The 57,671-nt window shown below is 52.0% G+C and carries 47 protein-coding genes (2 of these 47 cut by a window edge); 12 read left to right on the forward strand and 35 right to left on the reverse strand.

Features of this window, described 5'->3' with window-relative positions:
* The 5 genes from RSX24_RS00230 to RSX24_RS00250 form a co-directional block, all read right to left on the reverse strand.
* Positions 1-477: the start of a sensor histidine kinase gene (locus tag RSX24_RS00230; protein ID WP_343259356.1), read on the reverse strand. Its footprint begins 507 nt before the window's first position; 477 of the gene's 984 nt are visible here — the first part of the coding sequence; its start codon is at positions 475-477; its stop codon lies beyond the left edge, outside the window.
* The gene (locus tag RSX24_RS00235; RefSeq protein WP_343259357.1) at positions 474-1,178 is read right to left on the reverse strand and encodes a response regulator transcription factor; all 705 of its coding nucleotides are present in this window, start codon (positions 1,176-1,178) and stop codon (positions 474-476) included. Before RSX24_RS00235 ends, RSX24_RS00230 begins: the two co-directional genes overlap by 4 nt.
* A gap of 403 nt (positions 1,179-1,581) precedes the next feature.
* The gene (nagZ, locus tag RSX24_RS00240) at positions 1,582-2,952 is read right to left on the reverse strand and encodes a beta-N-acetylhexosaminidase (protein ID WP_343260051.1); all 1,371 of its coding nucleotides are present in this window, start codon (positions 2,950-2,952) and stop codon (positions 1,582-1,584) included.
* 337 nt (positions 2,953-3,289) lie between these two features.
* The gene (locus RSX24_RS00245; RefSeq protein WP_343259358.1) at positions 3,290-4,603 is read right to left on the reverse strand and encodes a Kelch repeat-containing protein; all 1,314 of its coding nucleotides are present in this window, start codon (positions 4,601-4,603) and stop codon (positions 3,290-3,292) included.
* Between the two features lie 239 nt (positions 4,604-4,842).
* Positions 4,843-5,892, reverse strand: coding sequence for a 2,3-butanediol dehydrogenase (locus RSX24_RS00250; protein WP_343259359.1), 1,050 nt, complete (start codon positions 5,890-5,892; stop codon positions 4,843-4,845).
* A gap of 312 nt (positions 5,893-6,204) precedes the next feature.
* Between RSX24_RS00250 and RSX24_RS00255 the strand changes: the two genes are divergently transcribed.
* A complete protein-coding gene (locus tag RSX24_RS00255) occupies positions 6,205-7,233 on the forward strand; it encodes a LacI family DNA-binding transcriptional regulator (RefSeq protein WP_343259360.1) in 1,029 nt (342 codons plus the stop codon).
* A 284-nt stretch (positions 7,234-7,517) separates the two neighbouring features.
* Here RSX24_RS00255 and RSX24_RS00260 read toward each other — a convergent pair whose 3' ends face one another.
* The 3 genes from RSX24_RS00260 to RSX24_RS00270 form a co-directional block, all read right to left on the reverse strand.
* Positions 7,518-7,781: a hypothetical protein gene (locus RSX24_RS00260; RefSeq protein WP_343259361.1), complete on the reverse strand. Its 264-nt coding sequence runs from the start codon at positions 7,779-7,781 to the stop codon at positions 7,518-7,520.
* A 113-nt stretch (positions 7,782-7,894) separates the two neighbouring features.
* Positions 7,895-8,980, reverse strand: a complete 1,086-nt coding sequence (locus RSX24_RS00265; RefSeq protein WP_343259362.1) for a hypothetical protein — start codon at positions 8,978-8,980, stop codon at positions 7,895-7,897.
* Complete coding sequence (locus RSX24_RS00270; protein WP_236419530.1) at positions 8,977-9,570, reverse strand: TetR/AcrR family transcriptional regulator; 594 nt, start codon at positions 9,568-9,570, stop codon at positions 8,977-8,979. The genes RSX24_RS00265 and RSX24_RS00270 overlap by 4 nt, the downstream gene beginning before the upstream one ends.
* Positions 9,571-9,797: 227 nt before the next feature.
* On the opposite strand from RSX24_RS00270, the gene RSX24_RS00275 reads away from it, so the two are divergent.
* The gene (locus RSX24_RS00275) at positions 9,798-11,009 is read left to right on the forward strand and encodes an MFS transporter (RefSeq protein ID WP_343259363.1); all 1,212 of its coding nucleotides are present in this window, start codon (positions 9,798-9,800) and stop codon (positions 11,007-11,009) included.
* 32 nt (positions 11,010-11,041) lie between these two features.
* On the opposite strand, the gene RSX24_RS00280 is transcribed toward RSX24_RS00275, so the two are convergent.
* The 8 genes from RSX24_RS00280 to RSX24_RS00315 form a co-directional block, all read right to left on the reverse strand.
* Positions 11,042-11,209 (reverse strand): hypothetical protein, encoded by a 168-nt coding sequence (locus RSX24_RS00280; RefSeq protein WP_236419527.1) that lies wholly within the window; start codon positions 11,207-11,209, stop codon positions 11,042-11,044.
* A gap of 15 nt (positions 11,210-11,224) precedes the next feature.
* Positions 11,225-11,731 (reverse strand): SRPBCC family protein, encoded by a 507-nt coding sequence (locus tag RSX24_RS00285; protein WP_343259364.1) that lies wholly within the window; start codon positions 11,729-11,731, stop codon positions 11,225-11,227.
* Between the two features lie 144 nt (positions 11,732-11,875).
* Positions 11,876-12,955 (reverse strand): HD-GYP domain-containing protein, encoded by a 1,080-nt coding sequence (locus tag RSX24_RS00290; RefSeq protein WP_339277830.1) that lies wholly within the window; start codon positions 12,953-12,955, stop codon positions 11,876-11,878.
* A gap of 249 nt (positions 12,956-13,204) precedes the next feature.
* On the reverse strand, positions 13,205-15,040 hold the full coding sequence (locus RSX24_RS00295) for a UbiD family decarboxylase (RefSeq protein ID WP_343259365.1): 1,836 nt from the start codon (positions 15,038-15,040) through the stop codon (positions 13,205-13,207).
* Between the two features lie 550 nt (positions 15,041-15,590).
* Positions 15,591-16,883: an amidohydrolase gene (locus tag RSX24_RS00300; protein ID WP_343259366.1), complete on the reverse strand. Its 1,293-nt coding sequence runs from the start codon at positions 16,881-16,883 to the stop codon at positions 15,591-15,593.
* A gap of 71 nt (positions 16,884-16,954) precedes the next feature.
* Positions 16,955-17,248: a hypothetical protein gene (locus tag RSX24_RS00305; protein WP_236419518.1), complete on the reverse strand. Its 294-nt coding sequence runs from the start codon at positions 17,246-17,248 to the stop codon at positions 16,955-16,957.
* Between the two features lie 73 nt (positions 17,249-17,321).
* Positions 17,322-18,419, reverse strand: a complete 1,098-nt coding sequence (locus tag RSX24_RS00310) for a saccharopine dehydrogenase family protein (RefSeq protein WP_236419516.1) — start codon at positions 18,417-18,419, stop codon at positions 17,322-17,324.
* On the reverse strand, positions 18,403-19,110 hold the full coding sequence (locus RSX24_RS00315; RefSeq protein ID WP_236419514.1) for a class I SAM-dependent methyltransferase: 708 nt from the start codon (positions 19,108-19,110) through the stop codon (positions 18,403-18,405). The genes RSX24_RS00310 and RSX24_RS00315 overlap by 17 nt, the downstream gene beginning before the upstream one ends.
* A 125-nt stretch (positions 19,111-19,235) precedes the next feature.
* Between RSX24_RS00315 and RSX24_RS00320 the strand changes: the two genes are divergently transcribed.
* Positions 19,236-20,312, forward strand: a complete 1,077-nt coding sequence (locus tag RSX24_RS00320; protein WP_343259367.1) for a LuxR C-terminal-related transcriptional regulator — start codon at positions 19,236-19,238, stop codon at positions 20,310-20,312.
* Positions 20,313-20,486: 174 nt separating this feature from the next.
* Here the strand turns inward: RSX24_RS00320 and yidC are convergent, their stop codons facing one another.
* From yidC to RSX24_RS00335, 3 genes are all read right to left on the reverse strand, one after another.
* A complete protein-coding gene (yidC, locus tag RSX24_RS00325) occupies positions 20,487-21,353 on the reverse strand; it encodes a membrane protein insertase YidC (protein WP_236419511.1) in 867 nt (288 codons plus the stop codon).
* Positions 21,290-21,643: a hypothetical protein gene (locus RSX24_RS00330; RefSeq protein ID WP_343259368.1), complete on the reverse strand. Its 354-nt coding sequence runs from the start codon at positions 21,641-21,643 to the stop codon at positions 21,290-21,292. Before RSX24_RS00330 ends, yidC begins: the two co-directional genes overlap by 64 nt.
* Positions 21,644-21,725: 82 nt before the next feature.
* Positions 21,726-23,351: a DUF4153 domain-containing protein gene (locus RSX24_RS00335; RefSeq protein WP_343259369.1), complete on the reverse strand. Its 1,626-nt coding sequence runs from the start codon at positions 23,349-23,351 to the stop codon at positions 21,726-21,728.
* A gap of 129 nt (positions 23,352-23,480) precedes the next feature.
* On the opposite strand from RSX24_RS00335, the gene RSX24_RS00340 reads away from it, so the two are divergent.
* Positions 23,481-25,256 carry an ABC transporter substrate-binding protein gene (locus tag RSX24_RS00340; RefSeq protein ID WP_343259370.1) on the forward strand — a complete coding sequence of 592 codons (1,776 nt, stop codon included), beginning with the start codon at positions 23,481-23,483 and terminating at the stop codon, positions 25,254-25,256.
* Between the two features lie 99 nt (positions 25,257-25,355).
* Here the strand turns inward: RSX24_RS00340 and RSX24_RS00345 are convergent, their stop codons facing one another.
* Positions 25,356-26,702 (reverse strand): FtsW/RodA/SpoVE family cell cycle protein, encoded by a 1,347-nt coding sequence (locus tag RSX24_RS00345; RefSeq protein ID WP_343259371.1) that lies wholly within the window; start codon positions 26,700-26,702, stop codon positions 25,356-25,358.
* Positions 26,699-27,034: a PadR family transcriptional regulator gene (locus RSX24_RS00350; RefSeq protein ID WP_339278376.1), complete on the reverse strand. Its 336-nt coding sequence runs from the start codon at positions 27,032-27,034 to the stop codon at positions 26,699-26,701. Before RSX24_RS00350 ends, RSX24_RS00345 begins: the two co-directional genes overlap by 4 nt.
* A gap of 351 nt (positions 27,035-27,385) precedes the next feature.
* Between RSX24_RS00350 and RSX24_RS00355 the strand changes: the two genes are divergently transcribed.
* The gene (locus RSX24_RS00355; RefSeq protein WP_343259372.1) at positions 27,386-27,970 is read left to right on the forward strand and encodes a P-loop nucleotide/nucleoside kinase family protein; all 585 of its coding nucleotides are present in this window, start codon (positions 27,386-27,388) and stop codon (positions 27,968-27,970) included.
* An 83-nt stretch (positions 27,971-28,053) separates the two neighbouring features.
* Here the strand turns inward: RSX24_RS00355 and RSX24_RS00360 are convergent, their stop codons facing one another.
* On the reverse strand, positions 28,054-29,742 hold the full coding sequence (locus RSX24_RS00360; protein WP_343259373.1) for a DUF8769 domain-containing protein: 1,689 nt from the start codon (positions 29,740-29,742) through the stop codon (positions 28,054-28,056).
* A gap of 434 nt (positions 29,743-30,176) precedes the next feature.
* Positions 30,177-31,016, reverse strand: a complete 840-nt coding sequence (locus RSX24_RS00365) for a YitT family protein (RefSeq protein ID WP_236419495.1) — start codon at positions 31,014-31,016, stop codon at positions 30,177-30,179.
* A gap of 301 nt (positions 31,017-31,317) precedes the next feature.
* On the opposite strand from RSX24_RS00365, the gene desA reads away from it, so the two are divergent.
* From desA to RSX24_RS00380, 3 genes are all read left to right on the forward strand, one after another.
* Complete coding sequence (gene desA / locus RSX24_RS00370; RefSeq protein WP_290371475.1) at positions 31,318-32,382, forward strand: Delta(5) desaturase DesA; 1,065 nt, start codon at positions 31,318-31,320, stop codon at positions 32,380-32,382.
* Between the two features lie 104 nt (positions 32,383-32,486).
* Entirely contained in the window at positions 32,487-33,635 is a 1,149-nt protein-coding gene (locus RSX24_RS00375) for a sensor histidine kinase (RefSeq protein WP_339278375.1), read from the forward strand.
* Entirely contained in the window at positions 33,632-34,231 is a 600-nt protein-coding gene (locus RSX24_RS00380; protein WP_236419494.1) for a response regulator transcription factor, read from the forward strand. The genes RSX24_RS00375 and RSX24_RS00380 overlap by 4 nt, the downstream gene beginning before the upstream one ends.
* A gap of 89 nt (positions 34,232-34,320) precedes the next feature.
* Here RSX24_RS00380 and RSX24_RS00385 read toward each other — a convergent pair whose 3' ends face one another.
* From RSX24_RS00385 to RSX24_RS00435, 11 genes are all read right to left on the reverse strand, one after another.
* Positions 34,321-35,268 carry a hypothetical protein gene (locus RSX24_RS00385; protein ID WP_343259374.1) on the reverse strand — a complete coding sequence of 316 codons (948 nt, stop codon included), beginning with the start codon at positions 35,266-35,268 and terminating at the stop codon, positions 34,321-34,323.
* A 27-nt stretch (positions 35,269-35,295) separates the two neighbouring features.
* Positions 35,296-36,033: a polysaccharide deacetylase family protein gene (locus RSX24_RS00390; RefSeq protein ID WP_343259375.1), complete on the reverse strand. Its 738-nt coding sequence runs from the start codon at positions 36,031-36,033 to the stop codon at positions 35,296-35,298.
* Positions 36,034-36,641: 608 nt separating this feature from the next.
* Complete coding sequence (locus tag RSX24_RS00395) at positions 36,642-37,145, reverse strand: ferritin (protein ID WP_236419488.1); 504 nt, start codon at positions 37,143-37,145, stop codon at positions 36,642-36,644.
* 337 nt (positions 37,146-37,482) lie between these two features.
* Positions 37,483-39,057, reverse strand: a complete 1,575-nt coding sequence (locus RSX24_RS00400; RefSeq protein ID WP_236419486.1) for an ABC transporter substrate-binding protein — start codon at positions 39,055-39,057, stop codon at positions 37,483-37,485.
* A 72-nt stretch (positions 39,058-39,129) separates the two neighbouring features.
* Positions 39,130-40,041 (reverse strand): carbohydrate ABC transporter permease, encoded by a 912-nt coding sequence (locus RSX24_RS00405; protein ID WP_236419484.1) that lies wholly within the window; start codon positions 40,039-40,041, stop codon positions 39,130-39,132.
* Between the two features lie 27 nt (positions 40,042-40,068).
* On the reverse strand, positions 40,069-40,986 hold the full coding sequence (locus tag RSX24_RS00410; RefSeq protein ID WP_236419640.1) for an ABC transporter permease: 918 nt from the start codon (positions 40,984-40,986) through the stop codon (positions 40,069-40,071).
* A 306-nt stretch (positions 40,987-41,292) separates the two neighbouring features.
* Positions 41,293-42,357 (reverse strand): LacI family DNA-binding transcriptional regulator, encoded by a 1,065-nt coding sequence (locus RSX24_RS00415; protein ID WP_236419482.1) that lies wholly within the window; start codon positions 42,355-42,357, stop codon positions 41,293-41,295.
* 345 nt (positions 42,358-42,702) lie between these two features.
* Complete coding sequence (locus RSX24_RS00420; RefSeq protein WP_236419480.1) at positions 42,703-42,822, reverse strand: YjcZ family sporulation protein; 120 nt, start codon at positions 42,820-42,822, stop codon at positions 42,703-42,705.
* Positions 42,823-42,939: 117 nt separating this feature from the next.
* Positions 42,940-43,206 carry a YolD-like family protein gene (locus RSX24_RS00425; protein WP_236419478.1) on the reverse strand — a complete coding sequence of 89 codons (267 nt, stop codon included), beginning with the start codon at positions 43,204-43,206 and terminating at the stop codon, positions 42,940-42,942.
* A 142-nt stretch (positions 43,207-43,348) separates the two neighbouring features.
* Positions 43,349-45,040 carry a DUF11 domain-containing protein gene (locus RSX24_RS00430; protein WP_343259376.1) on the reverse strand — a complete coding sequence of 564 codons (1,692 nt, stop codon included), beginning with the start codon at positions 45,038-45,040 and terminating at the stop codon, positions 43,349-43,351.
* Positions 45,037-51,633, reverse strand: coding sequence for a CLIPPER-2 domain-containing protein (locus tag RSX24_RS00435; RefSeq protein ID WP_343259377.1), 6,597 nt, complete (start codon positions 51,631-51,633; stop codon positions 45,037-45,039). Before RSX24_RS00435 ends, RSX24_RS00430 begins: the two co-directional genes overlap by 4 nt.
* Before the next feature lie 225 nt (positions 51,634-51,858).
* Between RSX24_RS00435 and RSX24_RS00440 the strand changes: the two genes are divergently transcribed.
* Positions 51,859-52,983 carry a GGDEF domain-containing protein gene (locus tag RSX24_RS00440; RefSeq protein WP_236419472.1) on the forward strand — a complete coding sequence of 375 codons (1,125 nt, stop codon included), beginning with the start codon at positions 51,859-51,861 and terminating at the stop codon, positions 52,981-52,983.
* Positions 52,984-53,063: 80 nt separating this feature from the next.
* Here RSX24_RS00440 and RSX24_RS00445 read toward each other — a convergent pair whose 3' ends face one another.
* Positions 53,064-53,588, reverse strand: coding sequence for a hypothetical protein (locus RSX24_RS00445; RefSeq protein ID WP_236419470.1), 525 nt, complete (start codon positions 53,586-53,588; stop codon positions 53,064-53,066).
* A 224-nt stretch (positions 53,589-53,812) separates the two neighbouring features.
* Here RSX24_RS00445 and RSX24_RS00450 point away from each other — a divergent pair, with 224 nt between their 5' ends.
* The 3 genes in view from RSX24_RS00450 to RSX24_RS00460 are tightly spaced (at most 1 nt apart) and all read left to right on the forward strand, a layout consistent with a single transcriptional unit that may run on beyond the window.
* Complete coding sequence (locus RSX24_RS00450; protein WP_343259378.1) at positions 53,813-56,779, forward strand: Na+/H+ antiporter subunit A; 2,967 nt, start codon at positions 53,813-53,815, stop codon at positions 56,777-56,779.
* A 1-nt stretch (position 56,780) separates the two neighbouring features.
* Positions 56,781-57,119, forward strand: coding sequence for a Na(+)/H(+) antiporter subunit C (locus RSX24_RS00455; protein ID WP_236419454.1), 339 nt, complete (start codon positions 56,781-56,783; stop codon positions 57,117-57,119).
* Positions 57,112-57,671: the 5' portion of a Na+/H+ antiporter subunit D gene (locus RSX24_RS00460; RefSeq protein ID WP_343259379.1), read on the forward strand. Its footprint extends 922 nt past the window's final position; 560 of the gene's 1,482 nt are visible here — the first part of the coding sequence; it begins with the start codon at positions 57,112-57,114; its stop codon lies off the right edge, out of view. The genes RSX24_RS00455 and RSX24_RS00460 overlap by 8 nt, the downstream gene beginning before the upstream one ends.

Here is a 57,671-nt window from a genome sequence, read left to right on the forward strand (position 1 = left end):
TCCTCGCCGGAGTTGGTCGGCTTCCTCGCGAATGCTTGCAAGCCGCAGATCGTCATCCTCCTGACCCTCCACGGTCAACTCGATGACGGACAGCGGTGTTTTCATCTGATGCACCCATTGGTTCATGAACGTCAAATATTCTTGCTGTCTTTGCTCCATCCCGTGCAGCCTTGCATGGTAATGGCCGTATTGGGAGTCCATCAGTCGGTCCAATGCCTGCGTCAACGGGGCGGTTTCGTTTAGAGAGACGAATTCCTGCAAGGAAGCCATCGGTCTGGACATGCGCCGATAAAACTGGCGATGCGATAAATAACGATAGCACAGATAGCCCGCATACAGAAACAAACCCAGAAAAGCCGCATATGCAGCGGTAAGCCAGTGATCATACCCGTCATACCAGAATACGGCGATGACGGCGAGCAATATGGCAAAGATCCAAACCGTCAACGCGATATGTTCCCGGATGAACAGCCTCATGGTTCCTGAACCGCTTTCCAATGGTTGATTAACCGATAACCGGAACCCCTTACCGTTTCCAGCGCGTCCGAAATGCCAAGCTCTGCCAAGCGTTTGCGAACACGCGTAACGTTAACGCTAAGCGTATTGTCGTCCACAAAGGAATCGTCCCACAGCTTCTCCAAAATCGTCTCCCGGCTCACCAGTTTGGGACTGCGGCGCAACAGCGTCTCCAGCAAAATCGTTTCTTTTTTCGTGAGCTGGACTTTGGCGTCGCCCCATTGAATCTCCATGCTTTCAAGGTACAATTTCAGACCGTCCAGCTCCACGGTGCGTTCTTCATCCCTTGCCGCGTAGTCGCCGTAGACCCTCCGCAGCTGGCTGCGGATTTTGGCCATGACGATCTCATGCTCGAAAGGTTTGGTGATATAATCGTCAGCTCCGTTTTCGAGCGCCATGACCTGGTCCATTTTGCCGCTCCGCGCCGAAATAAAAAGGATCGGACATGTGGAAACCGTGCGGATCTGCCGACACCAGTAAAACCCGTCATAGCTTGGCAAATTGATATCGAGCAGCACAAGATGGGGCTGCAGCTGCTCAAACTGCTGCAATATTCCTTCGAAATCCAGCGCCTTTACGGCCCTGTCCCCGTATCGTTCAATATGCGAGCATAACAAACCCGCAATTTTGGGATCATCTTCGATAACCATTATGGTATACATCAAGCAGTACCACCTTTAACTTATATCATCTATATAGGTTGAACCAGAAATTTACACAAAAACGGAGGGGGCAAAAAGAATCTGCAGAAGCGGAGCTAAAAGCTTTCTGTAAGAAAGCTCCATCGAAAGCATACGCTTCGTGTTTATCACCGGATTTTCCCTTTGAAAAAGGGGATCAAAAAAATCTGGGGATAATAGCGATCGGAAGATGTTTCGCAATCCACTCCAGCACAAATCATATCACAACTGTCCCATCTGGCAACCTAACAGCGCAAATAAATAAGCGAAGGAGCCCCTGTGCGCATAACAAAAAGTGCCGAACAAGCCCCCCCATGCACGCGGAAAGCTGCCCGGCACGAATGCCTTCGTTCCATATCCTCATCGGATTTCCTCAAATGTTACATCAACGTGCTTCCACCTGTTTGCGCCAGTTCGTAATGTCTTTATTCAACTGGGTCAGATCGCCGGAAGCCTGCCTTTCGTCCGACAGGCCCGCCTTGCGTTTCAATGCCAAAATGCGATAGACGCTCTCGTCGATGCGGGATTCGTCGAGCTTGCCTTTTTTTACCGCATCGATCAGCGTATCAAAAATCGTCTTTGCGCTTTCGTAACTGTGGGCGACGAGCAAAATATCGCTGCCTGCACGGACAGTTGCCAGGGCGGCTTCATCCAGCTTGAAGTTTTTGGCGATGGCTCCCATGCTGAGATCATCCGTGATGACGACGCCTTGATAATTGAATTTGCCGCGCAGATGTTCGCCGATAATGACGTTAGAGAGCGATGCCGGGTACTTGGAATCAAGCTTCGGAAATAAAATATGGGCCACCATGACCGCCTCGGCGTTCTCCTTGATCGCCGCTTCAAAAGGAATCCACTCTAGCTTTGCCAATTGCTGCTCCGTTTTGTTTACCACAGGCAGCTCCAAATGGGAATCGACCGACGTATCCCCGTGACCGGGAAAATGCTTCACGACCGGAATGATGCCCTCGCTGCGCAGCCCCTTCATCTCGGCCACGCCCAGACGGGACACCAGCTCAGCCGTGCTGCCGAATGAACGGTCGCCAATGACCGGGTTATTCGGGTTGCTGTTTACGTCCAGCACCGGGGCAAAATCGAGATTGAATCCGGCAAGCTTCACCTGCCTTGCCAGCAGCGTGCCCATCTCTTCTGCAAGGCCTGCGTTCTTGGTTTTGCCCACCTTTCCATTGGAAGGAATCGACTTCACCTCATCGGGCATGCGGCTTACCTTGCCGCCTTCCTGGTCTACACCCATCAGAATGGGAACAGGATTGGAACGGTTCGCTTCTTTAATGGATTGCACGAACTTCGCCGTTCCATCCAGCGTTGTCACGTTGTTCGCATATAAAATAATGCCGCCAACCTTTTGGTCTGCAATCATGCGGCGAGCCTGGTCATCCAGCACAGTGCCTTGAACGCCGGCGAGGATCATTTGCCCCACTTTTTCCTCCAGGGTCATCTGATCCAACTGCTCCTGAACGGGATCATGGTTCTCCTGGGATGGCGTCGTGCCTTCCTCTGACTCGTTCCCGGGCGAGTTCCCCGCTTCCGGTTGGGAGCCGCTCCCGGCAGATCCGGCTTGGCCGCTGCTGTTCCCGGTTCCTTCCTGGCCTGTACCGGCATCGGGACTGGCCGAAGGATTGGGTTGCCCGGATTGTCCGCAAGCTGCCAGCATAATCATCGTGCCCAGCAGCAGGAATAGAACGAACCCCCTGTATCTCTGTCTCGTGCGGTGGTTCTGCTCATTTTGCTTCATATTCAATGTATGTTTGCCTCCTTGTGCGTATCGTGAAGCGAATCAAAGGTTCAGGCCTACCATATCATATGTATCCGTTTTTTCAAAACCAATCTCCCTTGTTCCACCTGGCCATATGTTGCATTGGGTACGACGTTCTGCAGACATTCACGTTATTCGAAGCGCGGGAACCGATGCTTGGTTTAATGTGCTTAAGAGCGTGCGCGGAAGCTTGGTTTTCTATTATGAATTTTTCATATATTGAAATTAGCATTATAGTCTCGTAAAATAGCCGCCAATACGGCGGCTGTACGTTGGTTTTCCTTTAATTCCATCGTAATCCTTCATCCGGGTTAAATTATATCTTTGGAATATACTGGCTTCGAACCCGCAGCAATTTTCCTGACGAGGGAGAAAGCACATCCGGATCCGTGCCCAGACCGAAGTAGAAATCACCGTCATATTCCTCGAACGATTTGGCGTACGTGTCCTGTTTAAAACGCAGCACCTCGTTCCATGTGTCCAAATCGGTCGTTTGGTATACCCGGTTGATATATGAGTTGGCGCTTAACCGCGTATATGTCAAAACGTACACTTTGCCGTCGCGAGCGAGCACATCCGTCGGCAAAGCTTTTGCATCAGGCAGCGCAACCCTTCGGGCCTGATGGATATCCGTCATAACGTTCAACGATTTGGGCAGCAGTTGATGGTCGTTGAATACGCTGCCAATAATGTAGACCAGTTTGCCGTTGAAATTCACCTTTTTGCCGATTTTGTTATACGGAACTGTCCCTTGCTGGTACGTCAGCCCAGGGAGCAGGTTTTTCCCGTACACCACCACTTCTTTCTTTTCCAGCTTTGCGTTGATTTCCAGAATGTTTGTTTTGTCGCCCCATATTTTGTTGTCCGGATACAACATGGCGGAAGCATACAACTTGCCGTTGATTTCGAACAGCGAATAGGCACGCATTCCGAGCGCATTCATCGTTGCAAACACCTGCCAACTTTCGCCCATGTCGTGGGAAACAAGCACTGTCGGTTTACGATCCGTACCGATGGCGGCAAATAATTTTCCTTGATACAATGCCATGTCATATACATGAATGCCCGAAGGCAAATTGCGGTATTTCGTCCAAACGTCCCCGTCCAATCGATAGAAATTGCCTAATGACCATTCTTCCCCGTCCGAATCATTTCCCGGAATATACAGTTTGCCGTCAAGCACTTTGAATATGTCAATCTGCTCTTCGTCGACTGTCTTTTTGGGCGCAGACTTCAGGGACGGGTTGCTGCTTTTTACCGATTGGGTCGTAAACGACGAACCTGCGGCATCATAGTAGATGATGGGAATGGGCCCCGCATTCGGAGATGGACCAGTGTTGCTGCTGTTCCCAAAGCCCAAATAAATTTTCCCGTTGTACAGCTGCATATCCCAAACGTTGTTGGCATAAGGCGCTTTGTTGAACGGTTTGCCCAGAAATTCGATTTTGGAAGTCACGTCGGACGAAGGCCCCGGAATGCTGGATACCTTTGCCTTAGCCATTACCTGCTCTCCCTGCGGCGGCAGTTCCTGCGGTACATGTGATTTCGTCTGAAATTTCCCTGCCGCCAACCATCCCAAGCCCGCGGCAATGGTCAACATGAACGCAATCCACTTGCTATTGCTCTGCATGTCCACTTCCTCCTTCTTGCGTATTCTCATTGATTCCGAGCTATAAACGATACATTTTGTATCCTTTTATACTATGTGAAACCGTACATGCTTGCAACAAAGTCCGCCCACGATGCGCAAAAAAGAGGCAAACTATCCGCTGCCGCCGATAGCTTTGCCTCTTGTAACGATTGCAATATACGTGATACCCGCCTACTTGATAGACAGCTGTACCGCGTCATTCCCGTCTTGCAAGGACATTACTCTGCTTTTACGAGAATCTTAACCTGGTTTTTCTCTTTCAAAAGCGCTTCGAACCCTTCGCTCACGACTTCATCCAAAGAAATCCGTTTGGTAACGAGCTTCTCGGCAGGGAAGAACCCTTTATCCATCAGGCTGATGACGGCCGGGAACACGTCGCGATAACCGATGATGCCGTTTACGGTACGTTCTTTCATGACGATGGAATTCGGCATGATCGGCGCTTCCTTTTCGAAAATGCTGACAATCATCAATTCGCCGCCAATGCGGGTGGAGTTAATCGCCTGCTGCAGAACAGGAGGAACGCCTGTAACCTCATAAGCTACGTTGACGCCGCCATTCGTCCGTTGATGAATCTCATCCACCACGTCGAACTTGGTTGGATCGATGACGATTGCGCCAAGCTCTTCTGCCTTCGCTTTGCGCTCTTCAGACAGCTCGACCACATAGATCTCGGAAGCGCCAGATGCTTTCAGTGCCTCGATGACGAGCAAACCGATCGGACCTGCGCCAAACACGGCTGCGGTGTCTCCTACTTTCAGTTTGCTTTGGCGTACTGCGTGCAGCGCCACGGCTGAAGGCTCAACCAGGGCACCCTGTTCGTACGAAATGGAGTCGGGAATCGGATGGACCATGCTTTCCCATGCCGTCACATATTCGGAGAAACCCCCGCCGCCGCCGGCAAGACCCAGGAAGCCCATCTCATCGCACAGATTGTATCTTCCTTGTTTGCAGGCTTCACAGTGTCCGCAAGCATAGATCGGCTCAACGACTACGCGATCGCCTGCCTTGAAGCGGGTAACGCCTTCGCCAACCTCCACCACTTGACCGGAAAACTCATGGCCCATAACGATCGGTGCTTTCTCCCCTGTTAGCGGATGCGGATCCTGCGCGGGAATGAAAATCGGCCCGGCTGTATATTCGTGCAAATCACTGCCGCAAATCCCGCACCATTCTACTTTTATTTTAACCTTTCCCTTGACAGGGCGGGGTTCTTCAATGTTTTCGAGACGCAAATCTTTAACTCCATGCCAACGAAGTGCTTTCATTTCTTTCATCTCCCAGATGATTTGTTTTAAATTAATTCCGGAAACGTTTCCGTAGTTAAATATGTCACACTTTAGATAACATGTCAAACTTAAATTTCCTTTTATTTAATTAAAAGTTGAACCATTCTCGCGATGAACTCCATGTGAAATAAAGCACTTTCATTGAAGCCTATTCATTTTCTCCACAGCTGCAATATTTATGCGGATACATTCGCGCTGCAAGTGTTATAATCTATATATATCCATCGTTCCATATATTACTTCGAACCAAAAATCGGAATCGTTTCCGATGAAATGAGGTCAGATTTTAACGTGAGCAAAGAACGTAAAGTGACAATCAAGGATGTGGCCGAGCGGGCTGGCGTAGGCATCGCCACCGTCTCCCGCGCCATCAACAACTCGAAGGGCATCAGCAGCAAAACGAGGGAACGAATCATGCTCGCGATTGAAGAACTCGGTTTTATTCCCAATACGTCCGCGCAAAGCCTGAAAATTCGCCAAACCAACCAAATCGCGCTCGTTGTGCCCGATATACGCAATGCCATTATTCCGGAAATTTCGTGGTCGGTCGAGCAGACCGCCAAACAGCATGGTTACCATGTGGTACAGATTAACACCGCCGGCAATGCACGCACGGAGCTGGAAACGATCCGTCATATTAAAAAACTGCATGTCGACGGGCTGATCATGATGCCCCTGGCCTACCCCAAAACATTGCCGTCCCTGATCAACAAAGCGCCATTACCCATATCCCTGATCAATTACGGCAAAAAACTGGAACAGGGCATTCATGCGGATATCGTCTCCCTTTCCCAACCTGAAGGCAAACTGATCATGGACCATCTGATCAAAATCGGCCGGACCCGCATCGCTTATGCCGGCGCTCCCAAAGACATTATCGAGGAACGTTATCGGGCGTACGAGCAAGCATTGGGGAATGTCGATATCTCGCTGGTTTACTTCGGGGAGGATTTTTCATTACAGACCGGCGCAAATGCGGCGGACTATTTTTACGGCCTGACCCGTATGCCGGACGCCGTCTATGCCATCAATGACATGGTGGCCATCGGCCTGGTCAACCGTTTCAAGGAATTGGGCATTCGCGTTCCGGAGGATGTAGCCGTCGTTGGCGTGGATAACAACCAATGGACCACGGTCAGCTCGCCGAAGATCAGTTCCGTGTCGATCATGGGCGAAGAAGTGGCCAGGCTGGCAACGGAATTGCTCCTTAAACGCATTCGGGACATGAGCTCCAGCGACTACGAACGGATTCAGTTCGAGCCCAGGCTTATCGTACGCGAGTCAAGCGTCAGCATGACACGTTCGACGCTGAGGGAATAAGGCGATGAAGGCATGAAGCGTTCATGCTGCCCTTCCCGGCAAAACGCCGGTCATCACGCAAACAAGGTGCTCCCGACGCGGGTCAACCCGTCGAAGAACACCTTGTTTGTCGTTCTCTCTACTTTGAAATGCTATGCCTTACGGCGTTCCCTTGGCCCCCTGCCAACTCGTTTGAAAAGCAGCAATTGCCTTCGTACCTATGTAATGATTGAAAACTTGAGCTCTACCCGGTCTGTGTCTGTGATCGTCGTGCAATCGGCATTGCTCCAACGTTCTGCTGTGATCTAAAAGAAATACCAAACCAGTTTGAACAAAGCTGCCGTAACGAGTATGGCCACCAGTACCTGAACGATGGCACGAACCTTGGCATACAAAGCATCCTGTTTGGATTGGTCGGTCATTCTCAAGGTTGCCTCAATCACGACAAGCGCCAGCACGCCCAGCGTGACCAGCCCAAAAGTGACCATGCCCGTATTGCCCCACGTCGTGGAAAGCACGCCTACCAAGTAAAATGCAATCAACATGATTCGGTTAAGTACCAGCCGCATGTTCCCCCTCCTTATCTGCATTCAACGTTATTCGGGAAAGATACACGTCTTTGCCTTTCATACGTTTGAATATACATAAAGTTTCATAAAGTTACAGATTAAGGGTAAGAGAGTCAGCGGCGTTCACCCTGTTCCAGTTCTAGGCTAATGCACATCTCCATTTTGGAACGAAGATCGCTATAACGGTCAATCATGAAATGATTTATGCCCAAATCGAATCCAATCCGGCCCATAATGGAATCATCTTCATGCGGCGTGCTCCATGCAAACAACTGCTGGTACAGATCTTCCATCGATTCCTGCAGCTTTTGTGCATGCCGAAGCGGATGATCCGGAGCTTCCATTGTGAATTGCAACAAATCATGAAGCACCTGATATCGGTGCACTGCCGAAAATTGGGCAGAATCGCTCCTGTTTGCACAGGGTGCAGACGCCGGATGATCTGAAGCCGTGTACGGTTCGTTTAGCCGCAGCTCGGCGATCAATTCACGAACACTCAATCCTGTCAATGGCATCGCCATATATGCCCACCAATGACTGCCTGTTCCGTTCTGGCACAAATCCCAGCGAGGCTCCAACAACAGACGTTTAAGCACCTCTTTCTGGGAGGGGCCGTACAGGGCAATTCCCAGAACCAATCCTGCATTGCAGTCGGTCGATGCACGATTCCCCCACTCGACAAGTCGGGGAACCATATCCGCCGCAGGAGCCCACTTCACGCACAATGCAGGCAAAAATTCCGAGAAAATCGCCTGCCCGACCACTTGTTCCACCGCCTCTTCCAGCCGGTGGTGTTGCTCTTCGCAAGACAAATGCAGCAAAGCAAGGCACGCATCTTTCGACAGGTACCAATCCCCTTCAAGTACGCAATCTACCAGGTAATTCGTATCCAGGGGATATTCCATATAACCAAGAACATGCAGAAGCTCCGACGGCATCTCCGGTTTCAATCTTCCGTGTTCGAACGCGAATCGGTACAATTGTTCCGCCAAATCCCGGTCACCACATCGCATCACTGGTCCAAGCAGCGCGGTATAACGATAATCCTCGGGCCGCTCCATAAAAACTCGCAGCAATGCGGCAGCGTCCGACCGATCCCCGTAATTTGAAATCACTTTGCAATGGGCGTCAATGATCGCCGCATCCGGGGCTGTGTTTGATTTCAATCGCTCAAGCAGCTTGCTCGTCGTTTGGATCATCGCTCTCCACCTTCCAGCACGGACAGCGCCATATCGATGCTCTGCCGAATAAACGTCTGATCCGGTCCGGATTTCATCATGACCGTCAGACCAATCATCGAAACGACGAGCGATTGAGCCACGGCATGTGCATCCAGCGTCCCGGATAGTTCCCCCATTTCCTGCCCCCTCGCGATCGCTTCTTTAAAAATGGCGGCAAGATACATCTGATGCTCACGCGTAAGCACGGCAAACCTCGGATTATGCGGAGCCAGTTCAACCATCGTATTAATGCAAAAACAACCTCTATTTATCCCCGTTTCTTCCTCAGCAGTCCCGATGCTTTCGAACAAGGTGCGGAACGAAGCTCGAACGGAGGACTCCTGCTGCAGCTTGGCTTTGATTCGGGATGCATGCAGGGCGTTATATCTGCGCAGCGTGCTTTCGAACAGTTCTTTTTTGTCCCCGAAAGCCGCATAGAGGCTGGGACGCTGAATGCCCATGCTGCTGGTCAAATCGCTCAGCGATGCAGCTTCGAATCCTTTTTCCCAAAACACATGCATGGCCGCATCCAACGCTTTTTCGGTATCAAACTCGCGTGTTCTAACCATTGACAACCCACCTTTTATTACCGTTCAGTATAATTCATATTTTAAAAATTTTGACGTTCACCGTCAAGTCTTTACCATCCATTTTTGATGATTAGAACTGGTTACCTAGATTTTTATTGACATTATATCCGATCATGCCTTATCGTCTTATTCAGCTTTATTATGTATCGATCGGTACATTATAAGGTGAATCCTTACTATTTTCACATCCTGAAGGGAGCTTGATCATGAGCAATTCGGTGCGACAAGTTCGTATTTCCAGGGAAACCCCTGCTGCTTTGCCCGGATACGTCGTTCTTTTGTTAGCCCTCTGCAGCGGCCTTTCCGTCGCAAACATTTATTATGCCCAGCCGCTGCTGGACTCCATTGCCAGCGACTTTCATGTCTCGGCTTCCGCGATCGGTATCGTCGTTACCGTAACCCAGGTTTGTTATGCTGCAGGTCTGCTGCTGCTGGTACCGCTCGGCGACTTGGTTGACAAACGCACACTGATTGCCGTTCAAATGGGCATATCGGCTCTGGCCCTGGTGTGGGTTTCTGCTTCTACGTCCATAACCGCCATGCTCATCGGCATCGCCGCGGTCGGCACGCTTGCCGTCGCTGCACAAACGATGGTTGCTGCCGCAGCGACGCTTAGCCCGGAAGCCAAACGCGGACGCACGGTAGGTTTGGTGACCAGCGGCATCGTCATCGGCATATTGCTGGCACGCACCGTTGCCGGGACGTTGAACGACTGGCTGTGCTGGCGGTCCGTTTACCTTTTTTCCGCAGGTTTCACGATTGTATGCGGCATCGCTTTGTTTGTCTTGCTCCCAAAACACAAGCTCCCCAAGTCAAAGCTGAGTTATGTGCAGACGATTCGTTCCGTATTCCGGCTGTATCGCGAACTGCCGGTGCTGCGCGTGCGTTCTCTGCTCGCCATGCTTATTTTTGCGTGTTTCAGCATTCTGTGGACTTCGATGGTTTTGCCTTTGAGCACGGCACCGCTGTCTTTATCCTATACGGCCATCGGCGCCTTCGGCCTCGCCGGTGCTGCCGGAGCTTTCGCCGCGGCTCAGGCCGGCAAACTGGCGGACGCCGGATACGGCCAGCGCGTCACGCTGATCGCGGTGCTCATTCTTCTGGCCTCTTGGCTGCCAATAGGTCTGCTGTATCACTCCATTGGCTACCTCATTGTCGGCGTCGTGCTCCTGGACCTCGCCGTACAAGCCATTCACGTGACGAACCAGAGCCTGATCTACAGGGAGCGCCCCGAAGCCCAAAGCCGCCTCACTGCCGCATACATGGTGTTTTATTCCATCGGCAGCGCCACAGGCTCCATCGCCTCTACGCAAATGTACGCATGGGCAGGATGGAGCGGGGTTAGTTGGCTTGGCGCTTCCGTAAGCGGCCTAGCCTTGTTCGTATGGGGTTATGAGCGCACACGCCAACGAAAATAGTAACACGGCTCTGCATTCTCCATCACGCGATGTCATACCTGCTTCTCAAGTTTGTTCCACACCACGATAAACCGTGTTGCGAGCGGGCCGCACAGCCGCGAGATCAGAAACCGGTTCAGCCCGCTTCGGTTTTTGCCTTGTGCGAGCCCTGCATTAATCAAAGCTAACGTACCCCAACCGACGAAATATTCATTTTCCATAGGTTAGCCTCCGTTTCAATCATTTGACGTAATATACCATTCACTTTCCAAAACGTTTTTCAGCCGGGCATTTCGGCTTTTCAGAAAGGCATGCATGTATTTCCGAAGGACCAATCGCTCGGCGATCATACCCAGAACGCCTAAAGGCGCCTCAAATATTAGCGTATCCCTCATGCAGATGGCCTGATTATCCCGTTGTTCAAACGAGTGCACATGGCGCATGCTCTTAAAGGCCCCTTTCTCCATTTGGTCCACGAATAGAAAAGGCCGGTCAAACTCTACAATGCGCGAAGTCAGCCGCTGCCGGATGCCGAAGTGGGTTGCTTCAAACGTGACGCTCTCCCCTGCGCCGATCAGGCCTGTGGTCACTCCTGCGACTGCCCGTTCCCGCGTATGTTTCCAGACCGTTCGGGTATGCAAGTCAATGTTTCTGGCCGCGTCAAAACAACGCTCCATCGGAGCATGGATCATCGTTTCTGTCTGGACTTCAATCATCGGAACAACTCCCTCCACCGGTTCCATTTCCTGGTTTCTCCTAGTATAGTGCTTGCCCTGAAGCAAACACAATGAACCCCAGGCACGCAAGCCAAAAACGGGACTCCTGATTTGGTGCAGGAGTCCCGTTTCATATGAAGCAAGTAGCCAGTGCCGAGAAGCGTTCCTTTGCTAGATCTTCAATTCCTTAATGTCGATATTACGCTCCTTGGACAAGTCGCGATATTGGCCGGATTCGACCTTGACAAGCGGTTTGAAAATATCTGAGCTGTTATTCATGATAATAACACCTTTCTCCGCATTGCTCAGTACCACCTGTTTGCCGATGAAATTAGGCATTAAGTGCTGCATCAAGGCTTGAACGGCCTTCCCGTTCAGTTTGCCGAAACCCATCGCATAGATATCACGCAAATTGTTGATCAGGTTTGGATTGCTGCTGCCGTGTTTGCCGGATCTCATGCCGATATACACATCGGCCACGGATACGATTTGAGTGTATGGATGGATGTCCTTGTGGTCAAGCATCTGCGGATAACCCGAGCCATCCTCACGTTCATGATGCTGAAGGGCTACCAGCGCCGTTGTTTCGTCGGTCATGGAGCTTTTGATAATATCGTGCCCGTAGATCGTATGACGCTGGTATTCAAGCTGCTCTTCAAGCGTAAAAGGTTCCAGCTTGTTGCGAATCCGGTGGGATACCTTGCATTTGCCGATATCGTGCAAATACCCGCCGCGACTGATGACATAGCTCTCTGCCTGCGAATAGCCAAGCCAAGTCGCAATATAGAACGACAACAGTCCAACCTGAATCGAGTGCGTATAGTTGTTGACGTCATCCCGCTCCAGCATCATCAGCAGATGAACGACATCCTTCTGCTCGTCCAATCCGTCGACCATGGGTTGAAGCGCATCGTCCACCATCGTGGCGTTGAATTTGCCTACGGTGAGTGCTTCCAAAAAAGCATTTTGATAGTTATGTACGGTTTGAACAAATTGGGGCTTCATTTCCTCTTCCGGCGGTTCTTCCTTGCTGATTCCAGGGACATCCACAGCTGCTGTATCGCCATTTGCAACAGGTTCTCCTTGCTCGCGGTCCACAATGTCGACGTACTCCACCCGATGCTGCATCAGCAGGGTGATGTCATCGCTTTTGAGAACCGTCCCCTTGCCCAGAACGTGCAGTCCTGCATCGCTAAATGTATCTGCAGAGAGACGATCGCCATCCTGCAAACTCAAAATATGTATTCTCAAATCCGCTTCCCCCTGAACGATCATTATAGTACAGTCCCCAATGCAACAGGGCCTCGAAACATCTATATTACTTAATATCGAATATTCAGCGAGGTTTCTCCATAGTTCTAATGACCTTAATCACGGTGGGAAATATGAACGAGTAAGACTTTATTCTCATTTCGAATTTGAAATAAATCCCGGGTCTACACAGGTCATTGGGACCATAGGAAAAAGCCCAAACCTAAATGTCTGGGCTTTTTCGCGGAATCAAATGTTGACCGAAGCCAGGCTTCCACCCTTGGCGAAAAGTCGTTCAATGCTTTTCTCCACGGCGGGATCCGGAATCAGCGGCGGAGCTTGATGCGGTTTGACGCGTGCATCGATAATGACCTGATCACAGCCCCAATGTTTGTGGCTATATCTGCTGTTCACACCATATATGTCATGGGAAGGATTGCTTCTAGTAAATGTAGCCCATAAAAAATTGCTCAGATTCGCACTCATGAAGGTGCTGTCATCGCACAGGATGATCATGGGACAGCCGTCTTCCGCTCCCCGTTCCTGGAGTGCATCGGTCAATTGCCGCATTTGCTGCTCCGCGTCTGCGTAATCGACGAATGCGTCCGTTTGCATGCAGACCACTCCCGGCATGATGAGTCGCGGGTTCTCGTATCCGCGAATCTCTTTCAGCGATTCGGGAACCTCTCTGCATAATTCGCGCCGCTTGTCCCCGTATGCCGCAAACACGACTTTGCTGCCGCTGTTCAGTCCCGTCCCGGAATAATCGAGCGTATCGATCGTAGTATTCGTCTGAAAATGGATGTCGCGCTGCAAATCCATGCGTTCCAAAATATAGGACAAGAATTCGATCTCGCGATGCGTGTCGAGCGGCTGCTCGTCCTCGGCCGTAATGAAAAGATACTTCGCCAAACTAAGCTGCCCTGTACCCAGAATGCGGTTGGCGATGGTCAACAGCTCCGTAGGCTGCTTCACTTTCTGATACGGCGTATACCGCTCGCTTCCGATGGCAAAGAGCAAAGGGTGAACCCCTGCGGCATCCACCGCATGGACTTCTTTGACGCCGGGAACTTCCTGTTTGACGGCATCGCCCGTTATTTCGTGAATCAATTCTCCGAAAGACGTATCCTCCTGCGGCGGACGGCCAACCACCGTGAATGGCCAAATTGCGCCTGGTCTGGCATATACTTTGTGCACCCGCATGAGCGGAAATGGATGCGTCAAGCTGTAATAGCCGAGGTGGTCACCGAACGGGCCTTCCGGTTTCGTCTCACCTGGGTAGATCTCCCCCGTAATCACAAAGTCCGCGTCGTTGCTGATGCAATACCCGTCCTTGTAACTGTAGCGGAAACGGCGGCCGGCAAGCAGGCCGGCAAAGGTCATTTCGCTGAGCCCTTCCGGAAGCGGCATCACGGCCGACAGCGTATGCGCAGGCGGACCGCCGATAAAAATGCTGACCTTCAGCGGCTCTCCCTTTTTCACGGCCTTCGCCTGATGAATGCCGATGCCGCGATGGATCTGGTAATGCAGTCCGATTTCCTTGTTCATCTCATACTCGTTCCCGCTCAGCTGCACCCGGTACATGCCAAGATTCGAGTTCATGATGCCCGGCTTGTCCGGATCCTCCGAATACACCTGAGGGAGCGTGACAAACGCCCCGCCGTCCATGGGCCAGTGTTTGATCAGCGGAAGATCGGAAATCTGGATCTCTTGTGCGGCCACCGGCAAACTGATCGACTTCTCTTTGGGCAGCGCCTGCCAAGCTGCGAGGGCTGTGCGAACGTGTTGAAACGGCGACTTGAGCGCCTTCATCGGATCGTTCCTTACGCCAATCACACGCTGTACGTCGTCCAGCGTGCTGCGGAACATGAATTTGCTGCGTTCGATCGTGCCGAACAAATTCGATACGGCCGGGAACTTGGAGCCTTTCACATTTTCGAACAGCAGCGCCGGCCCTTTCGCCTCGTAAACCTTCAGGTGGATGGCAGCCATCTCCAGATGGGGATCAACCTCTTCCTTGACCCGGACAAGATGCCCGTGCCGTTCCAAATCGATAATGCAATCTTCCATGCTGCGATATTTCATCGGATAACTCCATTCTTGATAAAATAGTGTTCATTGGTTGCCTTGAAAAACATGTTCAACGATTCACATAGAGGTGCATCACTTGCGTTATCGATGCGGTTATTCGCCAGACGAACCTTGTCCTGCGAAATTGAATATTTTATCAATATAAACCGCAATAATCAATCACACCAGGCCACTGCGAGTACAGTACCATCTTCCGATCGCTATTACCCCCAGATTTTTTTGAATCCCTTTTTTAAAGGGGAAAATCCGGTGATAAATGCGAACGCTTCGCTTCTCCAGATTGGTTCTGTCTCTCCGTTAACGTGTGGATGTTTTTGCGGTTTATATATCATTGCATTCTGACGATTCTTTCAACATCACATCTATATTATCAGATGATCCTCTGCTTCGACAAACGGGATATATCCTGCATAAAAATTCATGATGTGGCGCATTCAAACCTCGCGCTCAAACGCTTATGACTTGAAACACCAAAAAACTCCGAGCCTTTAAGGCCCGGAGCATACTCTGCGACAATAGGAAATTGCACCAAACGATGATTCTATCATATTCCTTCGACGATCCGCGCTGCCCGTTTTCTCGCTTCATGCAGCACGATCTCTTCGTCCAGCGTCAGCAGTTCGCGGTGTCTCATCAACACGCGTCCGTTCACGATCGTTGTGTCCACGTCGGCTCCATTCACGCTGTAAGCGAGCAGCGATTCGACGTTGTGCATCGGCTGAAGGTGCGGCTTTCGCAGGTCGATCAGGATCAGGTCCGCTTTGCGGCCAACGTCCAGCACGCCGACGTCTTCATGCAGGTTGAGCAGATAGGCGCTGCCGCTCGTCGCCATCCGCAGCACCTCCCGTGCCGGCAGCTTCGTAGGGTCGCCATGGTCCAGCTTTTGCAGCCACGTCGCAGCCTTGATCCCTTCGAACATGTCCACCGTCGTTGCGCTTCCGGCACCGTCCGTGCCCAGCCCCACGGCAACGCCTTGGGCCACCATGTCCGTGATCGGAGCGATGCCGCATCCGAGTTTCAAATTGCTGACCGGGTTATGGGCGACGCCGCCGCGCATGCCCTTTAACCTGGCGATGTCGCGGCGGTTCAAGTGCACCCCGTGGGCGAGCAGCACATGCGTTTTTTCAAACAAACCTGTGTTCTCCAGATACTCGGCAGGCGTCATGCCATACTTTTCGCGAATCTTGACCGTTTCTTCCCGGGTTTCGGCCAAATGGATATGGATCGGCACCTGTTCGCTCCCCGCCATTTCAATCACTTCGCGCAGCGGCCCGGGCGGGCAAGTGTACGGGGAATGCGGGCCATACATTGTCGTAATGCGGCCTTCTGCCTGGCCGGACCAGCGCTGTACGAGGTCCACCGCCTCCCGCAGCCGGGCTCCCCCATCGTCTTCCATAAATACCATGCCCCGCGTAAGGGAAGCACGCATGCCTGTCTCGGCAACCGCCTCCGCGATTTCGTCCATATGAATGTACATGTCTGCAAAAGCCGTCGTCCCCGACCGGATCATCTCGGCCATGGACAGCTTGGCGCCCCAGTAAATGTCTTCCGGCGTCATCCGGGCTTCCGCGGGCAGCATCTTGCGATCCAGCCAGTCCATCAGCTTCAAATCGTCGCAGAACGCCCGCAGCAGACTCATCGGCGTATGCTGATGCGCGTTGATCAATCCCGGCATGGCGAGCATTCCGTTCCCTTCCAGGATGTCGTCTCCCGGCTCGGCGGAGACTTGTGAACCCATCGCGACAATCCGGTCTCCCTCCATCCGGATATCTCCCAAATAGGCACTTTCCTCATCCTTCATGCTCAGAATGTTGACCTGCCTGATCAATATCCCCATCGTTTCACGGCTCCTTTAGTTTAGAATGTCGATGCTCTAAACCGAGGATAAACCTTGACGCAGCGGAAAGGTCAAGGGCGCTTTTTCATTTTGATTAAATGAAACCGTTGAATGAAGGGTCTGGGGTCTACATGCACCATGTAGGGATACACTCCCGTGCTTGTGTGCAAATAAAAGAAACCGCCTTCCTTTCCCATTCGCCGGAAAGACATATCGAACACGTTGACGAGGTCGAATTCCCGGTATTTCGTCACGATTCGATCAGCATATAACACCATGGAACGATGGCTCAGGAGCACCTCCTGCGAGATGCCCGTCACCTCGCGCTGCACTTTGTAATACGGCAATACCGCAATGGGTTCCACGTTCTCCCCCCGTCCCCTGTCTTCTTTGTCCCATCATAACAGATCGGGAACGGCGGCAAAAACATGTTTGCGCTTAAATTACCTTAGTCGTGACTTCTAGAGGTTCGGCAAGCTCCTTCTGAATGTCATCCAGCGTAAAACATTGCTCCAGATGATAGACGCCATGCGGCGCTCTCTCCCTGTACATGCGTTCGGCCACGGCCGCTGCCACGGCTGCGGTCGCATCCGCTTCCCGGCGTCCGACCAGAAGCTGCTCCACCTGAACGTCTTTCCCGTGCAGCTTGCCTTTGGCATCGACTTTGACGGCGTACATCTCTTCACCGCCGGGCAGCAGGTCAAACGCTTTGACCGTGCCGTTACGGATCGACGGTACGCTTAGCAAACGGAACATGCCAATATTGCGCGCCAAAGACATCAATCCGGTCATGAAGCGGGAATCCAGGCACAGCCGGGTAGATACCGTCGGAATTCCGAGCGTGCGGGCAACCGTGTGCTGGTCGGAAAAATTAAAGCGATAGGCTTTGCGCTTCCCGAGCTTTGGCCCGAAATCAATGGATTTGCCGTCCATAAAACTGCGAACAAGCACGAGTTTGTCGTTCTCCATAACCTGGTACGAGGCATTCAACTGATCTACGGTCCATTCCACGGCTGCTTTGCCGTGTTTCTCCCCCAGACCAAGCATGACCGTGATATCCACCTCAAGCACTTCGTCGATATGGGCTCCGGCTGCGCGCACCAGCAAATTGGTCACCCCCGGCGACAACCCGACGCTGAGCATCGCGGTCGCTTTGCCTTTCTGCAATCTTTGGTGCAAAGGCTCCACCAAAGCCAGAAAATCTCCTTTTGCCGATATGTCCATATAATCCGTCCCGGCCTGCGCGCAGGCTTCCACGAATCGTGTATCCATCTGGTCGACGCACATGACCACCAGCTTGACGTTTTTTAATTTGGCGGGATCGACTCCCTTTCTTACGTCCAACAGCAAAGGCTGAACTGCTCCGCCCGTGGAGCGGCTGAATTCTATGGCTTTTTCCAGCCGCGTGCCTGCCGCCCATACTTTGCCTGGAAACGAACGGGCGAGCACAGTGCAAACCATGCTGCCGACTTGGCCATAACCGCCGATGACCCAAATTTGATCTTTTTCGGCCTGATAATCATGCACGGATGGCATAGTACCCCTCCACCCAGAACGCTCCAAAATAGCGTGTACTATTTTTGTATCCGCAGTCCCTAAGCAAGCGAACCAGCTCTTCGCCCGAGACGGGATCGGATTCATGACCTAATGAAGCAGCAAAACGCTCCCAATCCGAGGCGGGAACACCCGCTTCAAGCATGTGCCTTTTCCAGGCATTCATGACGGCCGGGTAGGCTGGCGAGGCCAGATCTGCATTCACGGAGGAAACGATCAAGGGTGCACCTGGCTTAAGCCGATTCGCCACCTCGTTCAAAAATCGTCGCTTCGCTTCCAGGCCCTGGATGAAATGCAGCATCAACATGCTTGTTGCCCCATCATACCGATCGCCCGCTTGCAGTTCCTCCAGCGTCACATCGTGCAATTGAACCCGGGATTCCAAGCCTGCTTCGTGAACCCGCTGCTGCGCAAGGCGAATCATCGGAGCCGAGGGATCCACGCCGACAAACGTCCAGCCTGGATGCCGTTTCCCGAGCAGCGTGATTTCTTTCCCTCCTCCCGCTCCGGTTACCAGCAGTCTGGCAGCGGTTTGGTTTTCCAGCGTTGCGGCAAGCAGCCGCTCCATCAGCTGATGCATCCGGTCGTACCCCGGTATTTTATGCGCGATCGATTGCTCGTAGCGACGTCCGTCAACGGTATCCCAACTCATCGGGGCAGATTGTTCTTTCATGGGTGTCACCCTCCTTCGGTTGTAAGTTCGGCTTGACGGCTATATGCCCTAAATTCATTATAGAAGGATGCATATGAACAACCATCCCAGAAGGCTGGGATATTTCCGATAAAGGAGGTCTTCGTTTGATCGCATACCCGGACCGCAGTTTAAATCGCATCACCTCTCTCGAAAAAGAAACCTGGACATCGCGCACCTATCGGGAAACCGTATTGCATCGAATTCAAAACATCGTTCCCTATGATGCCTACTGTTTTACGACCGTAGATCCCCAGACGCTTTTGTCCACAGGGGCGGTGACGGAAGCCGGCATCGAATCGATCCATAACCAACTGTTTCTGAACGAATATGCCGAAGAGGACCACCATAAATACGCGGATATGATCCGTACGGGGAAACACGCGGCCCGCTTGAGCGAAGCGGTTCACGAACGATCGCAATACAGTCCACGCTATGACCGCATTCTGCTGCCTGCCGGATTCGGAGACGAGCTGCGCACCGTACTGGTCAGCGAAGGCGCATGCTGGGGATATCTGACCCTTTATCGCAGAGCGGGTCAACCATGGTTTACCGAAGAAGAACAACAGTTCATCGCGGCAGCGGCAGAATCGATGGCGCGCATGCTGCGCTTGACCAGCCTGACCCTGTTGGACGAAATCCGTAGTGAAAGCCCCGTCGAGCCGGGTTTGATGATCGTATCGCATAAACTCGACCTGCTGTCTATTAACATGGCCGCCCGATACTGGTTAACCCAGATGCGGCTGCTTGAGCAGATTGGCCCCGACGTCCTGCCTCGCCCGGTTCGGGCCGTCAGCTCCCACGTCATTTGCCGTGAGGCCGCTGCCTCCCCTTCCAAAACCTGTTTTCAGCTTCCGGACGGACGTTATTTGGTGCTGCAAGCAAGCCGTATGCAAACGTCGTCCGGTCCTGACCAGGTTGCCATTAGGCTGGAGCAGGCGATGCCGCAGGAACTGCTGCCTTTGCTGGCGGAGCGTCATGGGCTCACAACCCGCGAACGGGAGCTGCTCGGATTTGTCCTGCGCAGCTATTCGTCCAAAGACATTGCCGCAGCCATGCACATATCGGCATACACGGTGCAGGATCATCTGAAATCGATTTTTTCCAAAACGGGCGTCTCCTCGCGGCGGGAGCTGATTTGGCATTTTGTCTCCCGCTTCCAATTATCCGACGGGTCTGCATGATGGTCAATTGCCAGAAACATATGTTATCCCGAAACCATCGATCCTGATTCTTCAGTCAAACCAGGTGGCAATGAGGGGATACAAAAAAAACCTGATCCATCACGGACCAGGCTTTTTTGCTATAGCCATTGGATTACTTGTTCTTCATATTGTACTGCGCCTATGCCAAACAACTTAGGATTTCGCCGGTTTCGCTTTTCCCGATTTGACCTTTTTCGTTGGCACCTCTGCCGGCTCTTCCGGAACGTCCACCGGATACAGCTTGCGGAACAGGAGTGTCTGCAGCAGCAGGAATGATCCGCCGACTGTCCAATATAGCGGCATTGCGGCAGGAGCAGAGAACGAAAAGAAGGCCATCATCAGCGGAGAAATGTATCCCATGATCGCAAACTGTTTTCGCTGCTCAGGCGGCATGTTGGCTTGCGATACTTTGGACTGGATCAAATAAATGACCGCTACCACGATGGCGAGCGCAATGTCGGGCGAACCCAGCTTGAACCAGAGAAACGAATGCGACGACAGCTCCGGCGTCAACCGGATGGCTGTATAGATGCCTGACAAGATCGGAAGCTGGATCAAGAGCGGCAAGCAGCCGATATTCAGCGGATTGAAATTGTGCTTTTTGTACAAGGCCATCGTTTCTTCCGAGAGCTTCTGGCGGCTGGCCGCATCGGACTTGCCTTCGTATTTCTGCTTGAGGGCGTCCAGCTCCGGCTTCATTTTGTTCATGATCGCCCGTGTCCCCTGCTGGGACTTGGCCTGTCTCATCATAAGCGGAAGTAGGGCAAGACGAATGACCAGCGTAAGCAGAATGATCGCTACCCCATAGCTTCCGTCAAAAAAAGTGGCGATATGCTGAATGAGATAGGACAGCGGGAAGACCACGTAGTGATTGAAAAAGCCAGGCGTCGATGAGTTGATTTCCGTCACGTTGCCGCTGCAGCCGGATAATACCAATACCGCCAGCAGCGCCGCCATTAAACCAAGTATACGTAACCGTCCAGTATTAAGCGTGAATCTCTTGTTCGATTGATGCTCCATTTAAATCCTCCTCGTTGTGTGTTGTCCATCCGTCCATTCAACGAGGAGTGACAATCGGGTTCATCGTCATCCGGGGCCTGTCTGCGTCTGACCTTGCGACAAAAACTTTCGGGCTTATGCTGCGTTTCAATCGGCATCGCCGGCGGGCCGGAGCCCCAATAATCACCGGCTCCGCCCTTCACCCAGAACTCGGCCAGTCCGCAGTGCAAATGCGCAATATATGCGTAACTCACCGTGACGATCAGGCCGATGGAGAAAATATACGGCAACCATTCGTGAAGCTCAAACAAGAGATTCACCCCCTTCATATATTCGTTTTTACATTATAACACTTACATATCGATTTTGCATAAAATCACGGCAACATTTGTGTTACTCTTCTGCTGCCAATGTTTGCAATTCATGCAGGGCCCGATATTTGGCAATGTTGAACGAAGGCCATGAATGAACCGAGCCATCCGCCTCCAGCTGCTGCCGCCGCTCCAGCAGCAATGCTTTCAATTCCTCGTTTTCTTTCCTTGCAAAGTCACTCAGCAGCGGAACGGCATCGGCAGACAATCCTGCCAGATAAGATGCATCCACGTCCCCAGACTGATGGTAACGCTCGATATTCCGCTCGGCAATGATTCGATCCATGCCAACATAGTTGACTGCGACATAGGCCGTCAAGGAGAGCGCCAGAACCCAGCGCCACATCGGAAACGTTGTGCGTACAATGCGCAAACTGGCAATCAGCAATAGAAACGCAAGAAAGATCATAAACGCATGTACCAGAAAACGGATGTAGGTGTAGCCGTAAGCCTGCTCATAAAGCAGCAGACGCGCAAATGCCGAGTAGAGCATGATGGCTGAGCATCCAACCGTAATAAACAACAGCACTTGATGGACACGCGTGCCCACGCTTCCAACCGTGTTGGTGAACTGCAAAGCGATCGTCAAAATGACAAAATTGATGCCCGTGACCAATACCAGCTCCGCAAAGCCGCTGCGAGCATATTCCGCGTACGTCATTCCCGATGGCAGGTTCCCTTCCCCCGCCCCGAACAGGTACGCAAACTGCACGAACACAAACAGTACATACACGCTGTTAATAACCACAAGGATTGTCCCCATGATCAACGGATCCAGCTTCACGGGCTGCGGATTGGTTGACTGAGCTCCATAAAACTGGCCTGCCACTGCCTTTTTAGTAGCTGCGTCTCCCGCTGGATCCGTTTCCGTTCCCGTTTCAAGCGGCATTGGTCCGTAAACCTTCATTCCGTTTTTCCAATGAGCATTCTCTCTTTTCTCGGCCTCATACGTCATAGGCTGCACAAATCCCCATACGTATCCGAAAAACAACAAGCTTGCAACGACCACCCATACGATTCGCGGGAAACCTTCCCCAAACGATAATTGATCCAGCCATTGCGGAATGCCGGAAACAAGTTGGCTGAAAATGCCGTCCGCCGAGCTGAGCAATGACAATACGATGATCAGGATCGGAAAAGATATCGCAAGCCCTGCCAATATTTTCAGCACAATCGCTTTTTGCGTCCGGTTTATGCCTTTACCTTTACCGCCCGTTTTGGATGCCATCAGGACGAGCGTTTTCCAGTGCCGGATGGATTGCGGCAGCAAATGGTCCAAAGCCGTTCCGATCAAGCCGGGCTCCCACCAATTCCGCTTTTTTCGTCCAAGCAAATATGCCATATGTAAAGAAACAAGCCCAGGTACGGCCATAACATTAAGAATGCGGAACAGCGGGTTATCAAATAACACAAGCGTTAGCGATAAAAGTAGAATACTCCCGGCGAAAAATAAGTCCATATACGTCTTCGCCCGCAACCGGTCTTTGGCAAAGGACAACATAAAGCCGTAAAACAGGATGACAAAGAGCGGATAGGATATCCCCGGCGTTTTCTCAAAAAACAAATACTGGTGTAGTATAGCCAGCACGATCGCTGCCAATAGCGTAATCGGCGCCCTTTTGGGAGACGACAACATGTTCTCAATCATGGAAATGCCCTCCATTTAGATGTTCTTCTCTCCATTCTAGATGGTAAAATAAGAAGATAAATAGAAAATTCGATTCGGAAAACTTCTTATTTTACAAACTACTATTTCCCGGACTGGAGGCATTCCATCATGAAACTCGAGCAACAGTATTTGCAGCTGCATCATCGATATGGTCACGCGGCCAGAAATGAAGTGACGCTCGACGAGCTGGCCGAGCTGCTGGACTGTACGCATCGGAGCACACTGACGATCGTCAAGAAAATGGCAGCCGCCGGCTGGATCGACTGGGCCTCCCGCCGTGGCCGTGGACAACGATCGACGCTCACCCTTCTTGCACCTGCGGAACAAATCGCTTCCCAGTACATGCTGCAAGCGATGAACCGCCGCGATGTAAAACAGGCTGCCGAGCAGATTGGCACGTTTGTCGATTCTGGCCTGCTGCAGGAACAGCTGAACCAGTGGCTGCTCGGTTATTTGGGCCACCACACCGAGGCGGGTAGCAACAACCAACCGATTGATACGCTGAGACTGCCGCTCAGGCAGCAATTGCACGCACTCGATCCGCTCTATATCAATTTGCTGGCCGAATCGTTTGTGACGAGCCATATTTTTGATGGCCTCGTGCAGCGTGGGGAACAGGGGGAAATCTCTCCTAGCCTTGCCCATACTTGGGATGTGAGCGCGGATCGGACAACCTGGACGTTTTATTTGCGCAAAGGCATTACGTTCCACCACGGCCGGACATTTGGCGCAAGCGACGTGGTGTTTACCTTCGAACGGCTAAAGCGTACCGAACGCCGCACTCTTTACCGGGATGTGAGCAGGCAGATTCAGACGATTGATGCGCTTGATCCCTTAACCGTGCGCTTCAAGTTACATACGGCGCATGAACTGTTCCTGCCCTTTCTATCGACGAGTCGGGCTGCCATCGTGCCTTCCGGGCAGTTTCCATCGGATGCGGAGACTGCGGCGGATGATCCGACCGCCATGTCTATCCCCATCGGAACCGGGCCATTCAAAGTCACCCGCTGGGACCGGCATGTTTGCATGCTGGAAGCATTCCCGTCTTATTTTCAAGGCAGGGCGCATCTGGACCGGGTTGAAATCTTGCAAATTCCTTGGAGTTCGCGCCATGAACTGGCAGAGCATCATAACGAAGAAACCCCATTTTTCCATCTGGTGCATAATCCGTCCAACCCTTCCGGGAACGAATGGAGTCAAGTTGGAGCAGGCGTAACCGTGCGCAAATTGATGACCTGCAATACGCAAAAAACCGGACCGCTTCGCGATCCGGCCGTACGGGCACGCGTATACGCTTGCCTTACAGGCGTTCTTTCCGAGAGAAATGACATTCAGACAGCATCGTCTTCCGCTTCGCACAAGTTCATGGATGAGCTCCCTTCAGCGAAAGATGCTGCCGATGGCTCTGCGCCCCTACTCGTCATTGCAACCATTCCGCAGTACAGGCAAAACGCTGCGATCATTGCGGAGAAGCTGCAGCAGCATGGTTTCAACTGTACCGTTCGTTCCGCGCCCATGGAACAATTCAAAGGAGAACTGCGGCTGGAATCGGATCTGATCCTCTTTTCGCTGATCCGCGACCGGGACGAAGAGCTGCGCAGGTATGACCTGTACCTCACTTTGTCGGAGCATTTGCACGATACGGCCAAACACGTTATCCAGAACATGCTGCGATTCGTCATGACCTCACCGGAAGGAGATGAACGCATGTCCGTTCTGGATAAGATCGAGGAAGAACTCGCCAAAGAACATTTACTCATCACCCTTTCCGAAAAACCAATGGAAACGGCTTATCTACCCTCAGTACGAGGGTTGTCGTTTAACAGCCAAGGCTGGGTGAATTTGAGGCACATTTGGTTCCCGTCTACATCGACGCAAGGGTGAAGCCGCTGCTGCTGCAGCTGGCATCGCCCGTATGTTCTTATGTAACGCTAAAAGTCATTGTATTGAAACATGATTTCTTTAAAGATAGGAACGATGCTGTTATTTGCTCTCTGTTAGCCTTCCCTCCTTGCCGTATGCGAGAGAAATCGTGTCTTTGCGACGATATACGCCGAGCAGCAAGCCAATCATGGCATATTCAAAAATCAACCGACTCCCTCCATAACCGATAATCGGGAACGTAATACTAAAAATAGGCACCCATCCTGTGGTTAAGGCAAGCGAATATACCATTTGAACCATAAACATTAGTGTAATGACCACTATGATCATCTGTCCAAACTTGTCCTTGACACGTAAACTAGCTTTTAACATGGTAACCACGAACCAGATGACGCCGATCAACAGGGCAATACCTGCTGTCCAGCCAAATACGTCAATAAGTGCAACGCCGGGGTAACTGTAATACATGGATCTGAATTGGTTAGATGCAATATTCAGACCATTGCCCCACCACCCGGCAGATTTTAAAATGTGGAGGATATTGTAATTATAATACCCCTGTCCGTAAGGGTCAGTCATCCAATTGGGGAGCATCCTAAAACGTTCAAAAGGACCATACGAGCCAGAAATAAACATGATTATGGTTGCGATCACTCCAGCTGAAATAACCGCAAGCAAGCTCAGTATCCATGTCCTCGTAATCCATGCAAACATCAGAACCGAAATCATTGCAAACAACAAGGCCCTTACCCAATCATTCAGCTGAATGAACAAGTGTACGGGTAACGCCATCAGCCCCAAATAAGCGAGCACAGACTGTTTGTTGACTTCAACACTCAATTTATCCAACATGATTGCCCCGATACTGAGCGGCAATATCCAGGCTGCCGCCGTGGAAAGATCTAGGGAGAATCCAAGGGGGAGGGAAATATATCTAAAACTGTTGATAATATTGGTGACTGAAGATAGCCATGGATTTATCCATAACAGCACAATGATCAAGATGTACAGGCCCCAGGCCGCTTTTTTCCACTTCCGGTAATCATAAAACATGCAGAAAAACAATCCAATGATCCCAATGCCGCTATAAGCAAGATAATTAACGTAAAGCCCCTCATACGTCGGTACCGCCAAACGTGTTGCATAAATCCACATTAACAGCAATCCCACCGAAAACAAGGCAAGCACCCCCAACACCACGCCCCAATGGATGCGATGCCGGTGAAGCCGGTGCATGCTTTTGCCGATGGTCAACGGGTCTCCCATCTGTGCAATAGCATAAGATGCTGCTTGCTCCGGCGTGTCCCCCTCCTGCTGCCGCTCGTAAAAAATCTCGTCAAGGTGGCTGCCGATCTCATCCCTTAGATCCGGATGAACCTCGCGAGCCTTGACCTGCCGGCAGACTTGATCCAAATAATGCTCGATTCTCGCATCTCTATGGCTCATGTCAGCCCTCCTTCTCCAAGCACCCGATCGACGGCGCGCCGGAACAGACGCCACTCCGCTTTTTTATGCTCCAACGCCTGAATGCCTTCTTTGCGGATCGAGTAGTATTTGCGTTTGCGGCCCTCGACCTCTTGCCAATAGGACTCCACCCAACCTGCGATTTCCATCGCGTGCAAAATCGGATATAACGTGCCTTCCTTCAGATTAAATACGCCATCGGATTGGCGATGCAGCTCTTTGATCAGTTCGTAACCGTACAAGGGCTTATCCTGCAGCAATGTCAGAATAAGCGTTTCCGTACTGCCTTTGATCATCTGTTTGTTTACGTTCAACGTATGCTCACGCCCCTTTCTCCATCATTCTGCTCCTTCTGCATCAGAATGAGTTCCAAAATATATACCTCGGAAAACTATGCATAGATATTCTAGGTATGATATTACCTGATTCTCCCTTTTCTGTCCAGCGCGCCCCCATGAAAACTATCCTATCCCCTTTTTGTCCTGATATAATAAACGAATTATATAGACTGCAAAAAAACATACACACGTTAACGGAGAGGCATAACCAATCTGAAGAAGAGCGAAGCGTTCGCCTAAAAGCTTTCTGAACGAAAGCTTCATCGGAAGATGGTACTGAACTCGCGTTGTGCCTTCGCGTGTGATTCATAAGGGAGGCCTATGCCCATGAGCAAACTGATCTTTTTCCTCGGCGGTGCCGGAAGCGGCAAAACAACGCTCGCCAAAGCGTTGTCCCGCCAGCGCAAAGCTGCATTTTTCGATATGGACATCCTGCTGCGCCCAGCAGCCGAAGCAATCATGACATTACAGGGACTGGACCCGACAGACCGCGATTCGCCTGAATACAAACGGCTTTGCCGGGATCTCGGCTATCGCATCACGATGGATGCCGCTCTAGACAACGTAGCGCTTGGCATCGACACCATCGTTGTCGGACCATTTACCAAAGAAACACAGACTCCGGACTGGATCGAACAGGAATTGGCCCGTATCGGGCGTTCGCTGCAAGATACCGACGTGCGCGTAGCATACATTTATTTGAACAGCGAAGCGTTATACAAAGAACGGATTAGAGCAAGGCAATCTCCTCTAGATGAATGGAAACTCGCCAACTGGGACAAGTTTGCAGCCTCGCTGGCACGCAAGCAGGTTGCATGGCCGCTTCCTTCCTCTTCCATCGCTTACATCGATAACTCAAACGAGGATATCTCCATCGCGTTGAACGAGGTTGAACGCAGCATGTATGCGTAAACCCCAAAAAGGGGATGTGCTGACCATCTCAAGACAGCAGCATCCCCTTTTGGCATACTTGTTTCTCACATCATTCCATTCTCTCAACAAAACTTCAATGCAAAGTTCATCCGATTCGCTGTCTTTCCAGGCACATACCTGTAAACCATTTCGGCATGCTCCGTAAAAAACAACATTTCCGGTTCCGGTGCGGCCGCCTGCACCTCACAGCTCAAGCCAGGCATATTCCACCGTGCCGGCGTAAAGTCCTCAGGACGAAGATTGGGACCTCGGATTTCGAAGTACACCTCGATCTCCTCCGTCGTGTCCAGCGCGACCTCGACCGTCAGCGCACTATCGCTGACATCGGCATCAAAGGTAATGCCTCGAAGATGGGTGTTCCATCCTTCGCCGACCTCGCGCCGGATCAGTCGCAAATAATATTTCTCGCCCTGATCCGTCCGCCAATGGACGGTGGCCGGATGCATCTGGCCATTCGTATTGCGGCTCCCGGACATCGCTCCGACCATGCGGTTTGCGCCGATCCAGGCCTTGGCCGTGCAAAGCGTGCGATTGTCTGTTGGATCGTTGCGCTCGCATAACTCCAAAAACTGCTTGACCACCAAGCGGTCTCCCGGATGGGACCGAAGAAATGGAAGCGCTTCATCCGGGACGTTCACCCCAACCAGCGCAATTAACGGATCATGCCCTGATTCGCAATTCATGCCTGCGAGATATTCGTAGCCTTCGCCAAGCACCATATATAAAAATACGCCGATGGAGCTATGTTCCCTCATCTCCATATCATACGCCCGGGCAAAAGGACCGGACAAATTTTCAAGGTTGGCATTATAATAAAGCGCGATATTGTTCCAGAGTCCTGCCTCCATCTTGGCGCCAATCCCTCTGAAACGTTCGGTGATCCCGTATCTTCTCCACATGCCCAGCACGGTCAGGTCCACCCCGTAATACGTCGTTGTATTAAACTCGGCAAACGATCCGTATTGATCAAATTCCCGCAGCAGCGCCTCTGCTTGCCTGTCTGCGTGTTCCATCCAATCTTCCCGCTGGAAGCGATGTCCGTAATAATGGGTGATGAACATATGCATAAGTTCGATGTTGGTGTTCATGGGGATCGCATCGGACAATCTGCGATCGATGGAACCCTGCACAGCCAGTTCCATCGCATGGTCCATGCGCTGCAAAAGCGATTCAGGCAGCACATCGGCAAATTCCGCCGTCGCGACCGCGCAGACGCAGGCAATGAACTCTCTCCAGTTCGGGTCATAGCTGATCCAAACCGGCGGCAGTACTTGATTCACGGCCTTCCTGAACAGCTGTTTCAGGCGTTTGGCATCAGCCGCGTCAGCGTGGATGACTCCCTCTGCCTGCAAGTCATGAGCCAGCTTCGCCGATATTCGATCGAACGTTTGCTCCAGAAAATGTGCTGTTCCCGGCGCAAAGGATTTCCATTGATAATTGCCCTTTGGCGGGTCTGCCGCATCCGGCCTCGTCCGAAAGGTTCCGTGATAAATTTCTTCGGGAGCATCGAATTGCATATCGAGTACGTTATGCAGCAGACGAATCGCACGGTCCAAGTCGGCTGTTTCATTACGTATCAGCAAACCCAGCGCATAATGCGCGCTGGCACGCGTGCTGTACTGCGCGGAATTCTCTTCAAAACTGCGGAGCAGCCCTGCCTGTTCGTCATAAAAGCGGTCCATCATCGCCATGGACTGTTTCACCAAATACTGCTGTTCCTTGGACATCCGTTCTATCGTTCGCTCGGCCATGATTGTCATTCCCCTCTACGGTTAAAATCCGGGCTTCGTATCCAGACCCTTCGTATAAACCGCACTAGTCATTCACACAAGAGCACTGCGAGGGCAGTACCATCTTTCGATCGCTGTTATCCCCGGATTTTTTTGATCCCCCTTTTCTAAGGGGAAAATCCGGGGATAAAGGCGAACACTTCGCTTCTCCAGATTGGTTCTGCCTCTCCGCTAACATGTGTATGTCCTTTGCGGTTTTTAGCCGATGAGTCCGGTACAGCTACAATTGTAACGAATAACGGCGAAATTGATAATACAAATGGACGCCATCATGCGAAAAAACATCCCCAAAACGCCGCAAGCAGCTATTATCGTATCCATCTATCCCTTAAGCAAAAAAGCCGTGGCGTTATTGCGCCAGGGCTTCCTTAAAATCCACTTATTTTTCGTTCCACTTACGTTTTCGACAACTCAATGAAGCCTTCCCCGAATACGTCGCGCACGTCATGGATCGTAATGAAGGCATCCGTATCCTCTGCCCGCACGATCTTTTTCAACATAGGCACTTCCTGTTTGCTGATGACGATATACAAAATTTCCTTTGGATTTTTCGTGTAATACCCATGCCCGGAAAGCACCGTAACCCCGCGGTCCATTTTCTCGATGACCTGACGGGCGATATTGTCCTGTTTGGTCGAAATGATCGTTACCGCCTTTTTCGGATTGAGTCCTTCAATGATGAATTCCATCATTTTTGTCCCGACAAACAGCAGAACGATCGTACACATCAAACCTTTGGCCCCAATAATAAAGAACGACGAAAACGCCACGATCAGGTCAAAAAACAACAATGCGTAACTGATGCTCCAGTCCAAATATTTGTTGGCGATCCGCGCCAGAATGACCGTTCCCGCCGTCGTGCCGCCCACGCGTACGATCAATCCGATGCCGAGACCGGCAAATACCCCTGCAAAAATCGTATTAATCCACAGCTCGTTGGAATCGATCGTCCAGCTCTCCGTGAGATGCAAAAACAACGAGTTGAACAGCACGGTAATAATCGTATACACCGTCGTCGTTTTGTCCAGAAACTTATAACCAACGACCAGCAAAATGCCGTTCAGAATCAGGTTCATCAACCCTGGCGACCATTCGAACAAGTAATATAAAATGATGGTAATTCCGGTTACGCCGCCTTCGCCCAAATCATTCGGGATAATGAACAGGTTTACGGCCAGCGCAAACAAGAAAGCACCGACCATCAGATAAGCGATATCCGTTATTCGTTTTTTCATCCAACATTCCTTCCAATCATCAGAAAATCAGCTCTCGCTGTCATGTTATTTTTAATCCATTGTCATATTACCACGTATACCCAAGCATTGATTCTATCATGTCCCGCGCAAAATTTGTATACAAAATACAAAATGTTGCGCGATTTGTGCAAAGGATTTCTCTTATTAGCCCTACACCCATGACAAATGTCATGCTCCGTCCCTGATGTTTATCATGATCAGGCGCTGACGTTTATGACTTACCCATGATACGCCTTTCCCTTTACAATGAAAGCGATTCGATTCAAGGAGGGCATTCATCATGAACAGAACCAAAGAACTTGCATTGAAAAAAGAAGTCATTCCGTTTGAAAAGCATGATATGCATCTAAGCATTCGCCAATTGTTCAATACATTGCTTCCACTCTTTCTATTATGGGCGGCGGCCTACTTCAGCCTGTCCGTGTCCTACTGGCTGACGCTGCCGATCGCGATCGTCGCTTCCGGTTTCGTGCTGCGGACATTCATCATTTTCCATGATTGCTGCCACGGCTCCTTTTTCAAAAACAAACGCGCCAACGATTGGCTCGGAACGATCACCGGCGTATTAACCCATGTCCCTTACCAGCAGTGGAAAGCAACGCACGCCATCCATCATGCGACCAGCAGCAATCTGGACAAACGCGGCATCGGCGACATCTGGGTCATGACCACACAGGAATATCGGGAGGCCTCCCCGTGGCTGCGGCTGCGTTACCGCCTTTATCGTAACCCGCTCATCATGTTTGGACTTGGTCCGTTCTATGTATTTCTGCTGTCCTACCGGTTCAATCGCAAGGGGGCCCGCCGCAAAGAGCGGATGAACACGTATCTGACCAATGTGTTGATTGTGGCCTTGTACGCGCTAATGTGCTGGGCCGTCGGCTGGCAGGCTTTTGTGCTTGTCCAAGCTCCGATCTTTTTCTTTTCCGGTTTCTTCGGCATCTGGCTGTTTTACGTTCAGCATCAATTCGAAGATACGTACTTCGAGCATGAGGACGAATGGAGCTACGTGAAGGCCGCTGTTGAAGGAAGCTCATACTACAAGCTGCCGCGGTTGCTGCAGTGGATCAGTGGAAACATCGGATTCCACCACGTCCATCACCTGAGTCCGCGCGTCCCCAATTATTACCTGGAAGACGCGCATAATGCCACGCCGCCGCTGCAGCAAGCGACAACGATCACCCTGCGCACCAGCCTGGCCGCATTGCGCTTTCGTCTATGGGACGAGGACAGCAAACGTTTCATGACCTTTGCCGAACTAAAGCGAAACAACCGAGCTCTCCCGGCACGTTCCACTTCCACCATACGCGTAACCACGCAAGCGAGTCTGACAGAGAAATCCTAATCTCTGTCCGTTTCGTTTGCTTGTATTCGAGGCCGAGTCATGCTACAGTCAGGCTAAGTTCGGTTGCGTTTGATGCAGTTTAACGTTTCAAGGAGGAGAGTTTCATTCAGAAGTGGACGCAGCTTTTTTATAAAAACACCGGCTTGAACCCGTACGTCTGGCTTGTCTTTTTTATCCTACCCTTCTATTATATATCGCAATATTCCGAGCTATGGACGATGATTACGGGCATTGTGATGATTCTGGTTTTCTTTGCCTGTTATCTGCTGGCCTCCATCACTCGGGGGTGGCAGGTTTACATGTGGATCGGACTGCTGATTGCCATCTCCATCACGATGACCATTGTTTACGATTATGCGTATTTCTCGCTGTTTCTGGCCTTTTTTATCGGATCGATCAAAAACAGGGCCGGCTTCATTTCCCTCTATTTGATTCATCTCGTGACCATGTTCATGACGGTGAACTATGCGGTTATCAACCGCAGCACCCTGCTGCTCAGCCAGCTGCCGTTCGTCTTTATCAGTCTCGTGGCCTCCATCCTGCTGCCCATCAACATGTATAACAAAAACAAGCGCGAACAGCTCGAAGATCAACTGGAGAGCGCCAATAAACGGCTGGATGAGCTGGTGAAAATGGAAGAGCGGCAGCGCATCGCGAGGGATCTGCACGACACGCTTGGTCAAAAGCTGTCCCTGATCGGCCTGAAAACCGATCTGGCCAAACGACTGCTGCGCATCAATCCCGATCAGGCCGAATCGGAGCTGAACGACCTGAGGCAAACCGCGACGACCGCACTCAAGGAAGTGCGCGAGATGGTTACCACGATGCGGGGCACACAGCTGGTCGATGAGCTGCATCGTGCCGAGCAAATATTGAGAGCAGCTTCGATCACGTATGTGTTTGAAGGGAATCCCAAATTGCAGGATACGTCTCAACTCAACGAAAACGTCATGGGCATGTGCCTCAAAGAGGCCGTAACCAATGTCGTCAAACATAGCCAGGCCACCGTTTGCCGCATCCGGCTTGACGAAACGCCGTCGGATAACCTGCTCAGCGTGCAGGACAATGGTGTCGGCATCGAACAAACCATGAGCAAGGACCGCAGAGGCACGGGCATTCTCGGCATGAAGGAACGGCTTGAATTCGTCAACGGCTGCCTGGATATTCAATCCGGTGCGGATCAGGACGGGACCACACTCGTGATCCGCGTCCCGAAACTGACGCGCAAACCGATGAAGGAGGAAGAAACATGATACGAATCGTCGTCGCCGAGGACCAACGCATGATGCTTGGCGCCCTGTCCTCCCTGCTCAATCTGGAACATGACATGCAGGTCGTCGGACAAGCAAGCAATGGACAAGAAGCGCTCGAGCTTGTTCGCGAGCATGCTCCCGACATTTGCCTGATGGACATCGAAATGCCCGTGAAAAGCGGCCTTGAAGCTGCGGAGGAACTGAAAGGCATGAGCTGCAAGGTGATCATTCTGACCACGTTTGCCCGAACCGGTTATTTCGAACGCGCCCTGAAGGGCGGCGTGCGCGGATACCTGCTGAAGGACAGTCCGATCGAAGAACTTGCCGAATCGATCCGCCAGGTCATGAACGGCAGGCGCATTTTTGCCCCGGATCTGGTAGACGAAGCCTATGTTGAGGAAAACCCTTTAACCGAACGCGAGCATGCCGTACTCGGTTTGATGGCCGACGGCAAAAACACCAAGGAAATTGCGGGCCACTTGTTCATTACGACAGGCACGGTTCGCAACTATATCTCCATCATTCTGGGTAAGCTTGGTGCAAGCAACCGCATCGAAGCCATCACGCGCTCGAAGGAAAAAGGCTGGTTCAAATAATGCAATTCCAAAAAAAAGCTTGGCCGGGGTTTATGTTCCGGCCAAGCTTTTTCGTTGCGACCCGACTGTCATAGAAACTCGACTCAAGTCTATTTAACGGAGGCTACCATGCCAAGCGCTTCGTTCGGCACCTGACTGGTTTTGAGCTGATAGATCTGTTTGCCCGCTTGCCAGGAGATGGCGACATTTACGGACTTGCCTCCGCTTGGATAGTGTACGTCTACAAAACCTTTGTCTTTGGGAGCAGGCAGCTTGTGCGTTTCCAAAAATTCCACCATTTTTTTCGCAATGCCCGGGTTGTTCATTTGATCCTCGGAGATCGACTGGATGCGCAGCGTCCATCTGCCCTCATTCCAGGTCAAATATTGTGATCCGGCCGCGCCTTCGGCAACGCCTTGAATGCTGTGCCCCAAATCCACTTTCATGTCGTCCGGCACATTACCCGTTTCCTCATCCGGGAAGATATCCGTGCTATTCGGATCTTTGTATGTGTTTACCTCAAACGTTGCGATGACAGCCGCCTTGCTGCCCGATTTTGTCAGGGACGAATCGTTCAGGGCCACCGGCTGATCCACGGCATAGAACGTGACTTGGAAGGCATTTGACGTATTGGAATCGATCGAAGCCGCCAAGGTTTTTCCTTTGTCGAGCGGGAAAGAAGTCGGCAGCAGCGTACCGTTCAGCTTCAACTGGCTGCGCACTTCCTTGATCACCTTCGATTGGCTTGACTCGGAGGAAGACGATGCATTCCCGCCGGATTGTCCCGCGCTGGCGCTCTCTCCTTTTCCGGTATTGGCACTGCCTGACGAAACCACTGTTCCCGCAGTGTCTGTTGTGTTTGTCGACGCGGCATCCTTCGCACCGGAATCCGAGCTGACGGATGGATTGGCTGACGATTCGGATGTTTGTTGTCCTGCCGCAGCAGATGAGGACGAGTTGGCTTCGGCAGGCTTCGTATCCTGTCCGCCGCAACCGGCGAGAGCGAGAAGAACCGCCGTTGTGACCGGGATGGTTACCCATACCTTTTGTTTTTTCATGTTGTCGTCCTCCTTGATGTTGGTCGTTTAACGTTTGTCATTCCAGAAATTGACCGGCTCTACCTGTTTGGTTAAAATTTCGAACTTGTATCCTTCCGCCTTGAGCGATTTCAATACCATCGGCAGCACTTTCAACGTAGCTTCCTGATCATGCATCAGGACAACCGGCGTTCTGCCGCTTTTTTGCACGGTATGAATTTGCTTCATGACGCTGTTATACACTTTTTGGTGATCTTTTTTGTATTTCCAGTCTTCGGAGTCCACATTCCAGTCCCACAAATGGAACCCGCCCTGACCCAGCAATACATCCCGATAAGTCGATTTCAAATAAGGTTTGCTGCCATAAGGCGTTCGAATCAGAGTTGTTTTGACGCCAGCCACTTTATACAGGCTGTTGTTCGCCTGCTGCATTTCTTTCAGACCGCTGTAGGCGGAAAGGTAGAACTTGCCAGGAACATGCGTCACGCCGTGAAGTCCCAATCCGTGTCCGTCCGCAACGATGCGTTTGGTTGCTTTAGGGAATTTCTCCATCTCAGGTCCAAGCATGAAAAAGGTTGCTTTTGCCTTGTATTTGTCCAGAATGTCCAGCAATTGGCCTGTATGAGCCGTCGGTCCATCATCGAAGGTCAGATAGATGACTTTGGCACCGGTCTTCGCTTGCTTGGTGCTGGATGCGGCTTTAGCCGAAACCGACTGCGGCAGAAGCAACGGAATCATCAGTATAATAGCGAGTGTGATCATCAAAGATTTGCGGATTTGTTGCATAAAATAAAGCTCCCTTGTTGGTGTATTTCCCCAGCTGTCTGCAATTCCACGTCATGCATCCTTCGGCGATAATCCTAATTCTAGCAAATCGAATTTTCCACATTCTAGCTTCAAAGGCTACGTTCGAGTTACACTTTTGTCAGAATAGCACTGAAAATAAAACGATTTTGATAGATTTTGTCCGAAAGTACATTCACTGAGGATAAATCAATTTTGACATAATCCTTATTAACCCGTTCGACGTCGTTTGATAGATTCACGGGTGAGATTTATGGCAGGCAACGAAAAAAGCCTGCGCGAGGCAGGCTTCCTGTTCATTGAAATGAAAGGTTCGAATCACTGCTTACATATGTATCTATATAAACCGCACTAAACAATCACATGAGGCACTGCGAGTGCAGTACCATCTTCCAATCGCTGTTATCCCCGGATTTATTCTAATTCCCTTTTTCAAAGGAAAAATCCGGTGATAAAGGCGAACGCTTCGCTTCTCCAGATTGGTTCTGCCTCTCCGTTAACGTGTGTATTTTTTGCGGTTTATCTATCATGCGACCCGATTCCCTATCAAAGGAAAAGATCGCTGCGCCCTTCCGTCTGCAGGCGCGAAATTACTCCGCAGGCGCAGTGAACGAACGCTGCGCAAACTCCGCGTCGAGCATGTAAAATGCGTTGCTGTCTTTTTCGATGCGGCGCAGCTTTTGAATGATGTTGTCGAACAATGCCTCTTCCTCCACCTGCTCATCGATGAACCATTTCAGGAAATACATCGTGGCATGCTCGCGCTCGTTCAGCGCCAGATCGGCAAGGTGGTAAAATCTTTTCGTATTTTGCTGCTCATGCGCATAACCGTGTTCGAACACGTCGAGCATGGAAGCATACTCGTTTTTCGGTTCGGGCAGTGCGGCAAACGTGGCACGATGCCCGCGATCGTTCAGGAATTTATAGATTTTCATGCCATGGAAACGTTCTTCCTCTGCTTGCACGAGGAAAAAGTTAGCAAACCCGTCCAGGCTTTCGCCGGAACAATAAGCCGCCATCGCCATGTACACATGGGCCGAATAAAACTCAAAGTTCATCTGCTCAATCAAAGTATCCGTCAACTCTTTGCTCATTTTGTAGATACACCTCATGCTTTCTGTAATAATAGCTACATCATATCATATCGGCTGTCATGCGGACATGGATTATATATGGATTTCGCCAATGGAGAATGACCGTGGATTCATATATTGGGCAATTGGGCAACCGCATAAATAATCATGCCCTTCAAAAGCAAAAGAAACGGTTTCCTTGCGGCATGAAAGACAAGTCTTCCATATTCCCCAGGAACCGTTTCTCTGGTTATCTGTAGAAACCGCATTAATCAATCACACAAGGCCACTACGTGTGCAGTACCATCTTCCGATCGCTGTTAGGCTGAAGAAATCGTTATGAGTGCTTCATGCATGCTTATTTCGCCATTTTTTCCTTGTAGGCATCCAGTTGTTTTTGCAGCTCGGCTTTGACCTTGTCATACCCCGCCAGCTTCAGCTTTTCGCGGAATTCGTTCACGGCCTGCTCGGGGTCGGTGACTTTACCGAAGTTGATCGCCGGTCCAAGCTCGCCTGCAACCTGTGAAATCGCCGTCAATTCGCTTTCCACCGGCGTTTTGTCAAATACGAATTGTCCATACGGATACGCAATTTTGATTTTGTCGTATTCGTCGTATAATGTATCGATTTGATCCCAAGTCGTATCGCTTGGAATCTCGAATTTGTCGACCCGTCCTCCCCAGAAGTCGGAGTAGAAATTGTCGCGGGTCTCGTCATAGCCTTCCGGCCGAGTGCGTTTTCCGTCCTTGATTTCATATTGCACGCCTTCGATGCCGTAGTTGATCAGGTGATAGATTTGCTCATCGTTGCGAATGAGGTCATACGCCATCAGCGCCCGTTCCGGATTTTTGCTGTGGGAACCGACCGACGTACCGCCATGGGTGATCGACAGCTCCATCAGGTTGGTGCCGCGCGTACGGTTGAAGGGGAACATTTGCAGCTCGGAACCCGGTTGTGCTTTATCCATGTCTACGCGCAGGCCGGAGAAGGTTTGGGTATGATGCTGGTCCAGTCCGGACAGCCCTGCTTTGAGCGCATCGCGGTTGTTGTTTTTGTTGTTGAGCGCGTCTTCGCGCCAGAAGCCGCGATCTGCCCAATCTTTCATCAGTTTGGCATAATTCAGGAACGTATCGTCGAATACCGGCTCGGCTACCGTGTATTTCTCGGCATCCGATTTGGCCGTAAATACCGGCATGTAACCCGTCGAGATCGGAAGCTCCAGATTATCCGTGTAGGATTGGACATAACCGCCCCATGTCATTGCGCCGGAAGCCATATCCCAAGGGATGACATCAGGTTTGTTGTCTTTGATGTATTGCAGATACTGGCCGATTTCTTCCCAGTTTTTGATCGGTTCCGTCAACCCTGCTTCCTTCGCCCAGTCTCCGCGATAGAAAAAGCCATGGTTAACCCATTGCGTGTACTGGTCTTCCGGAATCAGCACGATATTGCCGTTATATTTGCTTTCGTTCCAATGGTCTTCAGTTACTTCTTTCCATGTGATCGGCGCATAGGTCGGCAGCAGTTCGTCCAGGTTCATGAAGGCTCCGCGCTGCGCGTTGGCCCATGTATCCAGCCAGTCTGTGCCGATCGTAATCAGGTCAACCGGTTCGCCGGATGCGAGCAGCAGATTGTATTTGGTTTGCCAGTCTGCCCACTCCACCCATTTCCACTCCAGCTCGGCGTTGATCTTCTCTTTCATAAGTTTGTTGACCTCGGCGAGCACCTTGTCGAACTGATCGTTCTTCGGCTTATCGCCCAAAACGACATAACTGATCTTCACAAATTTGGAGACATCGATCCCGTTGTACGTTTTGGCTCCACCTGAAGCCCCCTCGCCCCCGCCGTCGCTTGTTCCGCTGCTTCCGCACGCGGCCAGAAGGCAAAGCACCGCAACCATGAGGATGGATAACAACGTTTTGGATTTACCCATTTGAACTCCCCCTTTATTATGGATGACCTGAAAATCCTATGCATAAGCAAGGCGACTGCCGGCTGCGATGCATCAGCCTTTCACCGCTCCCACTGTAATGCCTTTAATAAAGTAGCGTTGAACGAAAGGATAAAACAGGATGACCGGTCCCGTCGCCACGACGGCTACGGCCATTTTCATCGATTCGAGCGGAACGTCGCGAAGCTGCACGTTGGAGGCCGCTGCGGAGTTGCGTACAAAATCGGCGCTTGTGACCACGTTGTACAGGAAAAGCTGCAATGGGCGGTATTTCATGTCCGCCGACAGGAACAGCATCGAATTGTACCATTCGTTCCAGTAGCCGAGCGCAATGAACAATCCGATGGTGGCAAGCGCAGGCGTTGCCATGGGCAGGATCAATTTGACGAAAATGGTGAAATCGCCTGCCCCGTCGATTTTCGCGGATTCCGTGATGGCATGGGGAATGGAACGCACGAAACTTTTCATCATAATGATCAGGAACGGGCTGAGCAAGCCGGGAAGAAGCACGGCAAGATAATTATCCTTCAGATGCAGGTATTGGGTGATAAGCAGGTAGAACGGAACCAATCCGCCGGAGAACAGGGTCGTGAAGTAAATAAAAAACGAAATTTTGTTGCGGTATTGAAAATCCGGACGCTGAAGCGCGTATCCCGTCATGGATACAATCAGCAGACCGATCACCGTACCGACCACCGTAATTCCGATCGTGACCAGATAAGAGCCGATAATCAAATTAGGGTTCTCGAAAATGATTTTGTAGGCAAACAGGCTGAATTCTTTCGGCCAGATGTTAAACCCGAATTGTTTAATCGCATTCTCGGAAGTGAAGGACGTCCCTATGACCAGCAAAAACGGGAACAGACATAACAGGGCAAACGCTCCGATGAAAATATAGCTGAACCAACGAAGGAAGATACTGCTGCGATCCGACCGCAGGCGATCATGCTCGAACTGTTCATCCATGAAACAACGCTCCTCTCTCCCATCGATTTAAAACAAGGAATTTTCCGGGGACAGCTTCTTGACCAGCCAATTGGCGCCCAGGACGATGAAGAATCCAAACAACGACTGGTACAGGCTGACCGCGCTGCCCATCGAGAAGTTGAAGTTGGTCATGAGTGAACGGAATACGTAGGTTTCGATGATGTCCGTCGTTGCGTACAGCGCGGTGTTGTTCGCGCCGACCAAGTTATAGATCAGGCCGAAGTTGCCTTTCAGGATACCTCCAAGCGAGAACAGCAGCAGAATGATGAATGTTGGTTTTAACCAAGGAAGGATGATGTATCGAATGCGTTGGAAAGCGTTGGCGCCATCGATTTCGGCAGCCTCCACAATTTCGTTGTCAAGTCCCATGATCGCCGCGAAGTATACGATGGAACCATAGCCCGTCGATTGCCAAAGATACGTCAGTACGATGATGAACGGCCAGGCTTCAGGGCTTGAATATGCTTTGAACGGTTCGAAACCAAGCGTGCGAAGCAAGGAGTTCAGCAGACCATAGTCATAACTCAGAATGTTGTACGCGATGAGGCCGATCAATACGGCAGACACGAAATGGGGCAGAAACATGATCGTTTGGGAAACTTTTTTGAACCACTTTGAACGGAGTTCATTGAGCAAGACCGCCAAAAAAATTTGAAGCACGTTTCCGAGCAGGATAAATGCCAGATTGTACGCGATCGTGTTGAACGTTAATCGCCAGAGGTCTCCGGTCATCACCAGGAAGCGAAAGTTTTCCAAGCCGACAAACGGGCTCTTGAAGATGCCGTCGGTGTAGTTGTACTTGACGAATGCCAAGTAAATGCCCGGCATGGGGAGGTAAGCAAAAATGATAAAAAAGACAATCGCCGGCAAACACATGATCAGCAGCGTCCGGTTGTTTCTCCATTTTTTCCAACGTCGCTGCATTACGCTTTCCCGGCTAACCCCTATTTCCCTTTCCGATACTGTGGACAATCGCATTCCCCTCCTTCTGTAATTGCACGGCAACCACAAATGAAACCGATTTCATGAATGGGCGGATCAACAATGCCAACAGGAAGATCATTCGGTCTGCGCAGCGTTGGAAATGAATGAGTGAATGAGGTAACCTCTGCCGGATTTCGTCCAAAAACCACACCCATTTATGAAACGGGTTTCACTCGAGGTCAAAAATGTAAGGGCTTTCTTGAAATGAGAATAAGCCCTCACGCGTCCGTTGTCAATCACTTTTATTCAAGTTTTATTTCCCGCTCCTGTAAATGGTGCGGTCGATTGCCTGACTATAAGCTCTGGCAGGATCGTCTGCAGCTGCGGCACCTTTTTGCCGGAAATCAGGCGGTCAAGCGTATGCGCAGCTTGGCGCCCCAGCTCTTGAGAACGCAGTGAAACCGACGTCAATTCAGGGATGCTGTACGAAGCAAGCGGAATGTCGTCATACCCCACGATCGACAGCTCGTGAGGAACGGCGATTCCTTGCTGGTGTGCGGCTTTGAGCGCCCCGATGGCGATCAGGTCGTTCAAGCAGACAATGGCCGTGGGACGCTCGGCCCTCTGCAGCAGCCTTTGGGTTAATTCCAGACCGCGTTCGACCGAAAATCCGCCGACCAGAATCCACTCCTTCCGGATGTGAAGATTGGCCTGCTTCATCGCTGAACGAAATCCTTGCAGCCGCTGCTGGGTATTGCTCATCTGTTCAAAACCGCCGATCAAGGCAATATCCTTGTGCCCCAGGTCGATCAAATGCTGAACGGCCAGCTCCATGCCCCGTTTCTGGTCTACGGCCACCCGTGGAAGTTTGGTTTTGGGAAGCGAGCCGTTCAACAGCAATACCGGAACCCGCTTGGCCGCCTCCTGGATTTCGTCGACGAGGGTCTGGCCCGGCTTCGCCAGGTCCACCCGTCCTCCAATGATGACAATGCCGTCGACCTGTTTTTCCATCAGCAGATTAAGGTATCGTGACTCGCGTTCGTATTGCAAATGACTTTCCCGATCCGAGGACATCGTATCGCACAAAAAGAACGTGTACCCCATCTTGCCTGCTTCCCGATCAAATCCCGCCAGGACTTCCGGAAAAAAAGGGTTCGTAATGTCCGGCAGGATAAACCCGATCGTTCCCGTTTCCTTTCGGAGCAGGCTGCGTGCCAGCGCATTGGGCTGAAACTGGTGTTTTCGGATCAACGCGTCGATTTTTTCGCGCGTCTCCTTCTTGACGGGAGCGGTATTGTTCAGCACCCGGGACACCGTGGCAACAGAAACGTTGGCTTCTCTTGCAATATCGTATACAGTAACCGGCCGCATTCGTACTCCTCATTCCTTCATGGATTCCCTGCATGACGACGTCTTCAACAGGGTTATGTAACGGCTTTCAATGCTGAGATTGTGAGTTATTATACGCTTTCATTTTGCGGGGCGCAATGTGCATTTTCAATGAATGGTCCATCTGCGGTGATATCTCCTTTCTCGCGCTCCCATACCATATTATAACAAAAAAAGACTATTCGTTCGTAAATTCTACCCTATTCTGCTTATTGTGAACGAGAAAAAGCGATGCCGGGACATTTCTCCCGAACACCGCTTTCCTTAATGCTTTATTCGACAAATTCGGCAAGGCGTAACAGCTTCCTCATCTACGTTTACAGGCCGTTATACCAAGAACGCTTTGGTGATGATGACCAGCAGGATGAAAAGAACCAGAATCGCTCCGACGGAAGTGAAACCACCATAGCCGTAGCCTCTTGTGTCTCCGCTCAATACTTCGCTCATTCAACGTACCTCCTCTGCAACAGGTATGGGTTATCATATGCAGGAGAGATACCGTTGACAGGGCGGATGCCCTATTTGTTCAAAAGATGTTTGGAATTCGTTCAAATAAATGTCGTTTCAATACCGTGGATAGTCCACACGCATGATGTCAAGGAAAGGGACTTTGGCCACCTTCGGCATGAACTCTTCTTCCAAGTCTTCCACATGCACGAGCCTTGTGCGCGAGTCCAGTTTAACGATGACGCCCTGCAGCTGTTCTTCCTTTCCCCACACCGTTAACACCACGACCGACCGTTCACGAAAGGCTTCCACCAGTTGATTGCCCAGTTCCTCAAGTTCGAATTCATCGCGGGTAGGTCTTTTTGCCACTTTTGCTTTTGCCAATATGCAGCCTCCTCTTGAGCTATTCAGACGTCCCGATCTGCAATGACATGCCGAGGACATATGGTACAAGTATACCATTCATTCCCGATTCTTGTAATGCTGAGATGAACTTTTTCCCAAATTTCCCATGCAAACCTACCGATTACTCATCCATGTCTTCGATCTGTATGGAATACGCATTGGACGTTTCCTCTCCTGCATGCCGCTCCCCGTTCCATTCGTAGGTGTAGGCTCCGAGCAGCACGCCCTGCACCAAGCCCGGCTGCGTACGGGCAGACATCTGGACTTTGTAGCTGATGCGTCGTTCGGAACCCGGCTGCACTTCGCCCACATGCAGAAATTTGGGCGCAACATGTTTGGGTGGACCGCCTCCTTCGTTAGGACCAAGTTCAAGGCGCCAGGTCGATTCCGGCGGAAGAAAGTCGAACAATTGCACGCGGGCAGCCACATTGCCTCGGTTAGCCACACCTACATGGAAGGTTACGATTCCTCCCAGTTCAACCAAATCAGGCACTACGACCACATGAACGCCAATGATCGGTCCCTTCAGCTCAACCACGGCTTCGTTGGAGGTTAGCAGCCGGCGAACGGAACGGGAATCGGGCAAACGAAATGTATAATTCAATCGGGCCTGATTGCTCAGCTCGAACGGAATCGGATTTTGACGCTCAGCCGCAATCCGTGCCTCGAATTCCACATGCACGTTGGAACGGGCGGTGAGCGTGCCCAGATGTATGCCTCTTCCCGGGTCGAGCCCTGGACGTCTCACGCCATTTAAGCGAGTGCTTCCCTCCGCATAAATCATGCCGGGCGGAAGCGCGTCGGTGATAAAGGCATCTACGGCGAGCGAAGCTTCATTGGATACAATCAACTCATATTGGACTTTGCTCCCGAAGGTGGCAATTGCCGGCGTTGCCTTTTTGCTGAACGAAATGTGAGGGTTCACGACCTGCAGCACTGCCACATTGGAATCCGAAGCTTCCGCTTCCCCACCCGATGCATAGTGAAGGATGGCTTGCGCACTAAGTTTCCCATCCGTTCCGGCCCCGGTAACCTGCACGCGGAATTGAATGATGACGGCGGCCTCGGGCAGCACTTCCCCGAGATCGATCCCGCCATCAGGTGTCACCTCGGGCGCGAACATGTCATCGATCACGACACTCCCCGGAATGAAAGACAATCCTTGCGCCAACGAAACGATTGCCCTTGCCTGCTGTGCGGCTACAAATCCGGGATTTCGCACCGAAACACTGTACTTCACGATATCGCCGACAAATGTTTGGGCGCGGTCCACCTGCAGCGCAACCAGCAATTTTGCCGAAACCAACATGACCTCGACGGTGTTGGAGTATTCCTCCCCCGTGCCTTCCCTGCCCTCCGGCGTCAAAAAGACATACTGCACCTGTGCCTGGTTAACCAGCTTCAAGTCGGGGGGAACAGCCACAATGATCGCCTGGAAATGGAGCCGCAGCAGCGCCCCTGCAGCGATCTCCAACCATGGGAGTCCTTCCGCCGGCGACGCGCCGGGAAGCGGCACCCCGTCCCGCAATACCGAATTGGGAAGGAACGCGATACCCGGGGCCAGCGGGTCAATGACCCGCACCCTCGCATCAAGATTGCCTTCGTTCTCGATCTCGATGTCATAGATCAACGTTTGACCTAGAGCAGCCTTGAACAAGTTGCACCGTTTGCGGATCATCAATTTGGGACCGATCCAAGGCGTAACCACGGTATTGGAATACGAAATTTGCTCCGGATCGTCCACATCCGTGTTGAAACGAACGAGCGAGCGGTTCTGCAGATTAAAGGACAACGATCTGGATTCCGGACTCATATGACAACAACCCGGACCTGGAAGGTAACCGTTACGGATGCGCCTGGCTGAATCGTGCCGAGCGTGATGCCGGTGTCCGGATTGCCTGTCGGACGAGGCGTACCGTCCACCGTTACGCTGCCTGCCACGAACACCGCTCCCGCAGGTATCGGATCGACCATGACCACATTGTTGACGGCTTCGATTCCGCTGTTCGTTACAGTTATCGTATACGTAATGACATCCCCCACGACCGCGTCTACGGCGCTTGTGCTTTTGCTGACAACCACGTTCGGAGCGGATACCGGAATGACAAGCACGTTGGAAGATACCGTACCCGTGAGTTGACGGCCATCCGGCGGACTATACGTGTAGCTGGCTACCGCCTGATTGGTCAGCTGCTGGTTCTGAGGCAGCGTATCCACCGTAACCTGAAGCGTGACGGTGACGTTGACTGTACCTCCTGCCGGAATGGTACCCACGACGATGCCCGTATTCGGATCTGCTCCCGGCTGCGGAACGCCGTCGACCAGAACGCTGTTCGGGACCAGCACGGCCCCGTCCGGAATGGAGTCGGTTAACGTGAGCTGAACAGGCAAATTGCCCGTGTTCGTGATGGTGAACGAGTATACGATGGTATCGCCGATGGTGGCGTTCGAGGTGTTGGCTGTTTTGGTTACTGCAACGATGGGCTGGTAAATCGGCGTGATCACCGTATTGGAATACGCCGTTCCCGAAAACGCGCCGGAAGTAAAGCTGACTGCCGACTGGCTGCTGACTTGCGGCGGGGTCGGAAGCGCATTAACTCTGACCGCATAAGATACGGTAACCGAAGCGCCGGGAGCAATCGTGCCAAGCGCGATACCCAGGGCCGGATTGGCCTCAGGCCGCAGGACTCCGTCCACCTGCACGCTTCCGGCGACAAAGCTGGTGGACGGATCGATCGGATCCGTCAGCACCACATTATCCACATTCTCGATGCCGCTGTTCGTAACCACCGTTTGATACACAATCGTGTCCCCGACCACCGCATCCGTAGAAGCCGTCGTTTTGACAATCTCGACATCCGGTGCAGACACCGGGATGAGCAGTGTATTGGACGAGATCGTGCCGCCCAATGTCCGTCCATCCGGCAGCGTATACGTAAACGTCGCCGTCGCCTGGTTTGCCAGCTGCTGGTTTAACGGCAAAGAGACGATGACCACCGAGAACGTCACGGTAGCGGAGGTGGTTACTGTGCCAAGCGGTATACCCGATGCCGGATCGGCCCCGGGAACGGGAGCCCCGTTCACGATGACGCTGTTCGGGACCAGTTCCGTGCCCGCCGGAATGGTATCGGTCAATGTAACGGAAGCACCATAATTCCCGGCATTGGAGATCAGGATCGTATAAACGATCGTGTCTCCCACCGTGGCGAGCGTTTGATTCGCGCTTTTGGCTGCCGATAAGATAGGCTGGTATACCGGCGTGGTGACCGTATTGGAAAACGCGGTAGCGGAGAATGAACCCGATGTAAAGCTGACCGACGACTGATTGCTGATGGTTGCCGTAGGCGGAAGCGCATTGACGTTAACACTAAAGGCAACGGTGACGGTGGCTCCAGCTGCAATGGAATTCAGGATAATTCCCGTCGAAGGATTCGCGCCTGGACGCTGAACGCCATCGACGAATACACTGCCGGGCACGAGGGATGTGCCTTGCGGAAGCGCATCGGTAAAAACCACGTTGTTGACGGCGGCGATCCCGTTATTCGTGACAGTGACGGTGTAGGCGACCGTATCGCCGATAGATGCGGCCGTGGAGGACGTCGATTTGACGACGTCGACGTCAGGGGCCGATACGGGAATGGTTAACGTATTGGACTGCACGCTTCCCGTCAACGTTCTTCCGTCCGGCAGCGTGAACGAATAGGCTACGTTTGCTTGGTTGACCAGCTGCTGCGGCGTTGGCAATGAAACAATGACGACGGAAAACGTCACGGTCGTCGCAGCTCCGGCGGCAACGCTTCCTGCCGGAATGCCTGTACTTGGGTCGGCTGCCGGCTGCGGTTGGCCGTTCACGATGACGCTGTTGGGTACAAGCGTTGTGCCGGCCGGCAAATTATCCGTTACCGTAATCGTGCCTGGAAAGTTCCCCTGATTGTTTACGGTAATGGTATAGCTGACGGTATCACCTACCGTTGCATGGTTTGTGCTGGCACGTTTCTGCGCCGTAAGAATCGGCTGGAAAACTGGCGTAATGAGCGTATTCGAGAAGGCAGATCCCGAGAAGGCCCCTGACGTAAACGTCACGGAAGAACGGTTGCTCAGCTGGCCGTTCGGCGGAATGGCATCGACCGTGATGCTGAAGGTAACCGTCGTTGAAGCTCCCGGAGCCAGCGATCCAAGTGCGATGCCGCTGTTCGTCACAACGATGGAATACGTGACCGTGTCGCCGATCGCGGCAGCCGTCGAGGCCGTACTCTTCACCACGGCAACGTTCGGGGACGATACCGGGAACGTCACCGTGTTGGACGTAGCCGTACCCGTCAGCGTCCGCCCGTCCGGCGGGGTGAACGTATACGTGGACGTGGCCTGATTGCTGATCTGCTGCGGAGAAGGCAGCGAATCCACCACGACAGCGAAGGTCACCACCACCGTGGCGCCGGCCGCCACCGTTCCAACAGGAATGCCGGTTACCGGCGATACCCCTGGCAATGGCGTCCCTGCCACAACGACGCTGTTGGGCACAAACGTGGTTACGGAAGGAATAGCATCCGTCAATGTAAGATTGGCCGCCAAATTTCCGCTGTTGCTGACGTTTACCGTGAAGACAACCGTATCTCCAACAGTAGCGTTGTTCGTGTTTGCCGTCTTGGCAAGCGAAATCTGGGGTTGAATGACCGGGGTCGTCGTTGTGTTGGACGACGACGTTCCGGAAAATACGCCGGACGTGAAACTTACCGTCGATTGGTTGTTGATCTGTGAAGGAACGGGCATAGTTATCCTCACCTCGAAAGTTACGGTAGCCGTGGCTCCTGAGGCCAACGTACCGATTGGAATGCCGGCGGACGGATTGGATTGCGGGATTGAAACCCCGTTCACAATGACGCTCCCGGATACGAACGTAGCATTCGCTGGCAGTGGGTCGGCAAGCACAACGCTGCCGATTCCCGCTGCTCCGTTATTGCGAATCACCGATGTGTACGTTATGACGTCACCGGTTACCGCATTGCTCACATTAACGCTTTTGAGGACCGATACGTCCGGCAACGATACAGGGGTCGTTACTGTATTGGAGATAGCGTTTCCTGCAGCAGTCCTGCCGCTCGGCAATGTGTAATTAAATCCTGCCGCAGCCTGATTCACCAACTGGCGAGCAGCCGGAAGGCTCGTTACCGTTGCCACGAAAGTGACCGTTACGTTTGCTCCCGGCGTAACAGCTCCAACCTGGATTCCCGTGTTCGGGCTGACGCCGGGTGTCGGAACGCCATTTATGATCACGCTGTTCGTGTTGAAGATCGCTCCGGCGGGAACAGGATCATTCAACGTGACGTTAGCAGCGATGTTCCCCGTATTGCTGACCTGGATCGCATAGTTGAACGTATCTCCTACGGTCAGATTCGTGGTGCTCGCCAACTTGGCCAACGTAATGACAGGCTGATACACGGGCGTGGTGACGACGACCGACGACGACGTACCGTTGAAACTGCCCGAAGTGAACGCGGCGCTGGCGCGATTGCTAACGTTTCCCGTACCGGGCACAGACGTAACCCTGGCTTGATACGTTACCGTAGTCTGGGCTGGAGGGGGCAAGGTGCCTAGCGTAATGCCGGATATCGGATTGGCGGCGCTTACCGATGCCCCATTGACGGTCACCGTGCCCGAAATGAACTGAAGGCCTTCTGACAGCACATCCGATAGGATGACGTTTTGGACTGCGCCGGAGCCTGCATTCGTAACGTTAACCGTATATGTAAGTGCATCACCTACAGTGGCATCTGCGGCATTTACCGTTTTGGCAATCGTAACGTTCGGCGCAGAAGCAGGAATGACAACGGTGTTGGAAACGGCGCTGCCCGATAAATTTCTGCCGCTTGGGAGTTGATACGTGTAATCGGCCGTCCCTTGGTTGCGCAGGATCGGCGGTTCGGGAATCGACGTAAGCGACGTCCGGAAAGTAACCGTAAACGTCGAGCCCGGGTTTACGATCCCTAAAGATATTCCTGTAAGCGGCGAACTGCCCGGACGGGCCGTCCCGTTGACCGTCACCGAATCGGTAATGAACGACGTCCCGGAGGGAATCGTATCCGTCACGGTAACTTGCGCTGCGATATTGCCCCTATTGGTAACAACGAAGGTATACTGAATCTGATCGCCCAATGTGGCATTTGTTTCATTTGCAGACTTGGCTACATTGATGACCGGCTGATAGACCGGAGTGCTTACCGTATTCGAATTTGAAATTCCGGAGAACGCACCAGAGCTATAGGACACCGAAGCCTGGTTCGATAGCGAGCCCGAAGCAGGCAGCGATTGTACGGCAACCTGAAAGGAAACGGCGACTGAAGCACCGGCAGCAATGGTTCCGAGCGAAATGCCGCTGCCTGGATTGGCCGAAGGAGCTGCAATCCCCCTCACCACGACGCTGCCTGCAACAAACGCAGCGCCGGAAGGTAGACTGTCTGTCAGGATTGCATTGTTGATGGTCTGAATGCCGGCGTTGGATACGCTCAGGTTATACGTAAACGTCTCTCCTACCGCTACATCGGTCTCTGTCGCCGTTTTGCTCACAGTTACATTCGGCAACGCTACTGGAATGGTAATTGTATTGGAAGAAACGGAGCCTGTTATGGTGCGGCTATCCGGTGTAGTGAATGAATAAGCGGCCGTTGCCCGATCCGTAAGCGTGGGCGGTGCGGGAAGGGAAGTGACCAGAACCTGAAACGTCACCGTGCTCGTCGTTCCGGCCGCAACGCTGCCGATATTAACGCCCGTCGCGGGATTGGCTCCCGGGACGACCGTTCCGTTGACGCGAAAACTTCCCGCGACGTATGAGCTCCCGCTAGGAATATTGTCGGTCAGGGTCACCGTTGCAGCCGTATTCCCGGCATTGTTGACCTGGATGGTATAAGTGACTTGGTCTCCCACCGTTGCGTTGGTGGTGTTTGCTGATTTAATCAGCGCCAAGTTAGGAGAATACACCGTAAGCGTATTGGCATTGGACGGGATCACCCCTGTGATGATGGATCCCCCGGCAACGCTCTGAAACGTGAAGGCCGCGTTCGCGGTGTTCACCAGCTGCAAGATGCTGGAATCCGAAGCAATTTGCGCGCGATACGTGACTACGATGCTGCCGGACAGATTCAGGGAACCGAGCGGAACCCCCGCGTTGATGTCATACGTCGGTCGAGATACCCCCGCAACAGTAACGCTTCCAGGGATAAAGGTGAGTCCGGAAGGAAGCGAATCCGACAAAACAACGCTGGCCGCATTGGCCGTTCCCGAGTTGTTGACCGTCACGGTGTACAGTATGCTGTCTCCGGCCGCCGCACCCGTCGCTGCCGTAGATTTCGAAAGCGTGATCCTCGGTGCGTTGATGTCCACTTGGATGGCGTTACCGTTGACGATGTAAGCATCCCCGGACGTGGTCAGCGTCAGGACTGCGGTCGACTGGTTATTGACCAGCCGGGCAGACACATCCACATTCGTAATGTCCCAGCCCTGCCGGCCTCCGATGATATTGGTGCCCGGCGCACCATTGGTTTGGTTTCTCGTTCCGAACGTTCCTGTTGTGTTTAAAGCTCCCGTATCCCCATTTATCTGAGAAGCGAAAAAGTTGTTGGCAAAGTTATTAGGACCTGACAAAGCAACGGAAGTCGCCGATGTCGGACCGAACAGTGCCTGATCTCCCGTTCGGTTCGCATCCCCCTCCTGTGCGCTAAACAAGGCTCTTCCGCCCAACGCCCCGGATATGGGCGTCGCAAATCCGGTAATGGTCGTTACTACAGGTGCGGAAGTGGATTGAACCAGTACTCCCCCGGCTCGCAATGACATGTTGCGGAAGGGCAGATTCGGATTCTGGTAAATGACGCCAAGCGTCCAGCCGGCATGGTTGGCCGTCGGATCGTTTGCAACGACGATCGTACCTACGACCCCGCCTGTCGTATATGTACCCGCCCCGCCATTCTGAACCAGCGTCGTTACGTTGGCGGAACGCACATAGCCGGAGGCGCCGTTTCCAAGATCAAACTGATTGTACGTGGCTGGGTCCGGAGTGACGCTGCTTGTGCCTGCAGGGGTCGTGAAGGTGACGGGGTTGTTGATGAATGCGCTAAGATTGATCGTTCCGTTAATGTAACTTCCGCCCCAGATGAGCTCGGCGTACAGCACCGTGCTGCCTGCGGGGAGGACAAGGGTTGCAGAAGAGCTGTTGCTCTGGTACTGGCTTGTCGTGCCTGCCGGATAGGTGCCATAGGTTAAACTGGTATTCACGGTCGTAAACGCGCCGATGCTATCCTGGGTACCTGGAACCGCAGCCGTATCGGACCGGCTTAGACCAAGGGTATTTCCCGTAAATGTAATCGCTCCTGTTGCATTGACTGTTGAACGGACGATAAGAGGAATTGAATCCACCCCCCTTCATCTAATTGGAATCATCATGTCTTGGAGCCTACATCTTAGGTTATGACGGTAATCATGATTTTTGTCTGTCCTTTATGAGAACGTGGAGAATTGTCTCCCTGATCGATCTTCCAACGAAGAAATATAATCATTTGCGTTTCTTCGGTTGTGCTTTATAATTACTCTATACGAGAGTCCATTCTGTCGTATCATTATGATGCAGTCAGCGGTGATATATTGAGAAAACCCAATACGCGTAACAGCCGCATACCCGCGGAGTACGAATTCAAACATGCCATTTGGATCAAAAGGATGTTGCGTTCCTACTGGGTAGTCGTCATTAGCCATGCGGTAATCCAGGTAGCATGTTATCTGTTCATGGTCTATGATCGCACACCCGAAGATTTCATCCTTAATGTGCTGATATGGCCCACCCTTGCGGGTGGTATATCCAATCTGCTGGCCGCCTGGGTCAACCGGCGTTTCAAAACGCTAACCTTTTCGTTCTACGCAATGACTGTCGCCGGCACGGTGGTCGCCTGGACCATTATTCGCGTCAATTATGACATTCGGATTATTTTGGCGATCTGTTTGCTGCCGATCCTCTCCTCCGTCCTTTTTCTGAGCAAGAAACGAGTCTGGACAACTTTTCTCATGCAATTGACAGGATACATTATCGTGTTGTTCGACCCGGGATACAGAGCGTACCTCTCGTCGTTTGACATGGTTTCGATACCTGCCTTCCTCATCATCGGCACCTACGTGGCCCAACTGATCGTGACCAGTCAAATGGAGGTGCTGGAAGACCTCAGGCAAAGCATGCTCGCCAAGCAGGAACTGATCGTAAGAAATGCCATCATGGCCAAACAATCCAAGACGGACGGATTGACCAAGCTGTACAATCAAAGTTCTTTCAAAGACTATTTCGAAAAAGCATATGAATATGCCAACGATGGCATGAGTCTTCATCTCGCACTGATCGATATCGATAATTTCAAATCCATCAATGATACATATGGCCATCGCGTCGGCGACATCATTTTGGAGAAGGTATCGCTGGTTATTCAGGAACAAATCACCTCCAGCGATATTGCTGCCCGGTACGGCGGCGAGGAATTTGCGGTTCTGATGTTTGAGCAATCGTTCGAACAGGCCTATGCGGTCATCGAGAAAATCCGCAAGGGCGTGGCCAGAATGGTTCTCGCGGAACTCGGAGGAGCTTACGTCACAGTTAGCGCCGGACTGCAAAGCTATAATCATCAATTAACCAAGGACAAGCTGTTCGAGGAGGTTGATGCCTGCCTTTACATCGCCAAGCGGACGGGAAAGAACAAAACCGTTACTTCGCTGGAAAGCGCATAAATGTTTTCACCAAAAAAAGTTGTGATGCTCGCCGTAATAACGGTGTGCATCACAACTTTTTGTTTTGAATCTCTTCCCGATTATGGTTCCGCCCATTCCCATCGGTTCCGAAACTGCTCCAGCCGCGGATGAACCGTTTCGGGAGAGCCGTCGATGATGATGCGCAGCCGCTTGATCCATTCCTCAAATGAATCAAATGACGCAAAACGATTGGCCATGTCTGTGGTTAATATCAAAAAGATCGGCGCAGGATACAGATCCGTCAGATGGCGCAATGCCGTATCCATAGGCGTATATTTTTTCCGCTTGCCTTCGAGGCCCTCCACTTTGATGCTGGAGTCATTATGCTCAACTCTCCAGCCGTGAAGCCGATCTTCCCTTTTGTAATACGGCCGCACTTCTTCCTTGCTCCATCGTTTAACGGTGCTTTCATGCAGCGGATACAGCACCAGCTGCTGGAACGAACGCGATTCGGCGAGTTGTGCGGCCCGCTCCAACTGTTCATCGGTGATGTGTTCAAACGAGTCGTAAAACACCAGCGTGCCTTTCCGGCTGGCCGGGGGCGGTTCATAACCGAAAGGAACCGTCTTGTACGTGCTTGTCATGTTCCCTTTCCTCCTTTGCTGAACATATTTCCATCTTCCCCTGATTTTATTATGCTCGATCCTCCGCATGCAAATCCGAAGTAAAGGTCACCCCATGCAGATCATGGAAAAGATTCTGTATCGCCCCACCTGGTTATGAATATAGAAAGCAACCTGCCTTCCATGCGATCCTTCAGCAGGTTGCCCTGAGAACATGTCCCATACCAGATTTGGAGGTGCAAACTTTGAGCCTGCTTCACATCGCCGTTTTATTCCCTTTCGTCGCAGGCGTTGCGCTTGCCGCTTGTTACCGTTTGATCCGCAGCATACATCCGGGATGGCCGGTCATGTTCGTCCCGCTCGGTTTATTTGCTTATTTCGCAAGCCGCGTTCCCGACGTATCGAACCGAAATCCGGTTTCCGGGTCTCTTCCATGGATTCCTTCGCTCGATATCGGATTGAATCTGTACCTGGACGGGCTCAGCCTGCTCCTTTCCTTGCTGATTAGCGGAATCGGAACGCTGGTTGTGCTGTATTCGATTTATTATATGGACCGCAAAGATGCGCTAAGCCGTTTTTATTTGTACCTGCTCATGTTTATGGGAGCCATGCTTGGCGTGGTGCTGTCGGATAATATGATCGTGCTCTACGGTTTCTGGGAATTGACCAGCATTACTTCATTTCTCCTGATTGCCTTCTACCACAAACGCAAAGCCTCCACCGCCGGGGCGCAAAAATCGTTCCTGATTACCGTCTTCGGCGGTTTTGCCATGCTGGCCGGATTCATGATGCTGTATCTGATGACAGGCACCTTCAGCATCAGGGCAACTTTTTCGGAATGGGGCAATATCCAAGATAGCGCCCTGTTTGTGCCAGCCTTAGTCCTCATCCTCATTGGCGCGTTCACCAAATCGGCGCAGTTCCCGTTCCATATCTGGCTCCCGGATGCGATGGAGGCGCCGACGCCCGTCAGCGCATATTTGCATTCGGCGACCATGGTCAAGGCCGGTCTCTATGTCGTGGCCAGGTTCACGCCCATTTTTGGCGGGGAGGCCGTATGGTTCTGGCTGGTCACTGGCGTGGGTCTGCTTACCCTGTGCTACGGTTCGTTTCTCGCCGTGAAGAAAAACGATCTTAAAGCCATCCTCGCCTATTCCACCATTTCGCAACTCGGGCTGATCATGTCCCTGTTCGGAATCGGCTCGGCAGCCTTGTATTTCGGAAAAGGAGATTCGTCCGCAGTGTATGTGGTTGCGACCTCTGCCGCTTTGCTGCATCTGTTCAACCATGCGACGTTCAAAGCTGCCCTGTTTATGGTAGCAGGCATTGTGGATCACGAAACGGGCACAAGAGACATCCGCAAACTGGGCGGGCTCGCTTCCTTTATGCCCGTAACGTTTACGATCGCGTTGGTTGGTGCGTTTTCCATGGCAGGGCTTCCCCCGTTTAACGGGTTCATCAGCAAAGAGTTGTTTTTCCAGGCGATGGTTGAAGTCACGCACTTGCGCATTTTCGGACTTGGTGAGTGGGCTGTGCTGCTGCCTGTCTTGGCATGGCTGGCCAGCGTATTTACGTTGATTTACGCAATGATCCTGACGTTCAAACCGTTTCTGGGTCGCGTTCGCAGCGACATGCCGTCCGGAAAGCTGCACGAGGCTCCCGTGGGCATGCTTGTCCCTCCGATGGTGCTTGGTGTCCTGGTCCTTCTGTGCGGATTGCTTCCAAACCTCGTTGGCGGGCCTTTGATCGAACCGGCTTTGGCTTCGGTACTCCCTTCCCTTCTGCAAGGGCGGGAGCGGTTTGACGTACATTTTTCCTTGTGGCACGGCTGGACTCCCGAACTCTTTATGACGATCGGCGTCATTGGGTCTGGCGTGATATTGTACAGCATGCTTCCGAGATGGCGCGCCGTGTACGACCACTATCCTCAAGGACTGACCATAAACCATATATATCGCGTCATACTGGATACGTTGCAGCATTACGCGCGCCGGTGGACGGAAACCTATATGAACGGTTCGGTCAGGAATTATCTCGTTTACATTTTGTCCTTTACCGTCGCTTTGCTCGGCTATGCATTTTTCCGCTCGGGCGAAAACATCGTCTGGAATCTCAAGGGAAAGGCTCCTTTTTCCTTCTATGAAGCCGTTTTGCTTATCGCGCTCATCGCAGCCGCAGTCACGATTCCTTTTGCCAAAAACCGACTCTCGGCAGTCATTATGACCGGTGCCGTCGGATATCTCGTCACGCTGCTGTTCGTTCTGTTCAGGGCGCCGGACCTTGCTCTTACGCAGATGATCGTCGAGACGGTATCGGTCGCGTTGTTTCTGCTCTGCTTCTATCATTTGCCCGAACTGAAGCGAGGCAAGTCAAGCCGCGGCTATCTTCGGGTCAATCTGCTTGTATCCGCCGCCGTCGGCGTGGCGATGACCTTTGTTGCACTCGCGGCAAGCGGCACGGCCTCCCCGCAAAGCATCGCCGATTATTTCATCAGGGAGAGCTACGATCTTGCCGGCGGCAAAAACGTGGTCAATGTATTGCTGGTCGACTTCCGCGGCTTCGATACGCTGCTCGAAATCATGGTTCTTGGTGTTGCTTCCTTGGCCATTTATGCCATGGTCAACCTGAATCTGGAAGCAAGGGACCTTGGGGCAAGACTCACGTTTCCCAAAAAAGAAAAAGCAACAAGAACCGTTGAACCGTCGGAAGGGAACAAAGAAGAACACCGCAAAGCTCGCAAATACGGGCGTCACGAACACAAGCGGGTCCAAGCTTGGGATACCGTTCCGTTGCAAAGCAATGACGTGTTATTGAAAACGACGACCAAAGTTGTGACATTCATCGTTTTGACGTTTGCGCTGCACCTGTTCTTTGCCGGCCATCACAATCCGGGCGGAGGTTTCATTGGCGGGCTGGTCACCGCCGCTGCCCTCGTGCTTGTTGCGCTTGCCTTCAGTACCGAAACGATCCGCAAAGCGCTGCCCATCGACTTTCGGACGTTGACGGGCATTGGCCTCGGGATCGCCGCGTTGACCGGAACGGGCTCTTTCCTGTTCGGCGCGCCTTTTCTTAGCCAAACCTTCGGATATTTCGAACTGCCGCTGCTCGGCGAAACCGAGCTCACTACCGCGATGTTATTCGATCTTGGCGTTTACCTTGCCGTACTCGGAGTCACAATGAACATCATTTTGCAGATTGGGGAGGACCGTTGATATGGAACTATTGATGTGTGTTGCCGTGGGCATTCTGTTCGCGGTTGCCGTGTTTTTGATCTTGTCACGCAGCCTGCTCCGGATCGTGCTCGGCATGTCCGTCCTGACGCACGGCGTGCATCTGCTGCTGATCACGATGCCGAGCCTCAAAACCGGGGCGCCCCCACTGCTTGGGGAGCAAGCGGAACGATACGTAGATCCGCTGCCGCAGGCGTTGATTCTGACCTCGATCGTGATCAATTTCGGCTTAACCGCCTTTTTCTTTGTGTTATCTTACCGATCCTATTTGAAATTGAGAACGGACGACCTGGAAGAGGTCAGGGGGCGGGCCTATGAATAATGCCGTCGTACTTCCGATCCTGCTGCCATTACTGACTGGCATCGCCGTCATTTTATGCTTTCGCAGCGTTCGCGTTCAAAAATTACTCAGCGCAGCGGGCATGCTCCTGACGACTGTCGCTTCCTTCATGCTCATTACGCAAGTTGCAAAGCATGGCGTGCAGACTCTCGCGGTAGGCGGATGGAAGCCCCCTTACGGTATCGTGCTTGTCGCGGACATGGTTGCAGCACTGCTCGTCGTCGCCGCCTCCGTGATCGCGCTGGCTTGTTTGCTCTATGCATTCCGGAGCTTGAACGAGGAACGGGAGGAGCACCATTTCTATGCGTTCTTTGCATTTTTGGTTGCAGGCGTAAACGGTTCGTTCCTCACCGGAGACCTCTTCAACCTGTTCGTGTGCTTCGAACTGATGCTGATTTCCTCGTACGCCCTGATCGTGCTCGGCGGAACGGAAAGGCAGCTGCGCGAAACGATCAAATACGTGCTGATCAACATCGTTTCTTCGTCCCTGTTCGTGGCCTCCATTGGTTTCCTGTATTCGGTCACGGGGACGCT

Source organism: Paenibacillus hubeiensis, assembly GCF_032334105.1.
In the GTDB taxonomy this organism is placed as follows: Bacteria; Bacillota; Bacilli; order Paenibacillales; family Paenibacillaceae; genus Paenibacillus; species Paenibacillus hubeiensis.

Bases quoted from the DNA above. Each gene is read 5' to 3' on its own strand.
- RSX24_RS00235 (WP_343259357.1), bottom strand. From the start codon at position 1,178: ATGTATACCATAATGGTTATCGAAGATGATCCCAAAATTGCGGGTTTG.
- nagZ (WP_343260051.1), bottom strand. From the start codon at position 2,952: ATGAAGCAAAATGAGCAGAACCACCGCACGAGACAGAGATACAGGGGG.
- RSX24_RS00245 (WP_343259358.1), bottom strand. From the start codon at position 4,603: ATGCAGAGCAATAGCAAGTGGATTGCGTTCATGTTGACCATTGCCGCG.
- RSX24_RS00250 (WP_343259359.1), bottom strand. From the start codon at position 5,892: ATGAAAGCACTTCGTTGGCATGGAGTTAAAGATTTGCGTCTCGAAAAC.
- RSX24_RS00260 (WP_343259361.1), bottom strand. From the start codon at position 7,781: ATGCGGCTGGTACTTAACCGAATCATGTTGATTGCATTTTACTTGGTA.
- RSX24_RS00265 (WP_343259362.1), bottom strand. From the start codon at position 8,980: ATGATCCAAACGACGAGCAAGCTGCTTGAGCGATTGAAATCAAACACA.
- RSX24_RS00270 (WP_236419530.1), bottom strand. From the start codon at position 9,570: ATGGTTAGAACACGCGAGTTTGATACCGAAAAAGCGTTGGATGCGGCC.
- RSX24_RS00275 (WP_343259363.1), top strand. From the start codon at position 9,798: ATGAGCAATTCGGTGCGACAAGTTCGTATTTCCAGGGAAACCCCTGCT.
- RSX24_RS00280 (WP_236419527.1), bottom strand. From the start codon at position 11,209: ATGGAAAATGAATATTTCGTCGGTTGGGGTACGTTAGCTTTGATTAAT.
- RSX24_RS00285 (WP_343259364.1), bottom strand. From the start codon at position 11,731: ATGGAACCGGTGGAGGGAGTTGTTCCGATGATTGAAGTCCAGACAGAA.
- RSX24_RS00295 (WP_343259365.1), bottom strand. From the start codon at position 15,040: ATGAAATATCGCAGCATGGAAGATTGCATTATCGATTTGGAACGGCAC.
- RSX24_RS00300 (WP_343259366.1), bottom strand. From the start codon at position 16,883: ATGGGGATATTGATCAGGCAGGTCAACATTCTGAGCATGAAGGATGAG.
- RSX24_RS00310 (WP_236419516.1), bottom strand. From the start codon at position 18,419: ATGCCATCCGTGCATGATTATCAGGCCGAAAAAGATCAAATTTGGGTC.
- RSX24_RS00315 (WP_236419514.1), bottom strand. From the start codon at position 19,110: ATGAAAGAACAATCTGCCCCGATGAGTTGGGATACCGTTGACGGACGT.
- yidC (WP_236419511.1), bottom strand. From the start codon at position 21,353: ATGGAGCATCAATCGAACAAGAGATTCACGCTTAATACTGGACGGTTA.
- RSX24_RS00335 (WP_343259369.1), bottom strand. From the start codon at position 23,351: ATGATTGAGAACATGTTGTCGTCTCCCAAAAGGGCGCCGATTACGCTA.
- RSX24_RS00340 (WP_343259370.1), top strand. From the start codon at position 23,481: ATGAAACTCGAGCAACAGTATTTGCAGCTGCATCATCGATATGGTCAC.
- RSX24_RS00345 (WP_343259371.1), bottom strand. From the start codon at position 26,702: ATGAGCCATAGAGATGCGAGAATCGAGCATTATTTGGATCAAGTCTGC.
- RSX24_RS00355 (WP_343259372.1), top strand. From the start codon at position 27,386: ATGAGCAAACTGATCTTTTTCCTCGGCGGTGCCGGAAGCGGCAAAACA.
- RSX24_RS00360 (WP_343259373.1), bottom strand. From the start codon at position 29,742: ATGGCCGAGCGAACGATAGAACGGATGTCCAAGGAACAGCAGTATTTG.
- RSX24_RS00365 (WP_236419495.1), bottom strand. From the start codon at position 31,016: ATGAAAAAACGAATAACGGATATCGCTTATCTGATGGTCGGTGCTTTC.
- desA (WP_290371475.1), top strand. From the start codon at position 31,318: ATGAACAGAACCAAAGAACTTGCATTGAAAAAAGAAGTCATTCCGTTT.
- RSX24_RS00380 (WP_236419494.1), top strand. From the start codon at position 33,632: ATGATACGAATCGTCGTCGCCGAGGACCAACGCATGATGCTTGGCGCC.
- RSX24_RS00385 (WP_343259374.1), bottom strand. From the start codon at position 35,268: ATGAAAAAACAAAAGGTATGGGTAACCATCCCGGTCACAACGGCGGTT.
- RSX24_RS00390 (WP_343259375.1), bottom strand. From the start codon at position 36,033: ATGCAACAAATCCGCAAATCTTTGATGATCACACTCGCTATTATACTG.
- RSX24_RS00395 (WP_236419488.1), bottom strand. From the start codon at position 37,145: ATGAGCAAAGAGTTGACGGATACTTTGATTGAGCAGATGAACTTTGAG.
- RSX24_RS00400 (WP_236419486.1), bottom strand. From the start codon at position 39,057: ATGGGTAAATCCAAAACGTTGTTATCCATCCTCATGGTTGCGGTGCTT.
- RSX24_RS00405 (WP_236419484.1), bottom strand. From the start codon at position 40,041: ATGGATGAACAGTTCGAGCATGATCGCCTGCGGTCGGATCGCAGCAGT.
- RSX24_RS00410 (WP_236419640.1), bottom strand. From the start codon at position 40,986: ATGCAGCGACGTTGGAAAAAATGGAGAAACAACCGGACGCTGCTGATC.
- RSX24_RS00415 (WP_236419482.1), bottom strand. From the start codon at position 42,357: ATGCGGCCGGTTACTGTATACGATATTGCAAGAGAAGCCAACGTTTCT.
- RSX24_RS00420 (WP_236419480.1), bottom strand. From the start codon at position 42,822: ATGAGCGAAGTATTGAGCGGAGACACAAGAGGCTACGGCTATGGTGGT.
- RSX24_RS00430 (WP_343259376.1), bottom strand. From the start codon at position 45,040: ATGAGTCCGGAATCCAGATCGTTGTCCTTTAATCTGCAGAACCGCTCG.
- RSX24_RS00445 (WP_236419470.1), bottom strand. From the start codon at position 53,588: ATGACAAGCACGTACAAGACGGTTCCTTTCGGTTATGAACCGCCCCCG.
- RSX24_RS00455 (WP_236419454.1), top strand. From the start codon at position 56,781: ATGGAACTATTGATGTGTGTTGCCGTGGGCATTCTGTTCGCGGTTGCC.